Below are 55,786 nucleotides of genomic sequence, written 5' to 3'. Positions count from 1 at the left end.
GGGCGCTGCTGAACAACCCCCGCGTCGACAAGTTCACGACCGTCACCGCGGGGCTCGGCCGGCCGACGCTCGCCACGTCGGCGCCGCTGGCCGAACGGCTCAAGGGCGAGGGCCTGCTGTGGGCGCAGACGCTCGGGCACGCCTTCACCCGCGCGATGGCCTGGGTGCTCGGGATCGCCGGCGCGCTCGGTGTGCTGCGTCTGGTGCTGCTGGCCCTGTACGCCCGCGCGCACGTGCGCCGCGTCGACCGCCACCGTGCGGGCACGCCGCGGCTGCGTGAGGTCATGGAGCCGGTGACGGTGCTCGTGCCCGCACACAACGAGGAGGCGGGCATCGTCGCCACCGTGCGCTCCCTGCTCGCCTCCCGGTACCCACGGCTCCAGATCGTCGTGGTCGACGACGGCTCCACGGACCGTACGGCCGAACTCGTCGAGGAGCTCGGCGATCGCCGCGTGACGCTCGTACGGCAGCCCAACGGCGGCAAGCCCAGGGCGCTCAACACCGGCCTCGCGCACGCCCGGCACAGCATCGTGGTGATGGTCGACGCAGACACCGTCTTCGAGCCCGACGCCCTCTACCGCCTGGTGCAGCCGCTCGCCCACCCCGCCGTCGGCGCGGTCAGCGGCAACACCAAGGTCGGCAACCGGCGCCATCTGCTGGGGCGCTGGCAGCACCTCGAGTACGTGATCGGCTTCAACCTGGACCGGCGCATGTTCGAGGTCCTGGAGTGCATGCCGACGGTGCCCGGCGCCATCGGGGCGTTCCGGCGCGACGCCCTCATGGGCATCGGCGGCGTCAGCGAGGACACCCTCGCGGAGGACACCGACCTCACGATGGCGCTGTGGCGGGCCGGCTGGCGGGTCGTCTACGAGGAGTCGGCCGTCGCCTGGACCGAAGTGCCCAGCACCCTCCGCCAGTTGTGGCGCCAGCGCTACCGCTGGTGCTACGGCACCCTGCAGTCGATGTGGAAGCACCGCAGGGCCGTGGCGGAGATGGGCCCGGCGGGCCGCTTCGGGCGGCGCGGGCTGACGTATCTGGCGCTGTTCCAGATCCTGTTGCCGCTGATCGCGCCGGTCGTGGACGTCTTCGCGCTGTACGGCGTGTTCTTCCGCGACCCCACCCAGGCGCTGCTCGTGTGGCTGGGCTTCCTCGCCGTGCAGCTGATCACCGCCGGGTACGCGCTGCGCCTCGACGGGGAGCGGCTGCGGGAGCTGTGGACGCTGCCGCTCCAGCTGTTCGTCTACCGGCAGCTGCTCTACCTGGTGGTCATCCAGTCCGTGATCACCGCCCTGCTCGGCACCCGGCTGAAGTGGCACCGCATGCTCCGTGCCGGCACCAGCGACCAGCACCTCAACGGGGGGGACCAGACCAGACGGACGGCGGGGGCGCTGTCCAAGTGACCGGACGCAAGAGGGGAGTCGACCGTGAAGGACCCGTCTGACCAGTGGGTCGTCGACGGCACCCCGCCCACCGGGCAGGGGGAACACCTGCGTACCCACGGCGCGGAGCGCGCGGGTCCCGTGCGGTCCGTGCCGGGAGCGGGCGGACGGCCGGACCCGTACGGGCCGCCGTGGCGCGGCGCGGAGGAGCGCTCCACGCCGCTGCGGCCACCGCCCAGACGCCCCCGCTCGCGCCGGCGCAAACGCCGCCGGCCCGTGCGCCGGCTGCTGCTCGTCCTGCTCGCCGTGCTGCTCGCGACGCCGCTCAGCACGTACGCGTGGGCCGAGACGCGGCTGAACCGCGACGTCGACCTGGGCGCGTACGGCCACCGCCCGCCGCCCGGCGAGGGCACGAACTATCTGATCGTGGGCTCCGACAGCCGCGAGGGGCTGACCCCGGGCCAGCAGAAGGACCTGCACACCGGCGGCGCGTCCGGGCGCCGTACGGACTCGATGATCCTGCTGCACACGGGTGCCTCCGGGACCACGATGGTCAGCCTGCCCCGCGACTCCTGGGTGACGATCCCCTCGTACGTGCGCCCGTCCACCGGCAAGCGCTGGGGCCCCGCGAAGAACAAGCTGAACGCGGCCTTCGCGGACGGCGGGCCCGAACTCCTCGCCCGCACCGTCGAGTACAACACCGGCCTGCGCCTCGACCACTACGCGGAGATCGGCTTCGCCGGGTTCGTGAACATCGTCGACTCCATCGGCGGCGTACGGATGTGCCTGGACCGGGACATCCGGGACGAGAAGTCGGGCGCCGACCTGAAGAAGGGCTGCCAGACGCTCGACGGCACCCAGTCCCTCGCCTTCGTACGCCAGCGCCACCAGGAGGCCGACGGCGACCTCGGGCGGACCCTCAACCAGCAGAAGTTCCTGTCGGCCCTGGCCCACCAGGCCGCCACCGCGGACACCGTGCTCAACCCGGCGACGCTCTACCCCGCGCTGAGCGCGGGCCTCGACACCCTCGTCGTCGACCGCGGCATGGGCCTGCGCGACCTCGTCTCCATGGTCCGCGCGGTCCAGGACGTCAGCGGCGGCAAGGGCAAGCGCATCAACGTGCCGGTGTCGGGGGTCGGCATCCCCACCCCGAAGGGCAGCGCGGTGCGCTGGGACGAGGAGAAGTCACGCCGCCTGTTCGAACGCCTGCGGTACGACCGCCCGGTCTGACGGCCCGCCCGCCGTACGCGCCCCGGCCGACGCTGCGACGCGGCGGCGCGGGGCGCGTACGGGCAGATGCGTACGGGTGGCGCCGTCAGGCGGCGGGGGCGAGTTCGGCGCGGCCGAAGAGGAGCGCGTAGCCGCGCGGGAGGGCGGCAAGGACACGGTCGGCGAGCTCGTCGCCCGCAAGGACGGCGACGGTGGAGAGGACGGTGCTGACGTCCCAGCGCGCGGTCGCCGGGGTGGCGCCTTCGAGGCGTTCCGCGGTGACGTCGACGAACGCGCGCGCCGTCAGCGGCCGGGTGGCGGGGACCTGCGCGGTCAGCAGGGCGGCGGCCTCGTGCGGAAGCCGCCGCGCCAGCTCGCTGCGCTCGTCACCGGTGACGTGGCCGCCGAAGAGTGAGAGGACGGTGCGCAGGACGCGCTCCGCCTCGGCGTCGGTGGTGTACTGCCCCAGCGTGCGGACCTGCTGCACAAGGTCGTTCCACTGCATGGCTGGTATCCCTCTCCCTTTGGTGTTGTGCCGCCGGCTCGTGGCCGGCGGGGTGATGTCCGGTCGTATTCGGTGAACACCCGGCGGCGGCGCGATATGCCTCGGTCGGCGGCGCGACCGCGTCAGGTCAGGCCGGTGACGCGGAGCGTGATGTTCAGCCGCCCGCTCGCCAGCCCCGTCGCCGGGTCTCCGGTGCCGGGCAGCACCTTCGGCACCCCGTGGTAGGCGAAGCGGGACGGGCCGCCGAAGACGAAGAGGTCGCCGGAGGCCAGCTCGACGTCCGTGTACGGCCTGCCGCGGGTCTCGGTGTTGCCGAAGCGGAAGACGCAGGTGTCGCCGATGCTCAGCGACACCACCGGGTCGCCGGTCCGCTCGTCCTTGTCCTGGTGCATGCCCATACGGGCCTGGCCGTCGTAGAAGTTGACCAACGCGGTGTCCGGCGCGTACGTCTCGCCCGCCCGCGGGTCCTCGTACTCGTCGGCGAGCGCCCGCCGCCCCAGGTCACCCAGCCAGCCGGGGAACTCCGCGACGCGGCCGCCGTTCACGTCGTCGGCGGTGCGCGTATAGCGGTACGGCTGCCAGTGCCAGCCCAGGCACACCGTCCGTACGGACATGACGCCGCCGCGCGGCAGCCGCGTGTGCCGGATGGGCACCGGCCCGCCCGCCCACTCGCGGCACGCGCGGACCAGGTGCCGCTGCTCCTCGGCGGACAGCCAGCCCGGCACGTGCACGGCACCCGGCGCGGGCCGCGTGCGCGGGCGCGGGATCAGCGCGTTCATCGGACGGCCCTCCGGCGTCGTACGTGCGCCGCGCGCATCGCGGCACACCCTCCGCTCACCATTGTGCGGGCGGGCGGCACGGCGCTCCGGCGGGATACGGACGCGGGCCCGGGGGCCGGACAAACCCGGCGCGGAGCCGCCTCAGCCCGGCGCGGAGCCGGTCAGCCCGTCAACCCGTCAGCCGCTCAGGCCGCCTCCGGCCCGACGCGGCCCCCCGGCTCCAGCCGTGCGGGCACGCGGTGCACCTCGGTGCGGGCGGCAGGCTGCTCGGCGCGGAGCGGCCGCGGCGTGCCCGGTTCGACGTAGCCGCGCCACGCCGCCGCGGGCTGGTCCGCCGCGGCCGGGTCCAGCGTGTCCCGGAGCCGCTTCAGGTCGACGGGGAGGTCGCGGCGCCAGCCGAGCGTGATGACGGGGAGGAGCAGGAGCATGCCGCCCTGCACCCGTACGTCGACCGTCGCCTCGACCGTGCTGCCGCGCGCCGCCGCCCGTACCCGGAAGGTGTACGCGACGGTCTGCGTGCCCAGCGGTGTCCACATCCGTTCGCCGCGGAACGCGAGCAGCGACGGCGAGCGGTACGCGCAGCACTCCAGATGGTGGAAGCGGTGCCGGCCGGGGAAGCGGTAGCGGTAGCGCGCGCCGAGCCGCGCGGGGACCCGGCGGTCCTCCACCTCGGCCACGCCCGAGTTCCACTCGGGCATGTTGCGCGGATCGGCGAGGTACTCGAACACCTGCGGGACTGCGGTCGACAGAGTCTGAGCCATGGAAAACCTCGGCATCGTGTCACCTCTGGCTCTGGTAACGGTTCCCGGCTGCAGGTAGGCGGTTGCTGCGTCCAGCATGTTCCCCCGAACGCCACACCTCGCCCTGGGCCATCCGTTCGGGTGACCGGCCCGTCCCCCACCCCCGGAATCACGGGCTCCGCGGCGGGTGCGCGGAGCCCGTGCGTGCGGGGCTCACACCCGCAGCGCGGCCAGCTGCTCCTCGAACGGCACGAGCTCGTCCTCCAGCCCGGGCACCTCGGCGTCCGTACGGCCCGGGCCCGCCGTACGGCCCGCCGCCTCCGTACGTTCCGCCGTCCCCGTACGCCGCACCAGCCCGGCCAGCTCCTCGCCCGCGCGCTCGATGCGCTCGGCGAGCCCGCCCGTACGGGCGTCGCCGCCGGAGCCCCAGTCCTCGGAGGCCGCGTACACGGCCGTCGGCACGGTCAGCGCGCGCAGGTACGCGAACAGCGGGCGCAGGGCGTGGTCCAGGACCAGCGAGTGGCGCGCGGTGCCGCCCGTCGCCCCGATGAGCACGGGCTTGCCGATGAGCGCCGTGTTGTCGAGGACGTCGAAGAACGACTTGAACAGCCCGCTGTAGGACCCGGTGAACACGGGCGTCACCGCGATGAGGGCGTCCGCCTCCGCCACGGCGTCCAGTGCCTCGCGCAGCTCCGCGCCGGGGAACCCGGTGACCAAGTTGTGCGCGATGGCCGTGGCCAGGCCGCGGAGTTCGACGGTCCGCACCTCGGTGGCCACGTGCCGGGCGGTCGCCTCCGCGAGCCGGTCGGCGAGCAGGCGCGTGGACGACGGCTCGCTGAGTCCGGCCGTCACCACGACGATCTTCAGCGGCTGTTGCATGGCGGTTTCTCCAAGTCCTGCGTCGGGGGCGGGTGCCGGGGCGGGTACGGCGCTCATGCGGCGGCCGCCGTTCCGCCCGCGGCCGCGGCGTGCACGGGGCCGTCGGGCACGTTCGCGGGGCGGCCGGCGGCGAACTCGCGGCGCAGCACCGGCACGACCTCCTCGCCGAGCATGTCGAGCTGCTCGAGCACGGTCTTCAGCGGCAGTCCGGCGTGGTCCATGAGGAACAGCTGCCGCTGGTAGTCGCCGAAGGACTCGCGGAAGGTCAGGGTCTTGTCGATGACCTCCTGCGGGCTGCCGACGGTGAGGGGCGTCTGCTCGGTGAACTCCTCCAGCGACGGCCCGTGCCCGTACACGGGCGCATTGTCGAAGTACGGGCGGAACTCCCGTACGGCGTCCTGCGAGTTGCGCCGCATGAACACCTGCCCGCCGAGCCCGACGACGGCCTGCTCCGGGTCGCCGTGGCCGTAGTGCGCGTACCGGTCGCGGTAGAGCCGGATGAGCCGGATGAAGTGGTCGCGCGGCCAGAAGATGTTGTTCGCGAAGAAGCCGTCGCCGTAGTACGCGGCCTGCTCGGCGATCTCCGGGCTGCGGATCGAGCCGTGCCAGACGAACGGCGGCACGCCGTCCAGCGGCCGCGGCGTGGACGTGAACCCTTGCAGCGGCGTACGGAAGCGGCCCTCCCAGTCCACCGACTCCTCGCGCCACAGCCGGTGCAGCAGCGCGTAGTTCTCTATGGCCAGCGGGATGCCCTGGCGGATGTCCTGGCCGAACCAGGGGTAGACGGGGCCGGTGTTGCCGCGGCCCATCATCAGGTCGGCCCGGCCGTCGGCCAGGTGCTGGAGCATCGCGAAGTCCTCGGCGATCTTGACCGGGTCGTTGGTCGTGATCAGCGTCGTGGAGGTGGACAGCAGCAGCCGCTCGGTGCGCGCGGCGATGTGGCCGAGCATGGTCGTCGGCGAGGACGGCACGAAGGGCGGGTTGTGGTGCTCACCGGTCGCGAACACGTCGAGGCCGACCTCCTCGGCCTTCAGCGCGATCGCCACCATCGCCTTGATCCGCTCGTGCTCCGACGGCGCGCGGCCGGTGGTGGGGTCGGTGGTGACGTCGCCGACGGTGAAGATCCCGAACTGCACTGTGCTCACCTGCTCCAAGTTGTTGATGCTTCAACTACCCGCCCGAACGACGCGCACCGCTCCCCTATTCCCCGACCCGGAGAGGGAGAGCGCGAACGGGCAGGACGGCGGTGCGGCGGCGGCCGCGGTGCGGTTCCTCCCCGTACGCGACCCGCAGACCACCGACGCCATCGTGGCCGAATCGGGCCGTGCCCGGCCCGACGCGCTCCTCTGACGGGCGGCGGGCCCGCCCAGTTCCCGCTCACCGCCGGCCCCCCCGCCCCCCCCGCCGGTTCCGCCCAGGACCCGCCGCCTCCCGTCCCGGCCCTGCCCCCCGTGCCCCCCGTGCTCCCCCGTACGCGCCGGGTCAGCGCGCGTTCTTGAGCGCCCGCCCGTACCGGTGGGTGCCGGGGAGCCAGCAGCACACCAGGGCGGCCAGGCCGCAGAGGAGCGCCACGTAGCTGAGGGCCGTGACCGACGCCGGCTCGTAGTCGCCGACGATCAGCACATGCGGAAACAGCGCGACGAGACTGGTCAGCGTGATCAGTACGCGCGCCCAGACGGCGCCCTTGCGCGCCAGCAGCGTGAATACCAGCAGCAGTACGGCGAAGAAGACGACGATCATCGCGCGTGCCGCAAGGGTGTCCGCGCGGTCACTGACCAGCTCGTCCCAGAACATGCCCCCACCGCCTTCGATATTCCCCGCGTTCATTCCGGCGGGGAGTCCGAGGACGTCGGGGTGCTCGTTGATGACGTCCTCCACGTTAGTCTCGGCGAGGCTCTTGCCGCCGACGAGGACGATCACCGCGCCGATCAGTCCGGCCAGTGCCGAGAGCGCGCCGGTCAGCAGCAACACGGTGAGCGCGCCGGGGCGTCGGGGCGTGACCACGGGCTGGTCCGGGGTGAGCGGGTAAGGGCTGCCGTACTGCCCGGGGGCAGCCTGCGGGTAGGTCACGTACGTTCTCCTCGCGGATGGAATGTGCCGGGGCGCGCGGCGCCCGGACATGCCGGAGCGGCCGACCCGTACGGGCCTGCGCGGCGAACCGGCGAATGCGTTCGACCATTCCATGCGCGTCTTCCGGGCATCCAGTCTTTTCCGGAAGAAACCCCTAGATAATTTCGGCTGTCCGGAAGGACAGTTTCCGCGGCGCTATGCTGCGAGGCCGAGATTTCATAATGATGTCCGGGGAATGCCCACGGAAACCTGTCAAGCGGAGAGCAAACAGATTCGGAATGTCGGCACCAGACCCGGTGGCGTACCCCACCGCCCTGCTGGACACCACCATGGACCAGCTGCGCACCCTGCTGGCCGTGTACGACACGGGCACCGCGCTCAGCGCCGCGCGCCTGCTCGGACGCGAACAGTCCAGCGTCCAGAAGCAGTTGGACACCCTCAACCGCAACCTCGGATCCCTCTACGGCGAGCCGCTCGTCCTCAAGCGCGGCCGCGGCCGGAACGTACGCTTCACCGGCACCGGCGAGGCGCTCGTCGAGCTGGCCCGCAGCACACTCAACGACTGGCTGGACGGCATGCACGCCAACCACCACCGGCTGGCCCGCACCCTGTCCATCGGCTCCACCCGCTACACCCTCGGCTACCTGCTGAACGCCGTCGAGCTGGTCAACGACGGTTTCGAACAGGACGGTGTCGAGCTGAAGATGTCCCACGTGCGCACCGGCGACCTGCTGGACCGGCTGCGCTCCGGCGAACTCGACCTGGCCTGCGGCAGCGTGCTCACCACGGAGGACGACGAGGACGACCGGCTCGCCGACTTCGAGGTGCTGGAGTGGCGGCGCAGCGGGCTGTCCCTGGTGACCAATCTGGACGGGCCGCAGCTGCCCGGCAGCCGCCTCGGGGTCACCGAACTCCCCAAGGTGCCGCTGGTGGTGTCGTCGCGCGGGCTCATCTCCGGCTTTCTGAAGGGGTGGTTCGGCGACGAGTACCGCCGCACGCTCAACGTCGCCGCCGAGATAGACGCCGTGCACTACGGCTTCGACCTGCTGCGCTCGGGCGCCGTACGCGGCTGCATGCTGGTCACCGAGGGCATCGGCGAGGCCGTCGCGGAGGGCTGGCTGCCGGAGGCATCGGGGCTGCGTACGGCGGAGCTGGTCGACGACAGCGCGCGGCGCTCCCGCGTACTGGTCGGCGTCTTCGCCCGGCGCGGCGAACGGGTGCGGCACGGGCCGGACCATCCGCTGTCGCAGCTGTGGGACGCGCTGGCCCGGGTGGACTCCAGCTGGCGCGCGGAGATGGGCGAGCCGAGCCCGCCGCCCCGCTGCGGGGTGGAACAGCCGACGGCGGATGCACGGCACCCGCAGGACCGGCAGCACGCCGATGACGCCGCTGACGCGCATGACGCCGATGACGCCGATGACGCCGATGACGCCGAACGCGAGCTACGACCCCGGCGCGCCGCCAGCGCACCGGGGTCGTAGGGACTGCCGGTCACCCGGCCGCCAACCGCCACGTTCCCCTCTGTCACACGTGGCGATCGCGTCTCTCACACCGCCCGGTCACTCCGTGGCGATGGCGTTCAGGACGTTCATCCGGCCCGCTCGGAACGCCGGGACCAGCGCCGCCACCAGGCCGACGACCGCGGAGCCGAAGAACACCATGATGATCGTCGGCCACGGGATCTCCAGCACCTTCAGGCCCTCCAGCGCCAGCAGCTTCTGCGCCGTGGCGCCCCAGCCCATGCCCAGGCCGAGGCCGAGGAGCGCGCCGAACAGCGCGATGACCACCGACTCCAGCCGGATCATCCGGCGCAGCTGCCGCCGCGACAGGCCGATCGCCCGCATGAGACCTATCTCCCGGGTGCGTTCGACAACGGACAGGGCCAGCGTGTTCACGACGCCGAGGATGGCCACGATGATCGCGAGGGCCAGCAGTCCGTAGACCATGTTGAGCATCTGCCCGACCTGGTCCTGGAGGTTCTGCTTGAAGTCCGCCTGGTCCCGCACCTTGTACTGCGGGTACGGCTTCAGCTCGGCCTTCAGCGCCGCGTACGCCGCCTCCTCCTGGCCCTCCTTCGCCTTGCCGAACATCATCTGGTTCAGCGGCATCCTGTCCTTCGGCACGTAGCGCTCCGCCGTGGCCAGGCTCATGAAGAGCGCGCCGCTCTCCAGGGACGTGTCGCTCGTGGTGATGGCGCGGACCGCTATCTGCCCCGTGCGGCCGTCCTTGAAGTCGACGGTCAGCTTGTCGCCGAGCCCGAGCTTGTACTTCTTGGCGAAGTCCTCGTTGACGGACATGGCGTTCGCGCCGTACGCGTCGGAGAGCGTGCCGGCCACGGTCTCCACCCGCAGGTCCTCGGCGTACGTGGGAGAGGCCGCCGTGACGTCCTTCGCGTCGGTCTTCCGGCCGTCGGCGGTGCGCAGTTCGGCGTCGACCAGCTTGTAGTCGCTGACGTGCTCCAGACTCGGCGTCTTGCGCATCTTCTCCGCGGCGGCCGGGGTGATCGGCTGGCCGGTGTCGGACTGGATGATGTAGTCCGCGCCGACCGACTTGTCGAGCTCCTCCGTGGCCGAGGCGACCATCGAGGAGCCGACCACCGACAGGCAGGCCACCAGCGCCAGCCCGATCATCAGCGCCGCGCCCGTGGCGCCCGTACGGCGCGGGTTCCGCAGCGCGTTGCGCTCGGCGAGGCGGCCCACGGAGCCGAACATCCTCAGCACGACCACGCTCAGCACCCGCACCACGACGCCCGCCAGCAGCGGGCCGATCACGACGAACCCGAGCAGGCTGAGCAGCACGCCCAGGCCCAGCATCATCGAACCGGACGCCGCCTTGTCGGCCTGCGACGCCGCGTACAGCGCCGCCAGCCCGCCGCCGGTGAGCAGCAGGCCCAGCACGGCCCGTACGGCGCCCGCGCGGCCGTCGGCCGGCGTGCCCGCGTCCCGCAGCGCCGCCATCGGCGACACCTTGCCGGCGCGGCGTGCCGGCAGGTACGCGGCGAGGACGGTGACGACGATGCCGAGCACCAGACCGAGTACGGGCGTGAAGGGCTTCACCGTCAGCTCGGACGTGCTCAGGTTCATCCCCATGGAGCCCATCAGCTCCATCAGCCCGACGGCGAGCCCGACGCCCGCGCCGACTCCCAGCACCGAGCCGAGGACGCCGAGCAGCAGCGCCTCGAACAGCACCGAGCGGTTCACCTGCTTGCGGCTGGACCCCAGCGCCCGCATCAGGCCGATCTCCCGGGTGCGCTGCGCGACCAGCATCGAGAAGGTGTTCACGATCAGGAAGATGCCGACGAGGAACGCGATCCCGGCGAAGCCGAGCATGGCGTACTTCATGACGTCCAGGAACGAGCCGACCTCCTGCTGGTTCGCGTCGGCCGCCTCCTGCTGCGTCTCGTACGTGAAGTTGCCGGCGCCGAGCGCGCCCGAGACGTTCCGCTTCAACTCCTTGTCCGGCACGCCGCCTTCGGCGGTCACGGCGACGTTCGTGAACTTCCCGGAGTCGCCCAGCAGGAACTTCTGGGCGGTGCCGGTGTCGAAGTACACGATCGCGGCACCGGGGTTGGTGACCTCGAACGTGGCTATCCCGGAGATCTTCGCCGTACGGTCGCCGGTCGCCGCTATGGTGCGCAGCTCGTCGCCCAGCTTCAGGCCGTGCTTGTCGGCGGTGTCGGCGTCGACCATGATCTCGGTCGGCCCGCGCGGCGCGTGCCCGGAGGTGATCTGCATGGACCGGCGGTCGTTGCTGGTCCAGTTGCCGGCTATGGTCGGGGCGCCCGTCGAGGAGCCCATGTTCTTGTCGTCCTTGTCGACGACGGTCACGCTCATGCTGGACACGACGCCCTCGGCGGCCTTCACGCCCTCCGCCTGCTTCACCTTGTCGAGCGTGCCGGCGGGCAGCGAGGCGGGCTTGCCGCTCTTCGGCTGCTCCTGCTCGTCCTTCGCGCCCTTCGGGGACACCGTGACATCCGCGGAGGTCGCCGAGAACAGCTTGTCGAACGTCGAGTTCATGGTGTCCGTGAACACCAGCGTGCCGCAGACGAACGCCACCGACAGCAGCACGGCTATAGCGCTGAGGACCATGCGGCCCTTGTGCGCCGCGAAGTTGCGCAGGGAGGTCTTGAGGACGGTCACGACACCCTCCCGAAGGTGTCGAAGTGCTTCATCCGGTCCAGCACGGCCTCGGCCGACGGGCGGAACATCTCGTCCACGATCCGGCCGTCCGCCAGATACAGCACCCGGTCCGCGTACGAGGCGGCCACCGGGTCGTGCGTCACCATCACCATTGTCTGGCCCAGCTCGTCGACCGAGCGGCGCAGGAAGCTCAGCACCTCGGCGCCGGCCCGCGAGTCCAGGTTCCCGGTCGGCTCGTCACCGAAGATGATCTCCGGCCGTGCGGCGAGGGCACGGGCGACGGCGACCCGCTGCTGCTGGCCGCCGGACAGCTCGGTCGGGCGGTGCTTGAGCCGCTCCCCGAGCCCGACGGTCTCGACGACCCGGCCCAGCCACTCCCGGTCGACCTTGCGGCCGGCGATGTCCATCGGCAGCGTGATGTTCTCGACGGCGTTGAGCGTGGGCAGCAGGTTGAACGCCTGGAAGATGAAGCCGATCCGGTCTCTTCGCAGCCGGGTCAGCTTCTTGTCCTTGAGCGAGGTGATCTCCTGGTCGCCGACCCAGATCTGCCCGCTGGACACCGAGTCGAGCCCCGCCAGGCAGTGCATCAGCGTCGACTTGCCGGAACCGGACGGCCCCATGATCGCGGTGAAGGCGCCGGCGGCGATGTCGACGTCCACCCGGTCGAGCGCGACGACGCGGGTCTCCCCCGAGCCGTACGCCTTCACGACCTGCCGCCCCGCGGCGGCCACGGCCGTACGACCTCCACTGCCCCCGGTCCTGGGATGCGCTACAGCCGTTGTCACAGTCCTTACTCCTCACAGATGTCCACGAGAGGCGTCTCCCGTATGCAATGAGCTTGCTGGAGGGGAAAGCTGACCGCGATGGGGCTCATCGCCGTATCGGAGCGGGGGTTTACCCCACCTCCAGCGTCCGGTGATCCGTATACGCCGAGGCTATGGAGCCGGGGACGGCCCGCTCGTCGTGCGCGCGGACGAACCGGCGCCTGGGAAACCTGGGTGACGACCCTTAGGGGGCGGAGGACCCCGCGAGGGGGCGCGTCGGGGTTACGCGTGCGTACGGGTGCGGGGCCCGGGCTCGTACGGGTGCGGACTCGGTACGTGGGCAGGCCGCGCCCGTCGTAGGGGGCGGCCGCGTACGGGCGGGGCGGCGTACGGGAGTTGCGGCGCTACGGGACCGTGAGCCGGGCCGGGCGCAGGCCGCCCACCAGGGTGCCGAGGGCGGCGTCGATGCCGGGGCCGAGGTACCAGTCGCCGGTGTGGTCGAGGCCGTAGACCCGGCCCTCCGTGTCGATGGCGAGCAGCGCCGTGTCGTCGGCCTCCGCGCCCAGCGGGGCGATCTCCGTGTCCAGGGCGCGGCCGAGGTCGGACAGGGTGCGGGCGGCGTGCAGGCCCCGCAGCGGATCGACGCGCAGCGCCGTCGGCGCCAGCTCCTGGCCTGGGCCGGCGGGTGCGATGTCCAGGCCGCCGAACTCCGCCCAGACCTCGACGGCGGCGGGGAAGACGGCGTGCACGTGGCCGCCGGGCGAGGCGTACGCGCGCAGGGCGTCCGCCCACTCCTCCGCCTGCCGCATGTCCCAACGGCCGGGCCACCAGCCCGCGGTGCGCAGCGCGGCGTCCACGGAGACTGGGAAGCGGGTGGCGGACGCGCGCTCGTACGGGAGGGTCAACGGACCTCCTCCGGGCCCGGGGCGACGGCTCGTACGCCGAAGTGGTCGAGCAGGGTCGCGCAGGAGCGGCAGGGCGGCGCGTAACTGCCGTGCAGCGGGTCGCCGTCCTCGCGGATACGGCGGGCGGTCAGCTTGGCGTGCTTGAGCGCGCGCTTCGCCTCGCTGTGGCTCAGGGGCTTGCGCGCGGCGCGCCGGCTTTTGCGCGACTCCTCGGTGGAGGTGAGGAATCGGGAGAGGAGGACGGCTTCGGGGCAGCGGCCGTCGTGGCGCTCGCGCAGGCCGGTGCCGAGGGTGTCCAGGAAGTCCCGTACGAGCGGGTGGAGTTCGGCCGGCTGGTCGCCCTTGCTGCCGGTGCAGGTGAGCTTGGCGCCGCGTACGGAGAGGACGGCGGCCACCGCGGGGAGGATACCGTCGCGGCGGTGCCGCAGGACGGGCGCGGCGGGGGCGCCGCCGGGGACACCGCCGGCGGCGGATGCGGGAGCGTCCGGCGGGGGAACGGCCCCGGCGGGAACGTTCGGTACGAGACCGTCCGCCGCGGAAACGTCCGCCACCGGACGATCCGGCACGGGAACGTTCAGTACGGGAACGCCCGGCTCGGCCCGTCCCGCCGGACGGCCCGCGGCCGGACGTTCCGTGGCCGGATGGTCCGCAACGGGACGATCCGCTGCGGACCGTTCCGCCACGGGGTGCTCCGCCGGGAACCACAGCAGGCCGAGCCGCGGATCTCCCGCTCCGGCCTGGCCGTTCATCCCGGTCGAACGGTGTTGTGCGATGTGCATGGTCGTGCTTCCTCCCCGAGATCTCCATGTGTGGAGATCCGAGCCAAGTATGCAGGGGGACGCGTCAAGGGGCTGGCGGGTTCCGTTCCGCCCCACCAGCATCAGCGGTACGACCAACCCTCATGGCAGGAGTTCCGAGATGCACAGCACGACCTTGCGCCGTGCGGTGACGGCCGCGGCGGCCGTCACCGCTCTGGCCCTCACATCCGCCGCGTGCAGTGACGGCGGTGGCGACGACGGCGGCAGCGGCGGCGGCAAGGGCAAGTCCTCCGGCGGCTCCGGCGGCTCCGACGGCGTAGAAAGCGGCGGCAAGGAGGACGGTGGCAGCGGCGGCGGGGACGACAACGGCGGCTCGGGCAGTACGGGCGGCACGGACGGCGGCGGGAACGGCGGCGCGGGCACCCCGCCGCTGACCAAGGCGCAGCTGGAGAAGGCCCTCCTCAAGACCGGCGACGTCAAGGGCTACAAGGCGCAGCGGAACACCAAGGACGCCCTACCGGCACAGAACACCATGGAGTCGGACAAATCGGAGTGCGAGGCGATCACCGACGCCGTCGACTCGAAGCCGAAGTACGCCCGTACCGCGTACACCGCCGGAGTCCTGATGAAGGGCGACTTCAACACCGGCAGCGTGATCCAGCAGGTGCTGCTCGCCGCGTACGAGAAGGGCGACGCCGCCAAGTGGCTCGGCGAGCTGGAGCGAGCACTCGACGGCTGCCGCCAGTTCCAGGGGAAGGCGGGCACGGGCGAGGAGGCCCAGCTGGAGATCGAGCCGGGGAAGCAGATCGGGGTCGGTGACGACTCGGTGCAGTTCACGATGAAGGATGCGAAAGGGAAGGACTCCCCGACGGTCTTCACGATCGTGCGGGCGGGGAACAACACCGCCACGTTCATGTCGATCGGCGTCTCCGGCGACCCGGTGCCGATAGGCAAGCCCGTCGTCGTCAAGCAGCACGAGAAGCTGACGGCGGCGGGCGGCTCGTAACGGCTCGCGACCCGGATCCGTACGGTGGCGCGGCCCGCGCCGGTGATCACCTGCGGCGATGACTGCCCGTTGCCCTAGCGCATAGTCTGTCCGTGACAGCCAGATGCAGCAGGGGGCTAACGCCATGACGACAGGTCGGCTCGGGCAGCACGCCGCGCCACCGAACACGGCCTACGCCGGGCAGGCCGTGAACTTCCCGGACCCGGTCCGGGCCGCTCGGCACCCCCGAGGGGTGCGGGTGGACGAACACGGTTTCCCGGTGTTCTCGCCGTACGCGTGTGCTGCCGCCGAGATCGCGGAGCCCCCCGAGGGCTTCGGCGTCGACGAGCTGCGGCTTACGGACTTTGTGTCCGCGAACGCCGCGCTGCACGCCTCTGGCCATGAGTTGTGGTCCGGACTGCCGTCCGTGGCCACGCCGCACGGCTGGACCTGGCACCACGTCGCGCACTCGCGGCGGATGGAGCTGGTCCCCGTCGAGATCAAGGCGCTGCTGCGGCACCACGGCGGGCTGGCGACGGCCTCGGTGGACCACGGCAAGCGCGGCACCCGGCCGCTGCAGGAGACCAGACCGGCGCATTTCACCCTGCCCCGGGAGGTGGCGGTCAGCGAGGCGCAGGTGGTCGAGATCGAGGAGAAGCTGGGGTACCGGCTGCCGGCGGCGTACCGCTCGTTCCTGAAGGCGGCGGGCGGCAGCGCGCCGCGCGGCGTCGCGCTCGACGCCGAGCTGGGGCTGCTGGTGGACCAGCCGTTCTTCACGGTCCGCGGCGAGCCGGCGGTGGACGACCTCGTCTACATCAACAAGTGCCTCCGGGATCATCTGTCCAAGGACTATCTGAGCGTCGCGTTCGTCCAGGGCGGGATCATCGCCGTAAAGGTGCGGGGCGACCGGATCGGCACGGTCTGGTTCTGCGCGTACGACGACGCGCGCGACCGGGACGGCATGCCCGTACAGGAACGGCTGGACGCCCTGCTGCTGCCCTGCGGCGCCGACTTCGACGACTTCCTGCTGCGGCTCGCGGGCAATCCCCCCGAGCTCGAGACCGTGGCGAACCTGATGGTGGACGGCGGCTTCGCACGCGCCGTCCCGGTGGAGGGGTGAGGGCGCGATGGTGACCTTCGCACAGGCACAGGAGCGCGCGGAGCGCTGGATCAACGCGGACGTCCCCGTGTACCAGCAACGCGAAGTGCGCGTGCAGGAGTTCGGGCTGGGCTACGTCGCCTGGTCCGAGGACCGCGACAACGGCCCGGTGTCGGACGGCGCCCGCAGCCGGCTGGTCATCGCCCGCGACAGCGGCGACACGACGCTGTGGCCGGGCCTGCCGGTGGACGAGGTGATCCGGCGCTACGAGCAGGAGTACGGCGCCGACGCCGGCGAGCAGCCGCGCCCCGCGGCGCCGCAGCAGCGGCTGGACCTGGAGGCGACCTCGTTCCTGCTGACGCCGCCGGAGTGGCTGCAGCAGGCGGCGGACCAGATGGGCGTACCGGACAACAGGCCGGGCCGGCACGCGGCACCGTCGTCCTCGCCCTCCGCTCCCTCGCCGCCTTCCTCCTCCCCTTCGCCCGCACCGGCGCCCGCCGCCGCGGCACCGGGCGCGAACCCGTGGGACGCGACCGACACGAGCAGTACGGACGCGGGGGCGGCGCAGCAGCCGCCCGTCACCGTGTTCGCGCCGCCGATAAGCGGCAGTGATGACGACGACACGCCTCCGCCGCCGAGTTCGGAGGCGAAGACCGCGCTGCTGCCGGAGGGCAGCGCGCTGCCGAAGACGGCCGTGTCCCCGGCGATAAACGAGCCGGCCGCCGGACAGCCCGCGGCACCGGCCGCGCAGCCCCAGGCGCCGGGGGCGCCGGCCGCGCCGGGCCAGCCGCAGACACCGCCGCCGGGCGTACAGCCGCAGGCACCCCAGGCGCCCCAGGCGCCCCAGGCGCCGCAGGCACCGCAGGCACCGCAGGCACCGCAGGCACCGGGGCAGCCCCCGGGCCAGCCGCCCGCGCAGCCGCCGGGCGGCTCCGGCGGAGGCGGCGTCCACCACGCCGCGACCATGCTTGCCGACCCCTCGCAGGGCGGCCCCGGCACACCCGGCAGCACTCCGCCGCCGCCCTCGGCACCCGGCGCCCCGGCCGCACCGGGCGCCCCCGGCACACCCGGCGCCAATGACATCGCCGACGCCGACACCAGCCGCGCCCAGCGCGGTTCCATGCCCCAGCGCCCGTCCCGGCCGTCCCGCGGCAGCGGCCCGACCGTGCCCCCGCCTCCGGGCGCCCCCGGCACGCCGGGCGCACGCCCCGGTACGGGCCAGGGCCCGGGCGCCCCGGGCACGCCCGCCGGCGGGTACGTGCCGACGCAGATGGTCCCGGCCGACGAACTGGCCTCACAGGGCGGTTCCGGCGGCGACTCGGGCGGCGGCAGCGGAAGCGGCGGTTCGGACGGCGGCGGCGTGCACCACGCCGCGACGATGCTCGCCGGCCCCTCACAGGGCGGCCCCGGCACACCCGGCAGCACCCCGCCGCCGCCCTCGGCACCCGGCGCCCCGGCCGCACCGGGCGCCCCCGGCACACCCGGTGGCTCGGACGGCGGCGGCGTCCACCACGCCGCGACGATGCTCGCCGGCCCCTCGCAGGGCGGCCCCGGCAGCGCACCGCCTCCGCCCGCGCCGCCGCCCGGCGCACCCGGCATGCCCCCGGGCGCCGCGCCAGGCGCACCCGGAGCGCCCCCGCCCGGAGCGCCGGCGCCCGGAGCGCCCGGCGGCCCGCCCCCCTCGTACGGCTATCCGCCCCCCGGCGGCCAGCCGGCCGTCGGCCCGGGCTACATGGCGGTCCTCCGCTACCGCGCCCCCGACGGCTCGGAGCAGCAGCTCATCCGCCGTTCGGCGCCCGGCACCCCGCACCCGGAGTGGCAGATCCTGCACGAGCTGCGCGGCATGAACATCCCGCCGCAGCAGGTGCTCGAGCTCCACACCGAGCTGGAGTCCTGCGATCTGCCGGGCGGTTACTGCGCGCGCATGATCCGCGAGACGTGGCCGCAGGTACGGGTGAGCCACACCGCCGCGTACGGCCGCGACCACGCGTCCCGGCAGCAGGGCATGCGGCATCTCGTCGAGCACCAGGGCGAGTTGCACCAGGTGGCCGACGCGCCGCCGCGGCACGCCCCGAACCGGGTGCCGCTGCCGCCGCCGCACCAGCTCCAGCCCGCGCCGCCGATCCCGCCGGACGCGATCGGGCAGGAGCTGCTGCAGTCGTTCGGGCCGCAGGGCGTCTTCCGCTTCGACCAGCGCGCCGTGTCCCGGCAGGGCGTGCCGGACATCGTCGGGCAGGTACTGGTCTGGGCGGGCGTCCCGGTCGACTTCGGACCGTTCTTCTGGGGCCAGGCGCAGCACGGCCGCCCGGTGCCCACCATGGCCGAACTCGCCCAGGAGCGCGGCGTCCAGCCCGCCTCGGACGCCGGCTCGTATCTGGTGATGGGGAACGACTTCGGGCGGCAGATCTGCGTGCAGTACGGCACGGCGCACATCGTCGCCGTACCGCTGGAGGCGGGCCCGGGCGGGCAGCCGGCGGCGCCGCAGTTCGTCAACACCGGGCTGCCGGAGTTCGTACGGTGCCTCGCGCTGCTCGGCCGGATGTGGCGGCTGCGGTTCGGGCTGACGCCCGATCAGGCGGGGCGCTGGACCGTCGACTTCCAGACGCAGCTGGCGATGCTGGACGGCGCCGCGCTGTCCTCGCCGGAGAACTGGTGGTCGGTGCTGCTCGAGCAGATGTGGGACGGGTTGTTCTAGCCGTACGGAAAGCTTGCGGAACGGGTCATTCCGGGGCCCGGGATTCACCCACACGGGTGGCCTCTGGCACCGGTGTACTGACGCGTGCGCGCGCCCCGCACGCCCCCGCCCCGGCGTGCTGAACACCAGGTCAGAGCGGTAGGGTCGGGGCCGCGACGGCGCGCTCGCGGGCGGGTCGCGCGCGGGGTTTTTGATCAGTTGCGAGGGGATGTGGCGATTACGGCCGCGCGGCACACATGACGCATCCTGGAACGCGGGACCGGGCGGACTGCCGCGTTTTGACCGCACCCCCGCTGCCAAGGATGAAGTGCCACCTGTCGTGTCGCTGAACGAAGCTGAGTGAAGGGGCTCTCATGAGTACGTCGTCGCCGCACGGTTTCGTCGTCGTACGCCGTGGCTACCGTCCCGCACAGGTCGACGGCCGCGTCTCCGACCTGTACGAGGAGCGGGACGCCGCGCAGACGCGGACCGACGAGCTGACCGTGCTGATGCAGGAGCTGTCCGACGAGGCGGAGCGGCTGCGCGGCCTCGTCGCCACGCTGCCCGAGCAGACGTACGAGTCGCTGGGCACGCGCGCGCAGTTGCTGCTGGCCACCGTCGAGGAGGAGGCGGACGGCGTGCGCGCCGCCGCCCAGGACGACGCGCGGCGCGGCACCGAGGAGGCCGAGGCGGACGCGGACGCGGCGCGGCAGGCGGCGCAGACCGCGGCGGAGGACGTACGGGCGGCCGCGGAGGACGCCGCCGCCCTCGAGCTGTCCACGCGGCGGGCGGAGGCCGACGAGCTGCGGGAGGCGGCCCGGTCCGAGGCGGAGGCGCTCCGGACGGCCGCCGCGGAGGCGCTGGACGAGATGGACCGCAGGTGCGCCGCGCTCCTCGCCGACCAGCAGCGGGACCACGCGAGCCGGTCCGAGGCGCTGGACCAGGAGCTGGCCGACCGGGCGAGCGCCGCCGAGGCCCGCGTCGCCGAGATCGACGAGCACGCCCGCCGCGTGCTCGTGGACGCGCAGCGCACGCAGGCGGAGGCGGAGGAGGCGGCCCGGCGGCAGCAGGAGGACGCGGAGACGCAGAGCGCGTCGATCCTCGCGAAGGCCCGTGCCCGCGAGGAGCGCACCGAGCGCGAGACGGAACGGGTGCAGCGGGAGCATGCGGAACGGGCCGAGGAGCTCCGCGCGCGGATGACGCACATCCGCAACAGCCTCGCGACGCTCACCGGGAAGGGCCTCGGGGAGGACGAGGACGAGCAGGAAGAGGAGCAGGAGCCGGTGCCGGCCGTGCCGGCGCAGGCGAAGGCCACCGAACGCTGACGGCGGCACCGTACGGGTGCGTGTGCGCCCCTGTGCGCGTCCCGGCGCGGACGCACCGTACGGGCGGGCTCAGGCCGGGCCGCCGCCCTCCTTGGGGATCACGGCGGACACCCGGAAACCGCCCGAGTCCGTCGGCCCCGACACGAAGACGCCGCCCAGCGTCGTGACCCGCTCGCGCATGCCCACCAGCCCGTTGCCGCCGCTGGGCAGGCCCGCGTCGGCCACGCCCTCCGCCGGCGGCTCGTTCTCGACCTGGAGCGCGACCTCGTCCTCGCGGTGCGCCAGCCGCACGCGGGTACGGGCGCCGGCCGCGTGCTTGTGCACGTTCGTGAGCGCCTCCTGCACGACGCGGAACGCGGTCTGCTCGACCCGGGCCGCGTATCCGGTGCGGGTGCCCTCGACGGTCAGCTCGACGGCCATGCCCGCTTCCCGCGACTGCCCTACGAGCGCGTCCAGTTCGCCGAGCGTCGGCCCGCTGCCCGTACCGCCGCCCGTACGGCCCTGCTGTCCGTCGCCGTCCGCGCTGCCGCCACCGGACGGCGTTCCGGCGCCGCCCGCCCGGTCCGCGTCCGCGTCCGCCGCGCCCGAGGCGGCCGCCGCGAACCGGGCCAGCGGGGCCGGGGCCGAAGCGGAAGCCTCGGCCGAAGCGGAGGCGGAAGCGGAGGCGGAGGCGGAGGCGGAAGCGGAAGCAGGCTCGTTCGCCGAGTCGCCGGCGCGCAGCACGCCCAGCATCGTGCGGAGTTCGGTGAGGGCGCGGCGGCCCATGTCGCCCACCAGCGCCGCGTTCTTCGACGCCTTCTCCGGGTCCTTCAGCGCCACCGCCTGCAGCGCCGCCGCGTGCACGACCATCAGGCTCACCCGGTGCGCGACCACGTCGTGCATCTCCCGCGCGATGCGCGTGCGTTCCTCGTTGCGCGCCCACTCGGCGCGCTCCTCCGCCCGGTCCGCGAGCAGCGACAGCTCCCGCTCCAGGCCGTCCGCGCGCTCCCGCAGGCTCTCCACCAGCCGGCGCCGCGCGCCGACGTAGAGGCCGAGCAGCACGGGCGGCGCCGTGAACGCGACGGACATCAGCATCGAGATCAGCGGGATGAACCACATCGGCGGGTCGAAGTCCGGTGCCTGGCCGATGCTCCGGTGCATCCGGATGAAGGCGATCACGAAGCCGCCGACCACCTGCATCCCGGCCAGCAGCCCGATGATCCGGCGCGGTACGTCGGACGCGGCCAGCGTGTAGAACGCGACGACACTGAGCAGGAGGCCCATCTGCGCGGGCGTGACCGCGACGGTCACCAGCACCGCGACGATCGGGTAGCGGCGCCGCAGCAGCACGACGGCGCCGACGAAGACGCCCATCACGACGCCGAGCGCCACCGGCACCCCGGTCTCGTTGCCGAACTTCACGCCCTCGAACGCGCACTCGGCGACGGAGAGCACGGCGAGGACCAGATCGAACACGAAACTCCGGCGGCGCTCCCACCACCAGGGGCCGCCGCCGTCCGGCGCCCGCGCGCCGCCGCCCTCGTCCCGCGCTCGAACGACTTCCCCCGTCTCGGTCATACCGCCCAGCCTACGACCGGTCGCGACCGGTTTTCCGGCCGAGGCGCATAACGGACAGTCGGCTGGCCGAAGCCCGCGGCACGGCCGTGAAGTGCTCTCGCACCTCACTCACGTATATCGTCGCACCGAGGGTCGGCGGTGCGGCATAGTAGAGGCGTCGCCCGAGCAGGCCGAACGTGCGTCTGCCTCGGGCGATTGACGATCCCCTGTGGTGTAATCGGCAACACTGACGGTTTTGGTCCGTCCGTTCCAGGTTCGAGTCCTGGCAGGGGAGCTCACCATCCGGCGGTTCCGCCCGGCACTTCCGTACGGCGCCGCCGTACGCGTCCCTCCGAAATCCGCTCCCGTACGGTGCGCGCGCCCGCGTCCGTACGGTGCGCGCGCCCGCTCCCGTACGGTGCCGCCGCACGCCGCCCCCGCGCCCCCGTAGCTGTCCCTTAAACCCATCTGCCGCTCTCCCTTAAACCCATCTTCGGGACGTGGGTGTGCTGCGGACCAAGACATCCGTGCCTGGATCACCGCATGGAACACCGACCCCAAGCCCTACGTGTGGACCAAGACCGCAGACGAGATCCTCGAACGCCTCGCCAGCTATCTGAACAGAATTCCCGACTCAGAAGACTAGTGCTGTACGGCGCCGTCGACGCTGAAGTCGTTCTCGTACGGCGTCTGTTCGTCGACGTAGAGATTGCCCTGGTGGCCGGTGCGGTCCGGCTCCCAGGAGTTGTCGCTGCCGGCGCCGTGGAAGTCGTAGCCCTGGACGTTGAAGATGTCCATGTCCTTGGCGATCTCGGGCAGGTCCCAGCCCGCCTCGACCTTCTTCGGGTCGGCCGGGGTGAACGCGGTCAGCAGCTTGTGGTCGCCGCCGAGCGCGTCGAGCTGCTCGCGGAACTCGGCGATCAATGCGGTGTTGTTCGCCTTGTCCTCCGGGCTCCAGTGGTTGCCGGGGTGGCCGTCGGGCGAGCCGGGCCACTCCCAGTCGAGGTCGATGCCGTCGAAGATCCCGGCGGCCACGCCCTTGCCGCCCGCGCCGTTGTACTCGGGCAGGTCGCCCTTGAGGTACATGTCGATGCAGGACTTCACGAACTTCTTCCGCGAGGCGTCCGTCTTGGCGGCGTCCGAGAAGTACTTGGAGTACGTCCAACCGCCCGGCGAGATGACGATCTTCAGATGCGGGTGCTTGGCCTTGAGCTTCTTCAGCTGGTTGAAGTTGCCGCGGAGCTTGCCCCAGCCGTCGTCGGCCACGCCGTCGACGGACTGGGCGGCGGAGAAGGCGCGCCCGTAGTCCGCCTCGGCGTCGCCCGCGCCATCGCCCTGGTTGGGGTCCTGGGGGTCGGGCGAGGTGCCCTTGGTGACGCCGTTGAGGCAGGTGAGGTCCGTGGGATGGATGTTGCCGAACGCGTAGTTGATCACGTCGAGCTTCGCCGCGGCGCCGGAGGTGTCGAGGTTCCTGACGAAGTACTGGCGGCCGTAGATGCCCCACTGCACGAAGTAGCCGACCTCGGCGTGGCCGCCGTCGCCGACGGCCTCGTCTGTGGTGACCGTGAGCGTGTCGCTCGCCGGAGAGGCGTTGTCGGCGGCGTCCCGCGCCTTGACGGTGAACCGGTACTCGGTCGCGGGCGACAGCCCCGTCAGCGTGCTCGTACGGGCGTCGGCGGGCACGGTGTCGGCCAGCGTCTGGCCGCGGTACACGTCGTACGCGGCGACGCGCTGGTTGTCGGTGGCCGCGTCCCAGCTGAGCTCGACGGTGCTGGAGGTGACGTCGCCTGCCCGCAGGTTGCGCGGTGCCGTCGGCGGTTCAGGGTCGGTGGCCGGGTCGACGGTGGTGGCGGCGACGGGGGCGCTTGGTTCGCCGGTGTTGCCGCGGGTGTCCTTGGCGCGTACGGCGAACTCGTAGCGCGTCGCCGGCTCCAGCTCCCGTACGGTCGCCTCGGTGGTCGCGCTCGCGGCCACCACCGTGTCGCCGCGCAGCACCTCGTACGACGCCACCGGGAAGTCGCCCTTGGCGGCCGCCGTCCACTTCAGGCTGACGGTGCGCGCCGTGGTGTCGGCGACGGCGACTCCCGTGGGCGCCTCGGGCGGTACGGCGGGGGTGCCGTCGCACTTGTCGCCGTTGACGAGGCAGCCCGACGGTTCGGCGAGCGGGCCGGACGCCTGGAAGGTGTAGCTGTACGGCTCGGTGGAACCGTTCGCGGGCACGCGCGAGTTGTAGTGCGCGGGCGCCACGGTGACATGCGAACCGCTGACGGTCGCGGTGCCGTGGGTGTGGCCGCTGACGGTCACGCCGTCGGGCAGGTCGAACTCCAGCGACCAGCCGTCCACCGCGGCAGCGGAGTTGTTCCGGACCACGAACTTGCCCGTCCAGGACGAGCCGCTGCCGGAGCTGCTGAACTCGGCGGTGAGCGGGCCCGCTGCCTGCGCGGGGGCCGCTGGGGCGGGGGCGGCGGGCGCGGGGGCGGCCAGTCCGGTGAGACCGGCCAGCGCCAGTACGAGGACGCCGACCACGGCGACCAGCCTGCGGCGGGAACGCGGCCGGGGTGCGGACGCGGGTGTGGACGCGGGTCTGCGCCCGGGTCTGACTGCGGCTCTGCGGGATCTGCGTATGGACACGGCTCTCCTTGGGGGTAGAGGTGAGGGCCGTCCGCCCGTGCCGGGGTGACCGTCATCGGGTAGCCCCTCGGCCGGTCCGCGTCCGCGTGACCGCCGTGCCCGCGTGGGAGGCCGGCGGTGGCGTGAACGTGTCCTGTCGCTCGGGGCGCCGGACGCGCTGCGCAGCGGTATGGACCTCCAAGGCAACCGCAGTTCGCGCACGTGTCAACGCACGCACCGGGGACTTGGACCGTACCAATACACGCGTACGGGACCGCCGCTCCTGGTTCCGCACCCGTTAAAGGACTGGACCAATTCCCGGAAATTTACGCTTTCTTGACCCGAAGTACGCGGCAAGTCCCCGCCACCGCCCGCCCGTTGCCCCGCAGCGGACGTGCGCGCCCTCTCAGGCGTGCTCCGGCTGATCCACGCGCGGCGGCTCCGCGATCGGACTGAGATGGATGCAGGCGAGCCGCCACCCGTACGCGTCGTGCACCAGCAGCTGCGTCACGCGGAAGTGCCCGTCGACGTCGCGGCCGTCGTACGTGCTCTGCTGGCTCTGCACCCCGTTCGCGACCGCCGCGTCCCCGTACCGGCGCACCTGCACCGGCCGCCAGTCGAACGAGTCGTGGATCAGCCAGTCGTCGGAGTACCGCTCCAGCCACTCGTCCCGGCCGATGACGAAGCCGCGCGGGCCGACACCGTGGAAGTCCTCGGTGAGCAGACGGTCCAGCGCGGCGGCGTCCCCGCGGCGCTCCGCCTCCGCCCAGCGCCGCCCGAACTCCCTGAGTTCCTCGTCCATCCCGTGCCCTCCTCGACGTGCCGGGGATGTTCGCACCAGGCTCCGCCGTACGGCCCGTACGCGCATCACTCGGGAGAAGGCCCGGCACGTACTCCGTGTGTCAGCCGGGTGCCGCGGCCGGTACGACCGCGGGAGTACGGCCGTACCGCGGCGGGAGGCGGCCGGCCGCGTCAGGCGGACTTGCGGGGCGTCCGTTTGGCGGCGGTCTTCTTCGCGGTCTTCGAACCGGCCGTCTTCGACGCCGACTTGGCCGACGCGGTCTTCTTGGCCGCTGTCGTCTTCTTGGCGGCGGTCTTCTTCCCCGCGGTGGACTTCTTCGCCGCGGCCGTCTTCTTCGACCGGCTCGCGGACTCGGACGCCTTCCGCGCGCCGCCGGACGCCGCCTTCTTCTTCGCGGCGGTCTTCTTCGCGCCGCCCGCCCCGCCCTGCTGCCGCAGCTCGTGCACCGTGGCGCCGGCGTCCTCGCCGCGCGACTCCCGCGCCGCCTGCACGGAGTTCTCCAGCACCGCCATCAGGTCCACGACCGTGCCCGCCGGCCTGGCCGGAGCCCGCTCGCCCTCCGCCGGAACGACGCCCTCCTCCTTCGCCGCGACCAGCTCCTCGACCGCCTCGCGGTACTCGTCGTGCAGGTCCGCCATGTCCAGCTCACCCAGCGTCTCCATGAGGGTGTCCGCCAGATCCAGTTCCGCGTCCCGTACGGCGACGCTCTCCGTCGGCGCCATCCCCTCCGCGGGCCGGATCTCGTCCGGCCACAGCATCATGTGCAGCGTCAGCGTGTCCTCGTAGACCCGGAGCATCGCCAGGCTCTCCCGGCCGCGCAGCGCGAGCTTGGCGATCGCGACCTTGCCCGACCGGCTCAGCGCGTCCCTGAGCAGCACGTACGGCTTGCTCGCGCTCTTGCCGTCCCCCGCCAGGTAGTACGAACGGTCCAGCTGGATGGGGTCGATCTCCTCGGCCGGCACGAACGCCAGGATCTCCACGGTCTTCGCCGTCGGCAGCGGCAGCGAGGCCAGCTCGTCGTCCGTGAGCTGGACGTTCGTACCGTCGGCGGTCTCGTACGCCTTGCCGATCTCCTCGTTGGACACTTCCTGCCCGTCGAGCTCGCACACCTTGCGGTACCGGATCCGCCCGCCGTCGGCGGTGTGCACCTGCCGGAACGACACACTGTGACTCTCAGTGGCCGAAATCACCTTGATCGGGATGGAGACCAGCCCGAACGATATGGACCCTTTCCAGATGGAACGCATCTTCTGCCCCTTCTATGGGACTCTCAGAATATGCCCATAGCGGACATCGAAGGCCACCGAGTGGCGCTCAGCAACCTCGACAAGGTGCTCTATCCGGCCAGCGGCTTCACCAAGGGCGAGTGCGTCCACTACTACGCGTCCGTCGCCGACGCCGTCCTCCCCCACCTGCACGGCCGCCCCGTCTCGTTCCTGCGCTGCCCGGACGGCGTGGACGCGGAGAAGTTCTTCGCGAAGCACGTGCCGCCGGGCACCCCCGACTGGGTGACCCGCTGCGAGGTCACCCGCAGCGGCGACCGTACCGGCGAGCAGATCCTGCTCCAGGACCTGGCCTCGCTGGTGTGGGCGGCCAACCTCGCCGCCCTGGAGCTGCACACCCCGCAGTGGCGTGCCGAGGCCGAGCGGCAGGCGGACCGTATCGTCTTCGACCTCGACCCGGGCGAGGGCACCGGCATCCTCGAGTGCCGCGAGGTCGCCGTCTGGCTCCGCGATCGGCTCGCCGCGGACGGGCTGACCGCCCTGCCCAAGACCTCCGGCGCCAAGGGACTGCACCTGCTCGCCGGGCTGCGGCCCGCGGACTCCTCCGAGGTGTCCGCGTACGCGAAGCAGCTCGCACGCGAGGCGGAGGCCGCGCTGCCCGACCTCGCGCTGCACCGCATGACCAGGTCACTGCGGGCCGGGAAGGTGTTCGTCGACCACTCGCAGAACTCGTGGGCCAAGACCACGGCCACCCCGTACACCCTGCGCGCGAGGTCCGCGCCGACCGTCTCCGCGCCCGTCACGTGGGGCGAGCTGGAGGCCGCGGAAACCGCCGACGACCTGGTGTTCCTCGCGGGCGACATGCCGGAGCGGCTGCGCCGGCACGGCGATCTCCTGGCCCCCCTGTTCGACCCGCCGCGGGCACAGCCACCCCTTCCCTGAACCTCCCCCGTCCCCTCGGTACCGCCGGCGGCTCCCCGCCTCTTACGTCGCGTTACGTCGCGCTCGTACCCCAATCGTCGTCCACGGGCGTACGGCGGTCGCGGAGCGCCTGCACCTTCTCCGTCACGGAGTCGGGCAGCCGGTGCCCGACCTTCTCGTTGACGGAGTCGAACGCCTTCGTGGCCATGTCGCGGCCGTTGTGCGCGGCGGACTCGGCGGCGTTGCGGACAGCGGGGTTCTGCGCGAACTGCTGTGCGCTCTCCCGCATCTGCTCATAGCGCTCCCTGCCGGAGCGCGTGCCGAGCACGTACCCGATGGCCAGCCCGGCGATGAACGTGAGGCGATGCATGGCACACCCTTTCTCTTGCTGATGGTTCCCTGGCCCCCGGTTGCCCGCGGCCTGATCACGGGGGCGGGCACGGATACCGATTTCGGCGCACCCCCTGGCATGCGCTAATGTATTGCCCGCAGCGAGGGAACGCCCCCCGGAGTCCGGGACCGGCGAGTCCAAGCGGTCCCCTGTAGCTCAATCGGCAGAGCAGCCGGCTGTTAACCGGCAGGTTACTGGTTCGAATCCAGTCGGGGGAGCACCACGCAAAGGGCCCCAAGGGGCCCTTTTCTCTTGCCGCCGCCCCATCCGGGCCACCCGCCCCTGCCCGCCCCACGGGTCGGCACCGGGGGCCCGGCACCGGCACCGCGCCCCGGCCGCACGGGGAACGAAACGCCCAGGTGGCCACCGTTCCGCCCACCACGGACGTCAACGCCGGTGGCGGTGTCCCCCCGGCACGGGCGGGAGATCGTATGAGCAGCTATGCTGCGGCAGACGGCGCGCACACCTGTGCGCGGCGCGCCGTTACGGGGCGGTAGCTCAGCCGGTTAGAGCAGCGGACTCATAATCCGTCGGCCGTGGGTTCGAGTCCCACCCGCCCCACCCTGAGCCTCCGCCGAGGAAGCGCTCTGACCTGTATTTTCGGCCTTGTGTCCTGGCTTCATCGCCCGTGGCGGAGCCGTTGCCCGCGCCTTGTCAGCTGCTGGCGGGAGCGAGGCGGGAGCGGATGTGCGATCGGCTGCTGCGCGCCGTGCCCGGGGCACGAGGCGGGCGGCCTTCTCGGCGACCTCGTGGTCGACCTCGGGCAGCAGACTGGTGTAGGTGTCAGAGGTCAGCGTGATCGTGGAGTGCCGCAGCACCTCCTTGATCGTGTGCAGATCGCCTCCTCCGGCGTGCTGGAGAGTCGCGGAGACGTGCCGCAGGTCCCGCAGGCTGATCGGTGGAAGGTCGGTGCGGGCGAGGATGCGGCGGAAAGCGTCGGAAACTATCTCCGGGTGCAGCCAGCTCCCGTCCTCCCGGGTGAACACCTTCCCGGTGTCCTGCCACGCGTCTCCCCACTGCAGCCGCTCCTGGTTCTGCCGCTCGCGGTGTGCGCGCAGCACGGCGACGGTGAGGCTGTCGAGCCCGATGGTAGCCGCGCTGCCGTCCGTCTTCGGCTCCGACTCGTACGGTTCCCACTGGTCGACCACGATCGTCTTCGCCGGGGTGAGTAGAGCGGCATCGAGGTCGAGGTCGGTCCACTCCTGCCCGACCGCCTCGCCGCGCCGCAGGCCCCGGAAACCGATCAGGTGGAACAGCGAGTACAGGCGGTCGCCTTCGGCCTCGTCGAGGAAGGTACCGAACTGCTGCGGGGTCCACACCATCACCCCCGAGGGGATCTCCCCGGTCTCGCGCCACCGCTTCACCCGCGCATCGGTCCACAGCACCGGCTTGGGCCGCTGCCCGGAAGCCAGCTCGACGTGTGCGGCCGGGTTGAAGGTGATCAGCTGCTGGGTGATAGCCGCGTTCAGCGCGGCCCGCAGCGTGCGCCGGATTCCGTGACAGGTGGCCGGGCCGGTGGGCTTCCGGAACGGCTTCATCTCGGCGAGCTCGGCGCGCTCCTTGTCCAGCCGCGCCCGCTCCTCCTCCGGTGGCCTGCTTCGTTTTCCCCAGGTGGCGCGTGCGGTCTGTTCCCGGCGTGCTTGATTCTCTGCCGCGATCACCTCGTTCTCGTCCGCGATGGCGTCGAACATCTGGATCAGCTGGCGAAGGCTGAGCCGGTCCAGCCGGATGGTACCCAGGTTCGGTTTGAGGTGGACGCGGATATGCGACGCGTAGCCGTTCCGCGTCGTCCTGCGGATCTTCTTCTTCGATGCGAGCCAGGTATCCAGCCACTCGCCCACGGTCACCCGGGACGTGAAGGACTGGCCCGCGATGAGTCGACGGCGCGTCACGTCGATGTCGGGGAGGGGCGCCTTCTCTTCTGCGGTCTTCTCCAGCAGATCCCCGATCTTGCAGAGTCCTTCGCCGCCATCCTCCTCCGGGAGCGCGAGCAGACTGCGCACGTGGTCCAGATCGGCCTGAGCCTTGGTCGCGGTGTCGTATCCGCCACGCGTGAAGGAGCGGCGGGTGCCGTCCTCGCGAGCAGGGAGTTCCTGGCGTATCGAGTACGTGCCGTGCTTGCGTTGCCGCCGCTTCGGGCACCTGGCTCCCCAGGGCTTTCCCGTTTCCGGGTCCCGGCAGTGGCACCGCCGGTAGGTCGAGCCCTTCATGGATCTTCCTCCTCACTGCCCTGTCGAGGGCGGGGAAGGCGCGCAGAGGTGCGCGCTCTCGATGTGTGGATCAGGCGGCGCGAGTGGCGGGCCCGGGGGACGAAGACTGTGTTCCGGGGTCGATGCCGAGGTAGCTCAGGAGTTCGCTGCGGCTCACCCGGTACGTGCTGCCGACGCGTAGCACCCGTACTGGATACTCACCGCGCCGGGCGAGGGCGTATCCGGTGGAACGGCGGAGCGCGAGCGCCCTATTCGCTGTGTCGAGCGGGAAGCTCACGGGCAGCTCGAGCAGTTCCTGGACCGTCATGCTCCGCACCGCCGAAGACGCCGACGATACAGATGAGAGCGAGCGGTTGGGGGTGTCGTTCCCCATCATCTACTCCTTCTTCTCGTCCTTCTCGATTCGCTGTGCTTCATCACCAGGTGCGACGGCCGTACGCTCATCGGCCTGAACGTGTTGCCGCTGGCGTCGCCATAGGTGGGTGGGCCTGGGCCTCGTTCCTCGTCACGGTGCCGGACACCGCTGCCGTCATCAGGTGTGGCGAGGGACGCGAGAGCCGACCTGGACAGGGCCAGGGAGTGAAACAGCTGGTCAGGCCCCGTCGCGGGCCTGCGAGTGTAACGCCGGCCGGGCGGGAATGGAGGCCCCCAAGTCGGGCTGGACGGCTCGGGCGAAGGCCCTGGTGCGTGCCCGTGGTCGGCACATCAGGCTCGGTGGTCGCAGGCGCGCGGCAGAGGGTGCGCGCCGCCTGGGGTGCGAGCGATCTCCCACCGGGTGCGGCGAACGGGGCGGGCCTGTGATGGTCTGCGGCGGCTGGGCCGGTCCCACCCGTGGTGTGCCGCACTCGTGGTGATGGGGCGCCAGCCTGCGGCGCGCAGGCTGGCGCCGTGTTCGCCGTGCTCGGTGTAGGTGAGCAGCCGGTGGTATCCCATGGCGCGGGCTGTTCGCCAAGCGGCTGCGTACAGGGTGGAGTTTGCGTTGAGCGTCCCATCGGTGCAGGTGCGGGACACCTCCGCGGTGCGGCCGTCATCGAGATGCCGTGCGACGGGTCGTCCGACCACGGCGACCCCGACGAGGGCCTGGTGTGCGGCCACGCCGAGAGCGAACTTCATTCCCTGCGGTGGCTGGTGGTGCCGGTGATGCTCGGCGATGATCGCGCATGCCAGCCGGAAGGTGACCGGCACCACCATCAAGCCCTGCGGGACTGCCGTGGCGTTCTGACGAGGGCGGCGTGGTGGTGTCGGCTCTTTCGGCCGGGTGAGCGAGGAACTCTTGTTGTTCATATCCCCTCCTGCCTCAGGCTGCTGTCCTCGTCGGCTTTCACTCGGCGTTGGCGTGCCAACTGCTGATCGGCGAGGTGCTGGTAGGTGAGGTTGAGGTCGATTCCGATGTAGGTGCGGCCGAGTTGGCGGGCGGCCAGGGCGGTGGTGCCGGTGCCGCTGAAGGGGTCCAGAACGGTACCGGCCGGTGGGCACCCGGCGGCGATGCAGCGCAGCGGCAGGTCGAGAGGGAAGGCGGCGGGGTGCGGAGCTCGGCGCTGGGGGGTGACCGGGATGCTCCAGAGGTCTCCGGGGTTGCGCCCGCGGGGCGTCGCGCCGCGGGCGGTGTCACAGGGCTGGGGCCAGGTGCCGCGGGCGGTGTTCAGTTTGTTGCCGGAACGGTGCGCACGGCGGGCCAGAGAGCGGTCACCGGTGTAGGGCTGCCGGATCGGGTCGAGGTTGAAGTAGTAGTGGGGCTGTTTCACCAGGAGAAACAGCAGTTCGTAGCGGCACGTGAGCCGGTCGGTGGTGGGGAAGGGTGCGGCGTTGGGCTTGTGCCAGATGATGGCGTTGCGCAGGATCCAGCCGTCGTTCTGCATGGCGAAGACCGTTCTCCAGGGCATGCCGAGGAGATTCTTGTGCGGCAGGCCGGAGGCGGGCCGGAAGCGGGGCTGGCGATATTGGCCGGGGCGTGTGCAGTGGTAGCCGTCGCTGTTGGCGGCGTAGCTGTCGCCCAGGTTGAGCCACGCAGTGCCAGTATCGGTCAGCACGCGCGCGAGTTCGGCGAACACCTGCCGCAGGTGGTCGACGTAGGCGTCGGGAGAAGGTTCCTGGCCGTACTGGCGATCGGTCCACCGTGCGCCGCAACGCGAGCACTGCTGGGTGGTGTTCACCCTGTCCGGGGGCTCGTCTTCGGTTGCGGGATGCGGGCAGTGCGGGTTGCCGCCGCCGCTCCAGGTGCCGGTGTCGTAGTCCCGCAGCCGCCAGTAGGGCGGGGAGGTGACGACGCAGTCCGCCGAGGCGGTCGGCAGGGTCGCGAGGATTTCGACGGCGTCGCCGGTCAACAGCGTGACACCGTCGCACGGGTGAGCCGCGGGAGGTGCCGCGCCGCGGTGTGCCGTGCCGAGGTCGCGTCCTTTCGGGGAGGGTTGTCGGGTGTTCATGCCGCCTGCCGGTGCGGGGAGTCGGGGGTGTCGGGTTGTGGGAGTCCGAGGCGGTCCAGGGCGATGTCGTGGAAGGCGGGGTTCACGTCGATGCCGAGGTAGGGCCGCTCCAGTTGCTGTGCGGCAAGGCCGGTGGTGGCTGCGCCGCTGAAGGGGTCCAGGACGGTGCCGGCCGGTGGGCATCCGGCGGCGATGCAGCGCAGTGGCAGGTCGAGGGGGAAGGCGGCGAAGTGCGCGGCCCGCAGCGGCCGGGTGGCGATCGACCAGACGTCGCCGGGGTTCTTGCCGCGCGGGTGGGCGCTGTTGTGCTGCCGTCCGGTGGGTCGCATGGCGGCTCCGGGCGGGCGTGCGGGGAAGGCGGCGGTGTCGGTGTCGGTGTACTTGCCTTGGCCGTAGCGGCTGTTGCCCCGGCGGCGGGAGGTGGCGTCGATACCTCCGTGGCGGCCTTTGTTCGCCCCGCCGATCACCATGCCCTCGGTCAGGGCTTCCGGGCGGGCCAGGGGTTCACGGATGGCGTCCAGGTCGAAGTAGTAGCGCTGCTGCTGCACCAGCAGAAACAGCATCTCGTACCGGTTGGAGAGCCGGTCCTGGACAGATTCGGGCATGGCGTTGGGCTTGTGCCAGACGATGGCGTTGCGCAGGATCCAGCCGTCCGCCTGCAGGGCGAACACCGTTCTCCAGGGCATGCCCAGGAGGTTCTTCCGGGGAAGCGTGCGGGTGCGGTCGACCCCGGCGCTGCGGACGGACTCGCGCAGCAGCCCGCCGTCCATCGGGCTGTTCAGGGTGCTCTTGCCCATCGGGTTCTCGGTGCGGCCGGGTGGTGTGGCGCTGTAGGAGTCGCCGAGGTTGAGCCACACCGTGCCGGTGGCGCTCAGTACGCGGCGCAGTTCGGCGAACACCTGCCGCAGCCTGTCGATGTACTCCTCCGGTGTTGGCTCCAGGCCGTATTGCCGGTCTTCGCGGACCGCGCCGCAGCGCAGGCAGGTGCGGGGATGGTCGCCGCGGTGCGCGGCCGAGGCCGGATAGGGGGCGTTGGGGTGCTTGGTCTGCGTGGTGTTGGTGCCGCGTCCGGTGGAGTGGGCGCAGGCGGAGTCGCCGCCGGTCCAGGTGCCGGTGCCGTAGTCGCGCAGGCCCCAGTACGGGGGCGAGGTGACCACGCAATCGGCGCCGTTCTCGGGGAGTTCGCGCAGCATCTCGATCGCGTCGCCGGTGTAGAGGGTGACGCCGGGGTGGGCGGAGTACGGACGGCGCCTCATGCTGCCCTCCCGCTGAGGAGCTCAGCGCGGGCACGGTGATCGGACAGGCTGGCGCCGGTGGCCGGGCGGCGCACGGCCGCTGCTACGGCAGCTGGTGGCGGGGCCTGGAAGACGAGTACTTCGTGGTGCGCGGGGAGCATGACCGGCTGCCTCGTGGCGCGCTCGTGGCGTGCGGCGGCGCGGCGCTGGGCCAGCGAGGAGCGCACCACCAGCCGGGAGCCGCGCAGTTCCGCGGTCAGAGCGACGCACCGCTCCACCGGTACCAGGCCGGCTGCGCGCCCGCTGGCCGCGAGGTCTCCCGGCGGAGCGAGCAGCCGTCCCCGGCTACGACGCGGAACGACGAGAACGACGTGACCGCCGGGGCGCAGCAGCTCCCGGTAGGGGTCCAGCAGGGCACGCAGAGGTTCGGTGGCCGCGCGCGGGGCGCGCGCCTCGGCGCGATCTTGGGCGGCGGCGTACGGATGGGGGCGGGGCCAGGTGGTGAGGATCAGGTCGATGTGGCCGAGGTAGCCGGTGAGTTGCCCTACGGCGGCGTCGGTCGGGGTGTCGAGGACCATGCCGTCCGGTGCGGCGTCGTGGCGTTTGGCGGCGGTGACGTTGGCGCGGGCGATGGGCCACCACCGGTGCCGGGTGAGGCCGATGGCGTCGCGCCCCGCCCGCAGGGCTTCGACCAGGACGGTGCCAGCCCCGCACGCGGGATCGAGCACCCTGTGGCCGGGGCGGGTGTATGCGGTGATGGCGTGGGCGGCGATGGCCGGTGGAATCCGTGCGCCATCGCGTACGGTCTCCGCGACGTAGGGGCCCTGGGCGAGCTGGGTGCGGCCCTCGTGTTGTCCGGTGACCCAGACCGAGACCGGCGGGGACGGGTGTCGGGACGTCAACGGCCTTCCTCCTCGGGCGTGGTGACGGTGGCCTCGCGCGTGCTGCGGGTGAACAGCAGCAGGTCGTGGTGAATGCGGGTGTGGGGCGGCCCAGCGGTATCCGCCTGCGCGGGCGGCGAACCTGCCGCCGCCGGAAGATCCGAAGTGGCCAGGGCGCTGCGGCGGATGGGGACCTCCAGGAGGACCACGCGATCCAGGACGCTGAGCCCCGCACGGTGGGCGGTGTCGGTCAGGACGCCGCTGGGGTCGATCAGCCGCCCCTGCTCTCGGTCACTGTGTGTGATGAAGGAGAGGGTTCCGGACGGGGACAGCAGGGCGCTCCATGCAGTGGTGGCCACCCAGTCGGTGGCGCGCGGGGAGACGAAGGTGATCACTGCGTCGAACCGGTCCGGACCCGGTCCGGCGGCGCCCGTCGGCCCGGTCGGGTGTGGCGGGTCGGTGGGAGTCGGTGTCGGGTAGGCCGGGGTCGGTGCGAGTCGGGGGACGGACTGCGGCCCCTTCGGTACGTCGGTCCCGGCGCCGAGTGTTGCTCCGGCGGGGTGGGCGGCCCGCACATGGAGGGTGCGGCCAAGGCTGGCGGCCGACTGCGCCGCCTCGGTCAGTCCGGTCAGCAGACCAGACCCCGACTCGGCGCAGCAGGAGGCGAACTCCCGCTCGGTGGTGCCCCTCGCGCCCCCGTGGGGCGGGGCGAGCAGCAGGACCCGCTGCCCTGGCTGCGTGTAGAGGGCGACGATTTTGACGATGGCGCCCAGCAGCCATCCGGGAAGCGTCTCCGCCTCCGGGTGGTCTGCTTCCGGCGCGGCGGGCCACACCGAGCCGCGGCGCCCGCACGCGGTGTTGGTGTTCCGCGCGCCGCTGGTACTGCCTCCGGTATCGGGCGGGCCCGGGAACTGTGGTGTGCCGCCTGCGCTGTCCGCCGGTTTGTGGATCATGTGAACCTCTCTGGTGCCGTGGTGCCCGGACACCAGAAAAGACCGGATTCTGGGGCCGTTTTGGACACGCCGACCCCGACTTCTTCCCGGCACTGCTGCGGGCGCGGCGTCGAGGGGAACTGAGCTGGGGCTTCACATCGGCAGACCTTCCGGAAGCCCCGGCGGGAACACCTCACACCTTCCGGATCTGTCCACGACGGTTGCTTTCCGTGTGCCCTCGCAGCGGTGTACTCCGAGAATTCCTTGATGCCTTTTCTTCTCTCCCGGTGTGCATGTGCGGCCGATACGTTCCCCGTGTGACCGTGCCGCTGTCAGCGGACTGCTAAGGATCGCCTACAGCCCGCTTAAGAACTGCCTACAGCACCCCTAAAGACGCAGGTCAGAAGCAATTAAGGCACCTGCCTGGTGGCCGTGTGTGCTCCGCGTCCCAGGGCCGCCACACCCGCGGCAACAATGCGGATTTAAGCGTTCCTTAGTAACTGCCGCGGCACGCCAAGAAGTTCACCTTGTTGATTTCTTGGCGGTTTCTTGTCGGTGGCCTGCCTTCCTTGAGGCTCCGCTTTTCCTCACCGAGTGAAGGAGTCACCATGTCTGGCCGCGACCACGCCAGTTACCCCGGCAGCCGAGTGTTGTTGCCGTTGGATACCGCCCGGCAGTGCTTCACCTATCTGGTGACCGGCCCGGAGCCGTTGTCCGTTGATGGCCGGGCTTTCTCCGGGCTACCCAACCGCCCAGTGCCGCTGGATGAGTTGCGGGACCGGATGCTGCGGCGCCGCTTCCCGCGTCATACGCGTGACGCGGTCTGGGCCCACCTGGTGCAGCGCTCGCGGACTGAGGGCGCCACGTGGACGCTGGCGTGCACCGGGATGGCGCTGCCCGCCCTGGCCGGCATCGCCCGTCGCCTGGCCGCCCGGTATCCCGGCGACGCCTTCGATGCGCATGCCGAGGTGCTCTCCGGCTTCCTCACGGCGCTGGCCGACATCGATCTGCGGCGCCCGCGGGTGCTGGTTCGGCTGCGGTGGGCGGCCTACCGGTCCGGGGGCGCGGCGCTGGCCGAGGCACTGGACGCCCCACCCCCGATCGCTCCCGACAGCTTCCGCTCCACCCCGCCGAAACCGCCGTGGGGTCACCCCGACCTCGTCCTGGCCCGCGCGGTCCGTCTGGGGGTCCTGACCCGGACCGAGGCCGACCTGATCGGGTCGACTCGTCTGGACGAGGACTCCCTCGCCGACTGGGCCGCCGCGCACCAGATGTCGGCCGAGGCCGCCTACAAGGCCCGCAAGCGGGCCGAGCACCGACTGATCGACTTCGTGCGTGAGCGGGTCCGTGACACCGACCCCGGCGACCCGGTCGCCTACAGCGTGACCGTCAACTCCTCACCCGACGCCAGCCCTCAGACTCCAGCCCCTTCACGCTCAGTCACCGCCGTGGGCGGGGGCGGTCGGGGAGACACGGCGGAAAAACCTTCGGTCCGCGTGTCCAAAACGGGCTCGAAATCCGGCCTTTTGAGGTGCGGGGGGTCTCCACCGCCCGCACTGGACCCGTCGTCTTCGGAGGTGCCCCGATGCGCCTGACCCCACCCCTTCCCGGCGTCTGCCGCTCGAAGCACAGCACTACGACGAGCGGGCACTGGCCTCCGGCCGTACGGCGATGCCGCCGCTGGCCGGGCCGGTGCCTGTTCCTGGTGACCGTGGCTGTGCTGGTACCGGTGCTGGTCGCGCCGGCGGCGCACGCGGACCCGGGGCAGGTGCTGGCGTTGGCCAAGGACGTCGACACGGTCCTGAACAACATCCGCAAGTGGATCATGGGGATCCTGGCGGGGCTGGCGACGGTGATGCTGACCGTCGGCGGCGTGCGCTACCTCCTGGCCGCGGGCGACCCCGGTGAGGTCGAGAAGGCCAAGACCGCGTTCCGTTCGGCCGGGTTCGGCTACGGGCTGGCCGCGCTCGCCCCGCTGGTGGTGGGGATCCTCAAGGGCATCGTGGGGGCCAACTGATGGCACCCGCCCCGCGCTTGCCCTCCTGTGACCGCCCCGGCCCGGACGCCTCCAGCCGGGCCGGGGCCCGCCCCCGGCACCGACCGTCCTCCGCTCCACCGCGCGGGCCGGCACACCGGCGACCTGTGCGTTGGCACCGGCTGGGCTGGGTGCTGTGCGCCGTGGTGGTGCTCGTCCTGACAGCGGGCGTGGTCTCCGCCCGTGCGGAGCCCGCTCCGGACCCTCCGGAAGCTCCACCGGCGCCGACCGCGCCCGCACCCAGCCCCACGCAGCCCGAGCCCACGCCGTCCCCTTGCAGCGGCTCCGACTGCAATCCGGAATCCGATGCCCCGTCCTCACCCGCACCGTCCGGGGACCCGCCCAAGCTGGAAGATCATCTCGACGACGGGGGCGGCGGCGTCACCGGCCGGATCGAGGACGCCATCAACGGCGCCATCACCGCCTTTTTCAAGGGCATCGTCATGGCCGCCCTCAACCCGCTGCTGGATCTGCTGGGCAACACGCTGCTGACCACCCCGACCCCCCAGCAGCTGCCGCGGATCGGCGAGCTGTGGACCAACTCCTGGCACATCGTCGTCGCCAGCTACTCGATCCTGATCATGATCGCGGGCCTGGTCCTGATGAGCCACGAGAGCATCCAACGGCGGCACTCCGTAAAAGAGATCGCCCCCCGCATCCCGCTCGGCTTCCTCGCCTCCGCTCTCTCCCTGCTCCTGGCAGGGAAGGCGGTCAGCCTCGCCAACGCGCTCTCCCACGCGGTCATGGGCGACGGCGTCGACGAGGGCACCGCGGGTGAGGCGCTGCGCGACTTCATCCTGAACCCGCTGGACGAGAGCGGCAGCATCTTCCTGATCATCCTGGGCATCGTCCTGGCCGGATCGATCGTCGCTTTGCTGGTCACATACGTCGTACGGGTCGCTCTCACCGTCATCCTGATCGTCGGGGCACCCCTTGCCCTGATGTGCCACGCCCTGCCGCAGACCGACGGCGTCGCCCGCTGGTGGTGGCGCACCTTCGGCGGCGTGCTCGCCATTCAGATCGGCCAGTCCCTGGCGCTGGTCGTCGGCGTCCGGGTCCTGCTCGACCCGGACAACACCTCCTGGTTCGCGACGAGTTCCGACGGACTGGTGAACCTCATCCTGGCGCTGGCGCTCATGTACATCCTGGTCAGGATCCCGTTCTGGATCCTGAGCTCCACCCGGGTCGGTCACGGACGCTCCCCAGTCGGCGGCCTGCTGCGGGGCGTCATCCTCTACCGGACGATGAGGCTGCTGCGCGGCGGAGGTGGCGGAGGAGGACCTGCGCCAGGCCCCGCCCACCCCCCGCCGCGCGCGCCCCACCCCGCCCACGCCGCCCCTGCTCCGCCCCCCCCCCCCGCCCACCCCCCTCCGCGCCCCCCCCCGCCCCCCCCCGCCCCCCCACCCGCCGATCCCCCCCAGGGCGCTCCCGCAGCCCGCGACCCACCGCCCGCCCCCCCCCCCGCCCCCCCCCCCCCCCCCCCCCCCCCCCCCCCCCCCCCCCCCCCCCCCCCCCCCCCCCCCCCCCCCCCCCCCCCCCTCCCCGGCGTCCCCGGCGTCCCCGGCGCCCCGGCAGCTGCCGCTGGCCCCCGGCGAACTGGTCGGCCGTACGGACGTGCTCACGCAGGTGGCCGACAGGCTGCGCGGGGCGGCGCCTTCCGGAGAGCCGGCCATGGTGGCCGTCACCGGGCCCGGCGGTGTCGGCAAGACCGCGTTCGCCGTGTATCTCGCCCACCGGTTGGCCGGAGCGTTCCCGGACGGGCAGCTCTACGCGCGGCTCGGCGGGAGCGGGTTCGACGCCCGGTCGAGCGCGGCCGTGCTGGCCCGGTTCCTCCAGGCACTCGGCGTCCCCGGCACCGGCGTACCGGGTGAACTGGAAGAGCGTGCCGCGCTGTTCAGGGAGCTGCTCTCCGCCCGCCGGGTGCTGATCGTGCTCGACGACGTCGTGGACGAGGCGCGGCTGCGGCCGCTGCTGCCCGGCCGCACCGGCAGCGGGCTCCTGGTGACCAGCCGCAGACGGCTCACCGGGATCGAGGGACTGCACCCGATCGCCCTCCGCGTGCTCCCCGACGACGCCGGGACACGGCTGTTCCGGCAGGTGGCCGGAGAGGCCCGCGTCGAGGGGTACGCCACCGCGGCGGCCGACATCGTCCGCGCGTGCGGCGGCCTGCCGCTGGCCATCCAGCTCGCGGGCGCGCGGCTCGCCGCCCGTACGAACTGGACGGCCGCCGATCTCGCGCGGCGCATCGGCGACACCGGCAACCGGCTCGACTGGCTGGAGCTCGGGGACCGGGGCGTACGGACCACTCTCACCGAGAGCTACTCCGGCCTCACCTCCGACCAGCAACTGCTGTTCCGCAGGCTGGGTTCGCTCGACATGCCGGAGTTCCCGGGGTGGTTGCCGGTCGCGGCTCTCGACCGGGACGCGGGCCACGTCGACAGGCTTCTCGACGATCTCGTGGAAGCGCATCTGGTCGAGCCCGCCGACCACGGCCCCTGCGGCCCCCGCTACCAGATGCACGACCTGGTCCGCTCGGTCGCCGGTGAACTGTCCCGGGCCACCGACACCCCCGAGGCCCGTCGCGCCGCGCACGGCAGGGTCTGGCACGGGTGGCTCGCGCTCGCGGCGGCGGCCGACGCGCGGCTGCCGCACTGGTACGGCCTCGACCCCGCGCCCGGAGCGAGGTGGCGGCCGTCGGAGGAAGCCCTGGCCGCGGCCCGCGCAGACCCGATGGGCTGGTTCGACGGGGAACGGGACGCCCTGCTCGCGGTGGTGCGGCAGGCCGGCCGTACGGACTGCCCGGAGGTGGTCTGGCCGCTTGTCCAGCACCTGTCCACGTACCTGGATCTGCGCGGCCGGTACGACGACTGGGCGGACGTGCTGACCTGGGGCCTCCACGCCGCGGACGAGACGGGCGACGCGCAGGGCAGGGCCACCATGCTGGGGCTGCTGATGCTCGTGCAGGCCAACCGCGACGACCACGACGGCGGACTGTCCTACGCGAAGCAGGCGTTCGCCGCGTACCGGTGCGTCGCGGAGCGCGGCGGCGCGCCGCAGCCCGCCCCGGACTCCGGCCGGCAGCCCACGGGAACGCTCCCTCCCGGACACGCCGAACTGCTGCTCCTGGCCCGTGGCGACGGTGGCGAACGCGACGGCCGGGAACGCGACGACGTGGCCGTGGGTTTCGCCGCCTCCAGGCTGGCGCTGGCCGGCCGGGCGGCCGGGGCGGACTACGACTACCCGATGCTGTTCGAACGCGCGAGGGACGCCTTCCGGTCCGGCGGTATCCACCTGTTGGAGGTGTGGGCGCTGAAGCACGTCGCGCTGATCCACTGCCGTCGGCACCGCTTCGCCGAGGCACAGGAGTGCATGGAGAGAGGCGCCGCGATCCTCGACGGGCTCGGCGACACCACCGCCCCCGCCTACCAGGGCGGCGACCTCGCCGGAGTCGCCGTCGCCTTCGGCCGCCCCGACCTCGCGGAAGAGATGGCGAACGAAGCGCTGGCCCAGGCCAAGGGCACCGGGAACGCGTGGATTACGGGCCGGGCCCTGCTGACCCTCGGCCAGGTCCACGACGCCCGCGGCGACCGTCGCGCCGCGGTCGGGGCGTACGAGGAGGCGCTGGCGGTCTGGCGCCGGCTCGGCGTCCCGAAGCGGGTCGAGCAGGTGGCGGAGGCGCTCGCCGCGTACCGCTGACGGCCCGCGCCGCGGCCGGAGTGGCCACGGCGGGGCCGTCTGCGGTCCCCCTCCGCGGTCGCCCGCTACGCTCAGCGGACGACGCGGACGGACGGGGTTACGGCGTCAGCCGCCGGGGCAAGTGAGCCTCGCGACAGGGCTGATGTCCTCGTGACCGCTGTCTGCGTCCCTCATGATGGCGCGGTAGTTGTAGGTCTCACCGTCCGCGCAGTCGAACCTGGCCCAATGGTCCTCGTTTCCATTCCACTCTTCCGGTTCCCCCCTCCAGATCCACAGAGGTCCGCGCTGCGATTGCAGCTGCCCGAACCAAGGGCGGTTCTTGCCGCAGCCCTTGACGTACAGCTTTGCCTTGATCTTGCCGTTGCCCTTCTTCGTCTTGTACGCCACCGGCTTCCTCGCGTCCCACACACACGCCGCCGACGTCCGCTCCCCCGCGGCGGCCGTGGTGTCCGTGGCGGTGGCCGTGGCGACCCCGCCGAAGGTGAGGCCACCGGTGATGCCGACTGCGGCAACGGTCGCCTGAATTCTGCGCTTGCGTGTCGAGAACATCGTTCCCCTTCCCGGGGTGCCGCGCATGCGCATACGACGTACGTTCACTGCGCCTGTGCCCCCCTCGTGGCTGCGACCGCGGCAGTGGGCTCTCCCCCGGTTCACGGTCGCCGGTCGGTGCCGGCTCCTGCCGACAACAAGAAGCCTGTCGGCCCGGCCTGTTGCCGATCGTGAGCGGACCTGGAGTCAGGCTGTAGCGGCACACCAGCCCGGCTCCGCCGACCTCGGGGGCACGCGGGCACGCGGGCACGCGGACGCGCTACGTCTGCGGCGGAACCGGTGTCCCGTCCTCCTCGGGCAGCGACTCGCCCTGTACGGCCTGGATGTCCAGCTCCACCTTGAGGGTGGTGCCGATGGCGGCGATGCCTGCGGCGACGACCTGGTTGTAGTTCATCGAGAAGTCGTGGCGGCGCAGTTCGGCCGTCGCCCGGAACGCCGTACGCAGCCCGCCCCACGGGTCCGGCCCCGTGCCGAGGCAGGTCAGGTCGAGGTCCACATCCCGTACGACGCCGTGCATCGACAGCTGCCCGTGCACCGTCCAGCGGGACGGACCGGCGGCCTCGACGCCGTCGGCGCGGTAGGTGATCTCCGGGTGCTCGGCCACGTTCAGGAAGTCCGCCGAGCGGATGTGCCGGTCCCGCATCTCGCTGCCCGTGTCGATGCTGGCGGCGTTTATCACGGCCTCGACACCGGACTTCTCCGGCACCTCGGCCACCTCGATACGGCCGCTCAGCTCCGTGAACCGGCCGTGCACGCTGGAGATCCCGAGGTGTTGCGCGGTCGCCGCGACGCGTGAGTGCGCCGGGTCGATGGTCCAGGGTCCGGGCGGCGGCAGTTCCGTACCGCCCTGCCGCTCCAGCACGAGGGTGCCGAGGTCGGCGCGGCCGGAACGGGGGACGAGCGCGGTGGAGGCGGCGGGCGCGTAGCCGACGGCGGTGACCAGGACGGTGTACGACCCCGGCGGAAGCGCCTCCGTGCCCCGTACGGTGCCGTCGTCGTCCGCCTCCGCCCGCAGCACCTGTGCGCCGGCGGTGTCGGTCACGGTGAGCACCGCGTGCTGGAGCGGCCAGCCGTCACGGGTCCGGATGTGCGCGCGTACGCCTGACATCAGCTCTCCTTCTTCCGTCCGGTGCCGCACAAGTTTTTCAGGCCGCCACGGCTGTGTACGGGGCGGGTGCGGCCGCGGACGTACGGCGAGGTCCGCGCAGGTCGCGGTGGGGCGCACGGCCCCCGCCCGGGCGCGGGGGCCGTACCAGGGCGGGGCGCGTGCGGAGGTTACGCCTCCGGGTGGCCCAGCTCGACGTCGTGGTCGTCCACGCCGTGCCCGTCCACCGTCAGGGCGGTAGCCACGGGCGGGTAACCGCTCGCGATGACGGTGTAGTCGCCGGCGTCCAGGTCGGTGAAGGCGTAGTGGCCGTCCTCGTCGGTGGTGGAGCTGGTCACCACGTTCCCGGTGGCGTCGACCAGCGTGACCCGCGCGTCCTGGAGCGGGCGGCGGTCGGCACCGGCGCGTACGGTCCCGCGTACGCGGGCACCGGGCCGCAACACGACCTCGAGCCGCGTGACGCCCTGGCCGCCGACCTCGACGGGCTGTGCGGCGGGGCGGTAGCCGGCCGCGTTCACGGCGACGGTATAGGCGCCCGTGACCAGCTCGCGGAAGGCGAAGTCGCCCTGCCCGGCGGTCTTTCCGGTGGCGAGCACCTCGCCGCGCACATCGGTGACGACGACCATCGCGTCCGGGACGGGACTTCCGTCGGCGGCACTCCGTACGACACCGGTGAGGCCGCTCGTACCGGCGAGCAGCACGTCGTTCTCCAGCCAGCCCTCGCCCACGAGCACGGTCGTGGCCTGCGGCTGGTGCCCGTCGGCGGCGGCGATCAGCACGTACGAGCCGACGGCGGGAACGTCCAGGGAGTACGAGCCGTCACCGTGCGCCACGGAACGGGCCAACTGGCGGCCGCTGAGGGAGATCAGCGTCACGGTGGCGCGTACGAGAGGGGCGCCGGAGGCGTCCCGTACGGTGCCGCGTACGCCGATGGGCGCGGGTGCGGGTGCGGGTGCGGGTGCGGGTACGGGCGCGGGGGCCGGGGCAGGTGCGGTGCCCTCGTCCGTACGGAGGTCCGCGTCCGTACGGAGGCCCGCGTCCGTACGGAGGCCCTCGTCCGTACGGAGGTCCGCGTCCGCGGCTCCGCCCGTACGTCCCTCCACGTGCCGGTCCACGTGCCGGTCCGTGCCCCCGTCCATGCCGCCCTCCGGGTCCGGAACGCCCTGCTCCATGGCCGACTTGGTCTGCAGCGGGACCTCCTTGATCAACAGCACCATCAGCAGCGCCACGAACGCGATCGGCGCCGCGTAGAGGTAGATGTCCCCGATGCCGTGCCCGTATGCGCTCTCGACCACCTTGCGCACCGGTGCGTCCAGCGTGCTGAGGTCGGGGATGCTGCTGCCGCCGCCCGCGGCGGCGCCGCCGCTGGGCGCGATGCCGAGGTCGGTGAAGCCCTCCTTCACGTAGTCCGTGATGCGCTGCGCCAGCACGGCGCCCAGCGCGGAGACGCCGACGGCGCCGCCCAGCGAACGGAAGAAGGTGACCACGGAGCTGGCCGAGCCGAGGTCGGAGGGGTCGACCTGGTTCTGCGTGCAGAGCACGAGGTTCTGCATCATCATGCCGATGCCGAGGCCGAGCAGGGCCATGAAGCAGGCCACGTGCCAGTACGGGGTGTCGTACCGCATGGTGCCCAGCAGGCCCATGCCGGCGGTGACCAGCAGGCCGCCCGTGGTCAGCCAGACCTTCCAGCGTCCCGTCCGGGTGATGATCTGGCCCGAGACGGTCGAGGACACGAACAGTCCCGCGATCATCGGAATCGTCATCAGCCCGGACATCGTCGGCGACTTGCCGCGCGCCAGCTGGAAGTACTGGCTGAGGAAGACGGTCGCCCCGAACATCGCCACGCCCACGAAGAGCGAGGCAAGCGACGCGAGCGAGATCGTCCTGTTCCGGAAGAGTCGCAACGGGACGATCGGCTCCTTGGCCTTCGTCTCGATGAAGACGAACAGCAGCCCCAGTACGAGCGCGCCGCCGACCATCGCGTACGTCTGCCACGACAGCCAGGCGTAGTTGTCCCCGGCCAGCGTCACCCAGATCAGCAGCGTCGAGACCGCAGCCGCGAAGACGAACGCGCCGAGCCAGTCGATCTTCACGCCCTGCCGCTTCACGACCGGCAGGTGCAGCGTCTTCTGCAGCACCGTCAGCGCGATGACGGCGAACGGCACGCCCACGTAGAAGCACCAGCGCCAGCCGAGCCACTCGGTGTCCGTGATCACCCCGCCGAGCAGCGGGCCGCCCACGGTGGCGACGGCGAAGGTGGCGCCGAGGTATCCGCTGTAACGCCCGCGCTGCCGCGGGGAGATCATCGCGGCCATGATGATCTGGGCCAGGGCGGTGAGACCGCCCATGCCTATGCCCTGCACGGCGCGGAAGGTGATCAGCGTCGAGGTGTTCTGCGCCAGCCCGGCCCCCGCCGACGCGAGCACGAAGATCACCAGGGACAGTTGAACCAGCATCTTCTTGCTGGTCAGGTCCGCGAGCTTGCCCCACAGCGGAGTGGATGCGGTCATCGTGAGCAGGGTGGCGGTGACCACCCAGGTGTACGAGCTCTGGCTGCCGTGCAGATCCGAGATGATCTCCGGCAGCGCGGTGGAGACGATCGTGGACGACAGGATCGCCACGAACATTCCGAGCAGCAGCCCGGACAGCGCCTCCATGATCTGCCGGTGCGTCATGGGCGCGCCGTGGCCGGAGGCGGCGTGCGCCGCGTGCTTGCCGCCGTGCCCGGTGCCCGCGCCGCCGCCGGCGCCGATCGCGTCGGCGCCCGGCTGGGCCGCCGGTCCCGCGTGGGCCGCGGCGCCGGCCCCGGCCGCGGCTGCGGACGCGGGCCCGGTCTCGGTTCCGGCTTCGTGCACACCGGTGGGTGTGGGGGTGGCCATTGCTTCCTTACTTCTTGCTCGAGTCTCGTGCGGTGGGTATCTGTGCGGGGCAGAAGCTCGTACGCAACCGGTCCAGCAGCGCGTTCAGTGCCGCGATGTCGTCGTCCGGCCAGTCGTACAGACGGTGCGCGAGCGTGTCCGTGGCCCGTTCGGAGAGGTCGTCGAGCTGGCGGTCGCCGCTCTCGGTGAGCCGCAGCAGCCGCGACCGGCCGTCGTGCGGGTCGGGGTGGCGTTCGATCCAGCCCCGTTCGGTCGCGTGCGCGACGTGGCGGCTGGTGACCGACATGTCGATGCCGAGCAGCTCGGTGAGCTCGCTCATCCGGATCTCGCCGTGCCTGCGGAGCAGCGACAGCAGTCCGGCCGACGCCGGCGGGCAGTCGGACGGCAGGTGCCGGGCGAGTTCGCGGTTGACGGCGTTCACGGACCGGAGCTGCCGGGCGAGCTCTCTGAACTCGGCGCGGCCTGCAGTCACGGACGACCCTCCAGGTTTTCGTTGCTTAAGGCAACCTTAGGCTCGATTGGTTGCTACAGGCAAGTTCAATCCGGGCATCCGAGGCAAACATTCAACAAAGACTCCGCGTGCTCCGCACCAAGCCGGAGTCAAGTGCCACCGCGTTCCGGGCCGGACTGTCAGGCGCCTGCCGGGTTCGCTAGTGTCCTGCCCTATGGCTCACAACCCGCACGCACCGCAGAACCCCGACGGCAGCCAGGACCCCGCGGGCAGCACCCAGATGTTCCGCGCGTTCGTCGACGAGGGCGGGCCGCAGCGCCCGGCCGCGGTCCAGGGCTCGTCCGGGCCGCGCATCGGTCTCATCGTCGGCGTCATCGCCGTGGTCGCGGTCGTCGCCGCGGTCGCCTGGCTCGCCCTGGGCTGAGCCCTGAGCCGCCGCTCACTCGCCTGAGCCGGAACACTTCCCGGCCCTCCGAGGGGCCCTCCACGCGGGGCGCCCGTACGCGCTCTCGCGTCGCTGTCCGTACGCGCTCTCGCGCCCGATCTCGCGCCCGTACGCGCTCCAGCACCCGTACGCGTACGTGCTCCAGCACCCATACGCGTACGCGTTCGCGCTCCGGTGGCCGCACCCGTAGGCGCTCCCCAGTCCGTACGGGATGCCGTCCCCGCACGCGATGCCGGTCGCCGCCGGCACCCCGTACGCCATCCCGTACGGCGCACGTCCTCAGCTCTCCGCGATCAGCCCTTCCCGCAGCTGCGCCAGCGTGCGGGTCAGCAGCCGCGAGACATGCATCTGCGAGATGCCGACCTCCTCACCGATCTGCGACTGCGTCATGTTGGCGAAGAAGCGGAGCATGATGATCTGCCGCTCCCGCGGGGGCAGTTTGGCCAGCAGCGGCTTCAGCGACTCGCGGTACTCCACGCCCTCCAGCGCGGTGTCCTCGTAGCCGAGCCGGTCCGCCAGGGAGCCCTCGCCGCCGTCCTCCTCGATCGAGGGGGAGTCCAGCGAGGAGGCGGTGTACGCGTTCCCCACCGCCAGGCCGTCCACCACGTCCTCCTCGGACACCCCGAGGCAGGCGGCGAGTTCGGGCACGGTCGGGGACCGGTCGAGCGTCTGCGAGAGGTCGTCACTCGCCTTGGTGAGGGCGAGACGCAGCTCCTGCAGCCGCCGCGGCACGCGCACCGACCAGGACGTGTCCCGGAAGAAGCGCTTGATCTCGCCGACGACGGTCGGCATCGCGAACGTCGGGAACTCCACGCCCCGTTCGCAGTCGAACCGGTCAATCGCCTTGATCAGGCCGATCGTTCCGACCTGGACGATGTCCTCCATGGGCTCGTTCCGGCTGCGGAAGCGCGCCGCGGCGTACCGCACGAGCGGGAGGTTGAGCTCGATCAGGGTGTCGCGGACGTACGTACGCTCCGGGCTGTCCACGTCCAGGACGGCCAGCCGCAGGAACAGGGAGCGGGAGAGGGTGCGGGTGTCGATCGCGGCACCGGCCACCGGGGCCGGCTGAGGCTCGGGAACCGCGAAGTCCTCGGAGTCTTCGGGAACGACGCGGGGCGCGTCGGCGGTCGTGTTCTCGGAGAGCACCTTCGAGCTGCCCAGTTCTACGGACATGCCACCCCCTAGAGGTCGCGGACGGGTCGGGCGGCGCCCTCGGTTGAGGGAGGCACCTCCCCCTGAATACCGGAAGCGCCGCCACGGCAAACGCAGCTCTCGCAGAATGTCACAAGTCAGCAACGCGACGTAGCGCCAAGTCGACAAAACTTTGGTGATCAGGGCACCGGGGGCCGGAACCGGCTCACTCGAACCGGTTACGCGTCGATCCGATTTGCTGCCCTCAGCCGCGCGAAACTGCGCGACAGCAGCCGGGACACGTGCATCTGCGAGACACCCAGTTCCACGCTGATCTGGGACTGCGTCAGGTTCCGGTAGTAGCGCAGGAGCAGGATGCGCTGCTCGCGCTCGGGCAGCTGGACCAGCAGGTGACGGACGAGGTCGCGGTGCTCCACGCCGTCCAGCTCCGGGTCCTCGTAGCCGAGCCGGTCGAGCAGTCCGGGCGGCCCGTCCTCGCGCTCCTGCGCGGCCTCGAGCGAGGTGGCGCGGTACGAGCGCCCCGCCTCGATGCAGGCCAGCACATCCTCCTCGGCGAGATTCAGCCGTTCTGCGATCTCGGCCGTCGTCGGGGACCGCCCGTGCAGCACGGTCAGGTCCTCGGTGGCCCCGCTGACCTGCACCCACATCTCGTGCAGCCGCCGCGGTACGTGCACGGTGCGCACATTGTCGCGGAAGTACCGGCGGATCTCCCCGATGATGGTGGGCATGGCGAACGTGGGGAACTGCACGCCGCGTTCGGCGTCGAACCGGTCGATCGCGTTGATCAGGCCGATGGTGCCGACCTGGACCACGTCCTCCATCGGCTCGTTGCGGCTGCGGAAGCGCGCCGCGACGTAGCGCACCAGCGGGAGGTTCACCTCGACGAGCGCCTCGCGCACCTTGGTGTGCTCGGGCGTACCGGCCTCCAGGCCCGCCAGCTGCTCGAAGAGCACCTGGGTCAGGGCCCGTGCCGCGGCGCTCCGGCTCCGGGGAGCACCCCCGGGCGAAGCGCGGGGCGGGGTCGGGGACCCGTCCACTCAGCCACCACCCCTTCGCGGTCCGCGTGGTCCACACATCCGGCAAAAGCGGTCATAGCATCACAAGACATGTGCACAGTGTGCAAGCACCCGGTTATTCCGTGTTGCTGGCCAGTTGGGCCACTCGCACGCCGAACACGGGTACGGGCCCACCGCCGCGCGGCGCGGCGCGAGCACTGGACTCAAGGGGGCTACGGGGGCGTGGCGGCCGTCAGTTGACGCGTACGGGCGTCAGGTCCTGCGCGGACCGCACGGTCAGTTGACGAGCTCCGTCATGAAGTCACCCACACCCTGGGCGGCGTCCGAGATCCCCTCGAAGCCGACCTGGACGAGATCGGCAGCCCGGGCGGGCGAGGTGATGATCGTGTACAGCACGAAGACGACGATGACATACTGCGCGATCTTCTTTATGTCCACCTCGAACTGCCCTCCACGATCAGCCGCGCGTCCCCTGTGCGATCGCGCGAGTCTAACCAGAGCCTTCCGTGCCGTGACCAGCGCGGGCGCAATCAAACCCCCAGAAACCGGGGCTCTTTGCTTGCGGCTGGCCTCTCGGACGGCTACGCGGGACACATCCGGAGGCGCCCGGTCCGTACGCCGTACGCGGCGCACCGCCCATACGGCCCGCAGACGGGCCACGCGGGCCCCGCGCGGCCTGCGCCCCAACTCCCACCCCCGCGCGGCCTGTTCGCCCCACGAGGCGGCCCTCACGCCCGTACGTCGCCACGGGCCCGTACGGCACCGCAGGCCGCACACGACGAAGGGCCGGACCCTGCCGGGTCCGGCCCCACGTCTGTGCTGCTCAGAGCGGTAGCGGTGGGATTTGAACCCACGGAGGAGTTGCCCCCTCACTCGCTTTCGAGGCGAGCTCCTTCGGCCGCTCGGACACGCTACCGAGAGGAAGCTTAGCCCACCGGTGGCCGTGCTTCGAAATCGGTATCCGGGGTGGCGGCGGAGGAGTCCGGGGTGGTCCCGGGGGCCGCCGGGTCCGGGCCGCGGAAGAAGTCCGTGAGGAGGCGGCCGCACTCCGCGGCGAGGACGCCGTTGACGACCTCCGGGCGGTGGTTGAGGCGGCGGTCGCGTACGACGTCCCAGAGGGAGCCGGCGGCGCCCGCCTTCGGGTCCTGGGCGCCGTAGACGACGCGGTCGACCCGGGCGAGTACGGCTGCGCCCGCGCACATCGTGCAGGGCTCCAGCGTCACCAGCAGGGTGCAGCCGTGCAGCCGCCAGCCGCCGAGGGAGCGGGCGGCGGCGCGGAGGGCGATCAGTTCGGCGTGGCCGGTGGGGTCGCCGGTGGCCTCGCGTTCGTTGTGGCCGCGGCCGAGCACGGTGCCGTCCGGGCCGAGCACGACGGCGCCGACCGGTACGTCGCCCGTCGCGAGCGCCCGTACGGCCTCGTCGAGTGCCAGCCGCATGGGCGCCCGCCAGGGGTCGCGTACGGGGTCGTGGTCCGGTTCGCTCATGGCTCGCTCTCCGCGGCGTTCCGCGGCTCCGCTGTGCCGGGCGCCGGGTGGGGGGCGGGCGCCGGGTGTCGCGGGCCGGGAGGACTGGTCGGCGGTCGGCTGGTCGTCTGGTCGGCAGTGGGCGCTCAGGCCTCACGGAGACTGTCCGCCGGCGGATCGTCCACTGGCGGACGATCTCGCTACCGGACCGCCTCCAGCACGTCCGTGCAGCCCAGTGCGTCGGCGATGGAGCCCAGAGCGTCTTCGGCGGTGAGGGTGAGGACGGTCTTCTCCTCCATGCCGAGATCCGTCAGCAGGTCCGCGTCCCCGATCGGCCCGGGCGGCACCGTGTCGCCCGGTGCGGCGTCGGGGTCGGCCGCGGCACCGTCGCCGTCCGCCGGCTCCCCGTCCTCCGTGCCGTCGAGGTCGACGAGCTGTTCGAGCACGGCCGGGTCCTCCGGCTCGCGTCCGAGCAGATCGTCGGAGAGCAGGATCTCGCCGTACGAGCTCCGCATGGCGGCGGCCGCGTCGGAGACGAAGACGCGCGGGTCGTCTTCTCCGTCGACGCGTACGACGCCGAACCAAGTGCCGTCCTGCTCGATGCAGACCAGCACCGTCTCGTCGTCGGACGCGGCTTCCCGGGCCAGGTCGGCGAGGTCGGCGAGGGTCTCCACATCATCGAGCTCCGTGTCACTCGCTTCCCACCCGTCTTCGGTGCGAGCGAGCAGTGCGGCGAAATACACCGTGACTCTCCCACTGGTTTCCGTGTGTCCGAGTGTCGGCGAGGACCGTGCCCCCGCCCTAATCGAATCGTGGCAGAAACGGAGGCTTCGCGAAGGGTCTTCGAGTGTGCGTCGGGCAGGTGTTTGGCAGAAGTCCGCCCCCCGCTCACCCGCATCACCAGCGAAACGTCCGCATTCGCATGTGCTGCCGCATACGTGCCGCTCGGGCGCGGCGCGGCTGCACACGTTCGCGCAGTTCCTTGGCGTCGTTGAGCTCCCGCAGGAACCGCGCCCGGCGGCGCAGCCGGTCCGCGTCGACGACGGCGCGGCGGCCCCCGGACGCTCGTCCTGCGGAAGCTCTCCTGGGTTCGGGCATTTGCACACCTCCGGGCGTACATGCCTACTTTCCCCCCAGGCGGCGGTCGTACGCCAGCGGTGGCACCCGCTGTATCTCCGTTAATGTCGTGGGCATGCGCATCCACGTTGCCGACCACCCGCTGGTGGCGCACAAGCTGAGCACCCTGCGCGACGAGCGCACCGACTCGCCGACATTCCGGCGCCTCGCCGACGAGTTGGTGACCCTGCTCGCGTACGAGGCCACCCGCGACGTGCGTACCGAGCCGGTGGACATCACCACCCCGGTGACGGCGACAACCGGTGTACGGCTGACGCATCCGCGGCCGCTGGTGGTGCCGATCCTGCGGGCGGGGCTCGGCATGCTGGAGGGCATGACGCGGCTGCTGCCGACGGCGGAGGTCGGCTTCCTCGGCATGATCCGCGACGAGGACACGCTGCAGCCGTCGACGTACGCGACGCGCATTCCGGGCGACCTCTCCGGACGCCAGGTGTACGTGCTGGACCCCATGCTCGCGACGGGCGGCACGCTGGTCGCGGCCATCAACGAGCTGATCTCGCGCGGCGCCGACGACGTGACGGCGATCTGCCTGCTGGCCGCGCCGGAAGGGGTCGGCCTGATGGAACGCGAGCTGTCGGGCACGCCGGTCACGGTGGTGACGGCCGCGGTCGACGAGCGGCTGAACGAGGCCGGGTTCATCGTTCCGGGGCTGGGCGACGCCGGGGACCGGATGTACGGGACGGCCGGTTAGGGCGGTCCCGTACGGGCGGCGGGGTCCGTACGTACCGGTCGCGGCGGGATCCGTACGGCCGCGGCAGAGTTCGTACGGCCGCGGCGGGTCCGCCGTTCAGCGGGACGGGCACGCTCAGCGGGTCGGCGACGTTCTGCGAGCGGCGCCCTTCAGCAGGACGGGGACGTGGACGGCTTGGGATCGGCCAGCGCTGCCATCGCGCGCGCCGCGTCCTTCTCCGCGGTGAGCTTCTTGAACTCGTTGCCGATCACCAGATCGACGTCCGCGCCCTTGCGGTTGTCGTAACGGGTGTCCGCGCCGGCCAGGTGGCTGCCGAGCACCTTGAACCGGGCGGCCGTGTCGGCGCCGGTCGCGCCCATCAGCAGGCCGGTGCCCTTGACCTTCTTGTCGAGGGACTTCGGCGCGTTGGTGACCTCGCCGACCTTGAAGCCGCGCTTCTTCAGCTCATCGGCGGTGTCGGCGGCGAGGCCGCTGCGGGGCGTGGCGTTCAGGACGTTCACCTTGATCGTGCCGGGCTTCGGCACGTCCGCGCCGGACTTGCCGCCGGCCGGCTTCCCGCCGGTCTTCCCGGACGCGGAACCGTCGTCCGGTTTCCGGTCCTGCGCGACGCACTCCTTGCCGTCTTCGCCGTGCTTGCCGGCGGCCTCGGCGGAGCTGCCGCCGCCGCCCGAGAAGACGTCGATGAGCTGCAGCGTCCCCCAGCCGACCAGGCCCGTGGCGGCTGCCGCGGACACCGTGGCGAGAACGATTCTGCGGCGGTTGCGGGGGCGGCGCATGCGCGGATAGCGGTCACCCTTGATGCGGTACTGACCGCCCATGCCGGGGGGAGTGAGCATGCTCATGTGCGCAGGGTAATCCGCGGGCGGGACGATGCCTACCAGATGATCAATGGCGAGCCGCTGCGTTCAGCCGTTTATCCCATTTCGAGCACACGTGCGTGCAGCACCTGCCGCTGCTGGAGCGCGGCGCGTACGGCCCGGTGCAGCCCGTCCTCCAGATAGAGGTCGCCCTGCCACTTCACGACATGGGCGAACAGGTCGCCGTAGAACGTGGAGTCCTCGGCGAGGAGGGTCTCCAGGTCGAGCTGCCCCTTGGTGGTGACGAGCTGGTCAAGACGCACCGGGCGTGGGGCAACATCCGCCCACTGGCGGGTGCTTTCCCGGCCGTGGTCGGGGTACGGCCGCCCGTTTCCGATTCGCTTGAAGATCACACGGAAAGCCTACCGGGCGAGCGGTGCCAGGCGCAGCCATGCTGCGAGAGCACTCTGCCGACATACGGCCCGGAGGCCCGGGGACGCGGGACACGCCGGGGCGGCGGAGGGCGCCGCGGGCCCGACCCGAAAGAGTGGCGGCGCGGCGCGCCGGGCGCGTACGGGCCGCGCGTGGCGCGGGGCCCCATGGCGGGGGGCCTCGCGGGCGGCGAGCCGGTGGAGCACCTCGCGGGGCGGCGCGAGTACGCGGTGTCGACGCGGACGGCGCGCGCCCGGTCCGTACGGCGGGCCGCCGCCCAGGGAGCGCACGGGGCCGGAGCCCGCGCCCGTACGGGAGCCCCCGGCCGTACGGGAGCCCGCGCGCACGTCCGTACGCGCGGGCTGCTGACGCGGGTCGGGCGGGCGGCGGAGACCGCCACCCGCCCCTGAACCCGTGTCTCCGTGTGTCCGTGTCTCCGTGTGTCCGTGTCTCGTGCTTACTTGGTGGCGTTGTGCGTGTGCAGTCCGCCGCTGCTGCCCGCGGTCCGGTCGGTGGCGCGGTACGGCGCCTGCTGCTCGAGACTGCCGGTGTCCCAGGCGTAGTTGCCGACCGCGTTCGCGATGACGTCCACGTTGGCGTCGAACGCCGGCATGCTGAGGTTGCGCAGGTCGTCGCACGCCATGTGGTAGCACTTGTCGTACGCGACGCCCGCCTCGCCGCCCCAGAGCGCCTGCTCCTCCTCGGACTTGATGCCCTCCGCGCCGGTGAACGTGCCGCCCGACGGGATGCCGACCTCGATGAACGGCCCGTAGTCGGAGCGCCCGGAGAAGTCGGTGCCGCGCGGCTCGTTGCCCTGCGACCGCATGAACTCGTTGATGGAGCGCTCGATCTGCGCCGAGCCCTCCGGCCCGGGGCCCGCGCCGACGCCGTCGGAGTCGTCGCCGTCGTACACGAACAGCCCGTGGTTGGGCGAGGCGATCATGTCGAAGTTGAGGTAGAGGGCGATGTCGTCGCGCTCGTCCTCGGACAGCCCGGCGACGTAGTGCTCGGAGCCGATCAGGCCCAGTTCCTCCGCCGTCCAGAGCGCGAAGCGCACCTTGTTCTCGTGCTTGCCGCGCCGGTCGGCCTTGGCCAACTGGAGGGCGGCCTCCAGGATTCCGGCCGAGCCGGAGGCGTTGTCGTTGATGCCGGGGCCGCCCGCGACGGAGTCGAGGTGGGCGCCGAGCATCACGACGTTGTCGTCGTCGCCGCCGCGGGTCTCGGCGATGACGTTCGGGGTGGTGCGCTGCTCGTGGAACTCGCGGATCTCGAGGTTGACGGTCACCTCGCCCTCCGCGGCCTCGGCGGCGAGCGCCTCGCCGTCGGCCTTGGTGATGCCGCCGGTGGGGATGCGGCCGGCGTCGGGGGCGCCGAGAGTGCCGTTGAGTTCGCCGTCGGTGTTGTTGTAGATGACGGCGCCGACCGCGCCGGCGTCCGCGGCGTTGGCCTGCTTGGTGGCGAAGTCGCAGGCGCCGCGCTGGATGAGCGCGATCTTCCCCTCGTACGCGCCGTCCGCGAAGTCCGCGGCCTCGCAGCCGCTGCTGCCGTCCGCCGGTACGGGCGCGACGGCGGCCTCGGTGCCGCCCTCGGGGGTGCTCGCGGTGTACGTCATGAGGTGGATGGGCACGTCGCGTTGGCCGGGCGTGAGCACCGTGAGCTTCTCGGCGAGCGTCTCCACGTACGTGAACTCGAACTTCTCGTACGTGACCTCGTAGCCCGCCTTCTTCAGCAGCGAACCCGCGTACTTGGCGGACCGTTCGTGCCCCCGTGAGCCGGCGGCGCGGTTGTCGTCGCTGCGGTCGGCGATGGCCTGGAAGGCGCGCATGTGCTTCATCGCGCCCTTGGCGCTGGTCCGTTGGACCAGTTCGCGAGCGAGTTTCCGGCCCTTCTTCGCCGGGTCGTGCTCCGCCGCGGCGGGTGCGGCGGACGCTGCGAGGAGCAGCGGGGTGGCAAGCGCCGCGGCGGCGAACACCGCGACGGTTCTGTGTCTCTTACGGAGCGGTACGTGCACAGTCAGGGTCCTTCCGGGATGTACGGCAGGAACAGAGCTGTTCGACGTGGGGGGTTCCGTGTCCGGGTTGCGAACGCGGTGCATGGACCGTAGCCATCAGACGCCCCGCTGGGAACTGCTGTGACAGATCCGGCGGACGGGCGGCCGCGTGCGGGCGGTATGCGGACGGTGTGCGGGGTGGGGCGGACGTCGGACATCACCGTTCGGGGCGTGGGGCGTTGCGTGGGTCGTTGCGTGGGGCGGTGCGTATGTCGGGGCGGGGGGCGGGTGGGGCGGGGGGGGGGGGACGAGGCCACGGGGGACGGGCTGGAAACCTGCGGGATAGAGGAAGGGGGAGCCGACGAGCTGCTGGACGTGATCCCGGCGTCGTTCATGCACTGCGGGGTCGACCAGCTGATGGCGAACACGCTGCCGATGCTGGTGCTGGGCTTCATGGCGGCGCTGCGCGGCAGCGGCCGGGTCCTGGAGGTGGCGCTGACGATCATCGTCGTGAGCGGGCTGGGCGTGTGGGTGACCGCTCCGGAGCACATTCTGTAGTCTACTTGTGTTTTTT

The 55,786-nt window shown here is 72.0% G+C and carries 50 protein-coding genes, 4 tRNA genes and 3 pseudogenes (1 of these 57 running past the window's edge); 21 read left to right on the top strand and 36 right to left on the bottom strand.

Annotation, left to right across the window (positions count from 1 at the left end):
• Positions 1–1,400, top strand: the 3' portion of a protein-coding gene (locus DVA86_RS31350; RefSeq protein WP_208883380.1) for a bifunctional polysaccharide deacetylase/glycosyltransferase family 2 protein. Its footprint begins 691 nt before the window's first position; the window shows 1,400 of its 2,091 coding nt (coding positions 692–2,091); the start codon falls outside the window, past its left edge; it ends in the stop codon at positions 1,398–1,400.
• A gap of 24 nt (positions 1,401–1,424) precedes the next feature.
• The gene (locus DVA86_RS31345) at positions 1,425–2,609 is read left to right on the top strand and encodes an LCP family protein (protein WP_208883378.1); all 1,185 of its coding nucleotides are present in this window, start codon (positions 1,425–1,427) and stop codon (positions 2,607–2,609) included.
• Positions 2,610–2,694: 85 nt separating this feature from the next.
• Here the strand turns inward: DVA86_RS31345 and DVA86_RS31340 are convergent, their stop codons facing one another.
• The 5 genes from DVA86_RS31340 to DVA86_RS31320 form a co-directional block, all read right to left on the bottom strand.
• A complete protein-coding gene (locus DVA86_RS31340; RefSeq protein ID WP_208883377.1) occupies positions 2,695–3,093 on the bottom strand; it encodes a DUF2267 domain-containing protein in 399 nt (132 codons plus the stop codon).
• A gap of 122 nt (positions 3,094–3,215) precedes the next feature.
• On the bottom strand, positions 3,216–3,872 hold the full coding sequence (locus DVA86_RS31335) for an alpha-ketoglutarate-dependent dioxygenase AlkB family protein (RefSeq protein ID WP_208883375.1): 657 nt from the start codon (positions 3,870–3,872) through the stop codon (positions 3,216–3,218).
• A gap of 185 nt (positions 3,873–4,057) precedes the next feature.
• Entirely contained in the window at positions 4,058–4,648 is a 591-nt protein-coding gene (locus DVA86_RS31330; protein ID WP_342776388.1) for an SRPBCC family protein, read from the bottom strand.
• A gap of 177 nt (positions 4,649–4,825) precedes the next feature.
• Positions 4,826–5,491, bottom strand: a complete 666-nt coding sequence (locus DVA86_RS31325) for an FMN reductase (protein WP_208883372.1) — start codon at positions 5,489–5,491, stop codon at positions 4,826–4,828.
• Between the two features lie 53 nt (positions 5,492–5,544).
• Positions 5,545–6,627: an LLM class flavin-dependent oxidoreductase gene (locus DVA86_RS31320; RefSeq protein ID WP_208885404.1), complete on the bottom strand. Its 1,083-nt coding sequence runs from the start codon at positions 6,625–6,627 to the stop codon at positions 5,545–5,547.
• A 25-nt stretch (positions 6,628–6,652) separates the two neighbouring features.
• Here DVA86_RS31320 and DVA86_RS31315 point away from each other — a divergent pair, with 25 nt between their 5' ends.
• The gene (locus DVA86_RS31315) at positions 6,653–6,841 is read left to right on the top strand and encodes a hypothetical protein (RefSeq protein ID WP_208883370.1); all 189 of its coding nucleotides are present in this window, start codon (positions 6,653–6,655) and stop codon (positions 6,839–6,841) included.
• A gap of 132 nt (positions 6,842–6,973) precedes the next feature.
• On the opposite strand, the gene DVA86_RS31310 is transcribed toward DVA86_RS31315, so the two are convergent.
• A complete protein-coding gene (locus DVA86_RS31310; RefSeq protein ID WP_245997400.1) occupies positions 6,974–7,561 on the bottom strand; it encodes a hypothetical protein in 588 nt (195 codons plus the stop codon).
• A gap of 278 nt (positions 7,562–7,839) precedes the next feature.
• Here DVA86_RS31310 and DVA86_RS31305 point away from each other — a divergent pair, with 278 nt between their 5' ends.
• Positions 7,840–9,042 carry a LysR family transcriptional regulator gene (locus DVA86_RS31305; protein ID WP_245997399.1) on the top strand — a complete coding sequence of 401 codons (1,203 nt, stop codon included), beginning with the start codon at positions 7,840–7,842 and terminating at the stop codon, positions 9,040–9,042.
• Between the two features lie 78 nt (positions 9,043–9,120).
• On the opposite strand, the gene DVA86_RS31300 is transcribed toward DVA86_RS31305, so the two are convergent.
• The 4 genes from DVA86_RS31300 to DVA86_RS35690 all read right to left on the bottom strand — a co-directional run bounded on the left by DVA86_RS31300 (position 9,121) and on the right by DVA86_RS35690 (position 13,920).
• On the bottom strand, positions 9,121–11,700 hold the full coding sequence (locus tag DVA86_RS31300; RefSeq protein WP_208883369.1) for an ABC transporter permease: 2,580 nt from the start codon (positions 11,698–11,700) through the stop codon (positions 9,121–9,123).
• A complete protein-coding gene (locus DVA86_RS31295) occupies positions 11,697–12,485 on the bottom strand; it encodes an ABC transporter ATP-binding protein (RefSeq protein WP_208883367.1) in 789 nt (262 codons plus the stop codon). Before DVA86_RS31295 ends, DVA86_RS31300 begins: the two co-directional genes overlap by 4 nt.
• A 383-nt stretch (positions 12,486–12,868) precedes the next feature.
• Complete coding sequence (locus tag DVA86_RS31290) at positions 12,869–13,369, bottom strand: SUKH-3 domain-containing protein (RefSeq protein WP_208883365.1); 501 nt, start codon at positions 13,367–13,369, stop codon at positions 12,869–12,871.
• The gene (locus DVA86_RS35690; RefSeq protein WP_425471009.1) at positions 13,366–13,920 is read right to left on the bottom strand and encodes a YwqJ-related putative deaminase; all 555 of its coding nucleotides are present in this window, start codon (positions 13,918–13,920) and stop codon (positions 13,366–13,368) included. The genes DVA86_RS31290 and DVA86_RS35690 overlap by 4 nt, the downstream gene beginning before the upstream one ends.
• A 367-nt stretch (positions 13,921–14,287) precedes the next feature.
• Between DVA86_RS35690 and DVA86_RS31280 the strand changes: the two genes are divergently transcribed.
• The 4 genes from DVA86_RS31280 to DVA86_RS31265 all read left to right on the top strand — a co-directional run bounded on the left by DVA86_RS31280 (position 14,288) and on the right by DVA86_RS31265 (position 20,210).
• On the top strand, positions 14,288–15,133 hold the full coding sequence (locus DVA86_RS31280) for a hypothetical protein (RefSeq protein ID WP_208883363.1): 846 nt from the start codon (positions 14,288–14,290) through the stop codon (positions 15,131–15,133).
• A gap of 124 nt (positions 15,134–15,257) precedes the next feature.
• Positions 15,258–16,232: an SMI1/KNR4 family protein gene (locus tag DVA86_RS31275; RefSeq protein ID WP_208883361.1), complete on the top strand. Its 975-nt coding sequence runs from the start codon at positions 15,258–15,260 to the stop codon at positions 16,230–16,232.
• Positions 16,233–16,239: 7 nt separating this feature from the next.
• The gene (locus tag DVA86_RS31270; RefSeq protein ID WP_208883359.1) at positions 16,240–18,906 is read left to right on the top strand and encodes an SUKH-4 family immunity protein; all 2,667 of its coding nucleotides are present in this window, start codon (positions 16,240–16,242) and stop codon (positions 18,904–18,906) included.
• Positions 18,907–19,259: 353 nt separating this feature from the next.
• The gene (locus DVA86_RS31265; protein ID WP_208883358.1) at positions 19,260–20,210 is read left to right on the top strand and encodes a coiled-coil domain-containing protein; all 951 of its coding nucleotides are present in this window, start codon (positions 19,260–19,262) and stop codon (positions 20,208–20,210) included.
• 69 nt (positions 20,211–20,279) lie between these two features.
• Here DVA86_RS31265 and DVA86_RS31260 read toward each other — a convergent pair whose 3' ends face one another.
• Positions 20,280–21,767: a sensor histidine kinase gene (locus DVA86_RS31260; protein WP_208883357.1), complete on the bottom strand. Its 1,488-nt coding sequence runs from the start codon at positions 21,765–21,767 to the stop codon at positions 20,280–20,282.
• 202 nt (positions 21,768–21,969) lie between these two features.
• Here DVA86_RS31260 and DVA86_RS31255 point away from each other — a divergent pair.
• A tRNA-Gln gene (locus tag DVA86_RS31255) sits at positions 21,970–22,041 on the top strand.
• Positions 22,042–22,266: 225 nt separating this feature from the next.
• Positions 22,267–22,392: pseudogene (locus tag DVA86_RS35685) on the top strand (IS630 family transposase); the annotation flags it as partial.
• On the opposite strand, the gene DVA86_RS31250 reads toward DVA86_RS35685, so the two are convergent.
• From DVA86_RS31250 to ku, 3 genes are all read right to left on the bottom strand, one after another.
• On the bottom strand, positions 22,389–24,281 hold the full coding sequence (locus DVA86_RS31250) for a glycosyl hydrolase family 18 protein (protein ID WP_425471008.1): 1,893 nt from the start codon (positions 24,279–24,281) through the stop codon (positions 22,389–22,391). The pseudogene DVA86_RS35685 and the gene DVA86_RS31250 overlap by 4 nt on opposite strands.
• 481 nt (positions 24,282–24,762) lie before the next feature.
• Positions 24,763–25,158 (bottom strand): nuclear transport factor 2 family protein, encoded by a 396-nt coding sequence (locus DVA86_RS31245; protein ID WP_208883355.1) that lies wholly within the window; start codon positions 25,156–25,158, stop codon positions 24,763–24,765.
• Between the two features lie 170 nt (positions 25,159–25,328).
• The gene (gene ku / locus DVA86_RS31240; protein ID WP_208883354.1) at positions 25,329–26,405 is read right to left on the bottom strand and encodes a non-homologous end joining protein Ku; all 1,077 of its coding nucleotides are present in this window, start codon (positions 26,403–26,405) and stop codon (positions 25,329–25,331) included.
• A 30-nt stretch (positions 26,406–26,435) separates the two neighbouring features.
• Between ku and ligD the strand changes: the two genes are divergently transcribed.
• Entirely contained in the window at positions 26,436–27,323 is an 888-nt protein-coding gene (gene ligD, locus DVA86_RS31235; protein WP_208883353.1) for a non-homologous end-joining DNA ligase, read from the top strand.
• A gap of 52 nt (positions 27,324–27,375) precedes the next feature.
• Here the strand turns inward: ligD and DVA86_RS31230 are convergent, their stop codons facing one another.
• Positions 27,376–27,672: a YtxH domain-containing protein gene (locus tag DVA86_RS31230; protein ID WP_208883351.1), complete on the bottom strand. Its 297-nt coding sequence runs from the start codon at positions 27,670–27,672 to the stop codon at positions 27,376–27,378.
• Between the two features lie 166 nt (positions 27,673–27,838).
• On the opposite strand from DVA86_RS31230, the gene DVA86_RS31225 reads away from it, so the two are divergent.
• Positions 27,839–27,911 (top strand) — tRNA-Asn (locus DVA86_RS31225).
• A 269-nt stretch (positions 27,912–28,180) separates the two neighbouring features.
• A tRNA-Ile gene (locus DVA86_RS31220) sits at positions 28,181–28,254 on the top strand.
• Between the two features lie 110 nt (positions 28,255–28,364).
• Here the strand turns inward: DVA86_RS31220 and DVA86_RS31215 are convergent.
• The 7 genes and pseudogenes from DVA86_RS31215 to DVA86_RS31185 all read right to left on the bottom strand — a co-directional run.
• Positions 28,365–29,903 (bottom strand): annotated as a pseudogene (locus DVA86_RS31215) (site-specific integrase); the annotation flags it as partial.
• 70 nt (positions 29,904–29,973) lie between these two features.
• Positions 29,974–30,210, bottom strand: coding sequence for an integrase (locus DVA86_RS31210; RefSeq protein WP_208883349.1), 237 nt, complete (start codon positions 30,208–30,210; stop codon positions 29,974–29,976).
• Positions 30,211–30,608: 398 nt separating this feature from the next.
• Positions 30,609–31,187, bottom strand: a complete 579-nt coding sequence (locus tag DVA86_RS31205; protein ID WP_342776387.1) for an XF1762 family protein — start codon at positions 31,185–31,187, stop codon at positions 30,609–30,611.
• Entirely contained in the window at positions 31,184–32,227 is a 1,044-nt protein-coding gene (locus DVA86_RS31200) for a DNA-methyltransferase (protein ID WP_222623388.1), read from the bottom strand. Before DVA86_RS31200 ends, DVA86_RS31205 begins: the two co-directional genes overlap by 4 nt.
• Positions 32,228–32,322: 95 nt before the next feature.
• The gene (locus DVA86_RS31195) at positions 32,323–33,582 is read right to left on the bottom strand and encodes a DNA-methyltransferase (protein ID WP_208883345.1); all 1,260 of its coding nucleotides are present in this window, start codon (positions 33,580–33,582) and stop codon (positions 32,323–32,325) included.
• Positions 33,579–34,463: a DNA methyltransferase gene (locus tag DVA86_RS31190; protein WP_208883344.1), complete on the bottom strand. Its 885-nt coding sequence runs from the start codon at positions 34,461–34,463 to the stop codon at positions 33,579–33,581. The genes DVA86_RS31195 and DVA86_RS31190 overlap by 4 nt, the downstream gene beginning before the upstream one ends.
• Positions 34,460–35,395 carry a hypothetical protein gene (locus tag DVA86_RS31185; RefSeq protein ID WP_208883343.1) on the bottom strand — a complete coding sequence of 312 codons (936 nt, stop codon included), beginning with the start codon at positions 35,393–35,395 and terminating at the stop codon, positions 34,460–34,462. The genes DVA86_RS31190 and DVA86_RS31185 overlap by 4 nt, the downstream gene beginning before the upstream one ends.
• A 587-nt stretch (positions 35,396–35,982) precedes the next feature.
• Here DVA86_RS31185 and DVA86_RS31180 point away from each other — a divergent pair.
• The 4 genes and pseudogenes from DVA86_RS31180 to DVA86_RS31165 all read left to right on the top strand — a co-directional run bounded on the left by DVA86_RS31180 (position 35,983) and on the right by DVA86_RS31165 (position 41,105).
• Positions 35,983–36,969 carry a hypothetical protein gene (locus DVA86_RS31180; RefSeq protein ID WP_208883342.1) on the top strand — a complete coding sequence of 329 codons (987 nt, stop codon included), beginning with the start codon at positions 35,983–35,985 and terminating at the stop codon, positions 36,967–36,969.
• Positions 36,970–37,085: 116 nt separating this feature from the next.
• On the top strand, positions 37,086–37,391 hold the full coding sequence (locus DVA86_RS31175) for a pilin (RefSeq protein ID WP_245997397.1): 306 nt from the start codon (positions 37,086–37,088) through the stop codon (positions 37,389–37,391).
• Positions 37,391–38,515 (top strand): annotated as a pseudogene (locus DVA86_RS36455) (TrbL/VirB6 family protein); the annotation flags it as partial. The gene DVA86_RS31175 and the pseudogene DVA86_RS36455, both read left to right, overlap by 1 nt.
• 508 nt (positions 38,516–39,023) lie before the next feature.
• Positions 39,024–41,105 carry an ATP-binding protein gene (locus tag DVA86_RS31165; RefSeq protein WP_208883340.1) on the top strand — a complete coding sequence of 694 codons (2,082 nt, stop codon included), beginning with the start codon at positions 39,024–39,026 and terminating at the stop codon, positions 41,103–41,105.
• A 105-nt stretch (positions 41,106–41,210) separates the two neighbouring features.
• Here the strand turns inward: DVA86_RS31165 and DVA86_RS31160 are convergent, their stop codons facing one another.
• The 4 genes from DVA86_RS31160 to DVA86_RS31145 all read right to left on the bottom strand — a co-directional run bounded on the left by DVA86_RS31160 (position 41,211) and on the right by DVA86_RS31145 (position 46,110).
• Positions 41,211–41,654, bottom strand: coding sequence for a hypothetical protein (locus DVA86_RS31160; RefSeq protein ID WP_208883339.1), 444 nt, complete (start codon positions 41,652–41,654; stop codon positions 41,211–41,213).
• A gap of 259 nt (positions 41,655–41,913) precedes the next feature.
• Positions 41,914–42,762, bottom strand: a complete 849-nt coding sequence (locus tag DVA86_RS31155; RefSeq protein WP_208883337.1) for a YceI family protein — start codon at positions 42,760–42,762, stop codon at positions 41,914–41,916.
• A gap of 167 nt (positions 42,763–42,929) precedes the next feature.
• Positions 42,930–45,434 carry an MFS transporter gene (locus DVA86_RS31150; RefSeq protein ID WP_208885390.1) on the bottom strand — a complete coding sequence of 835 codons (2,505 nt, stop codon included), beginning with the start codon at positions 45,432–45,434 and terminating at the stop codon, positions 42,930–42,932.
• A gap of 211 nt (positions 45,435–45,645) precedes the next feature.
• Positions 45,646–46,110, bottom strand: a complete 465-nt coding sequence (locus tag DVA86_RS31145; RefSeq protein ID WP_208883335.1) for a MarR family winged helix-turn-helix transcriptional regulator — start codon at positions 46,108–46,110, stop codon at positions 45,646–45,648.
• 193 nt (positions 46,111–46,303) lie between these two features.
• Here DVA86_RS31145 and DVA86_RS31140 point away from each other — a divergent pair, with 193 nt between their 5' ends.
• Positions 46,304–46,513, top strand: a complete 210-nt coding sequence (locus tag DVA86_RS31140; RefSeq protein ID WP_208883333.1) for a hypothetical protein — start codon at positions 46,304–46,306, stop codon at positions 46,511–46,513.
• A 300-nt stretch (positions 46,514–46,813) separates the two neighbouring features.
• On the opposite strand, the gene DVA86_RS31135 is transcribed toward DVA86_RS31140, so the two are convergent.
• From DVA86_RS31135 to DVA86_RS35680, 7 genes are all read right to left on the bottom strand, one after another.
• Positions 46,814–47,707 (bottom strand): RNA polymerase sigma factor SigF, encoded by an 894-nt coding sequence (locus DVA86_RS31135; RefSeq protein ID WP_208883331.1) that lies wholly within the window; start codon positions 47,705–47,707, stop codon positions 46,814–46,816.
• A 197-nt stretch (positions 47,708–47,904) separates the two neighbouring features.
• Entirely contained in the window at positions 47,905–48,723 is an 819-nt protein-coding gene (locus tag DVA86_RS31130) for an RNA polymerase sigma factor SigF (RefSeq protein WP_208883330.1), read from the bottom strand.
• A 255-nt stretch (positions 48,724–48,978) separates the two neighbouring features.
• The gene (locus DVA86_RS31125; RefSeq protein ID WP_208883328.1) at positions 48,979–49,140 is read right to left on the bottom strand and encodes a hypothetical protein; all 162 of its coding nucleotides are present in this window, start codon (positions 49,138–49,140) and stop codon (positions 48,979–48,981) included.
• Between the two features lie 391 nt (positions 49,141–49,531).
• A tRNA-Ser gene (locus DVA86_RS31120) sits at positions 49,532–49,618 on the bottom strand.
• A gap of 10 nt (positions 49,619–49,628) precedes the next feature.
• Positions 49,629–50,186, bottom strand: a complete 558-nt coding sequence (gene tadA, locus DVA86_RS31115) for a tRNA adenosine(34) deaminase TadA (RefSeq protein ID WP_245997395.1) — start codon at positions 50,184–50,186, stop codon at positions 49,629–49,631.
• Between the two features lie 179 nt (positions 50,187–50,365).
• Positions 50,366–50,908 (bottom strand): tRNA adenosine deaminase-associated protein, encoded by a 543-nt coding sequence (locus DVA86_RS31110; protein ID WP_208883327.1) that lies wholly within the window; start codon positions 50,906–50,908, stop codon positions 50,366–50,368.
• Positions 50,909–51,062: 154 nt separating this feature from the next.
• Positions 51,063–51,263 carry a hypothetical protein gene (locus tag DVA86_RS35680; protein ID WP_245997393.1) on the bottom strand — a complete coding sequence of 67 codons (201 nt, stop codon included), beginning with the start codon at positions 51,261–51,263 and terminating at the stop codon, positions 51,063–51,065.
• 94 nt (positions 51,264–51,357) lie between these two features.
• Here DVA86_RS35680 and upp point away from each other — a divergent pair, with 94 nt between their 5' ends.
• The gene (gene upp, locus DVA86_RS31105) at positions 51,358–51,993 is read left to right on the top strand and encodes a uracil phosphoribosyltransferase (protein WP_208883326.1); all 636 of its coding nucleotides are present in this window, start codon (positions 51,358–51,360) and stop codon (positions 51,991–51,993) included.
• Between the two features lie 149 nt (positions 51,994–52,142).
• On the opposite strand, the gene DVA86_RS31100 is transcribed toward upp, so the two are convergent.
• Both DVA86_RS31100 and DVA86_RS31095 read right to left on the bottom strand, forming a co-directional pair.
• Positions 52,143–52,835, bottom strand: coding sequence for a LytR C-terminal domain-containing protein (locus DVA86_RS31100; protein ID WP_208883325.1), 693 nt, complete (start codon positions 52,833–52,835; stop codon positions 52,143–52,145).
• A 71-nt stretch (positions 52,836–52,906) separates the two neighbouring features.
• Complete coding sequence (locus DVA86_RS31095; protein ID WP_014155093.1) at positions 52,907–53,203, bottom strand: type II toxin-antitoxin system VapB family antitoxin; 297 nt, start codon at positions 53,201–53,203, stop codon at positions 52,907–52,909.
• Positions 53,204–53,374: 171 nt separating this feature from the next.
• Here DVA86_RS31095 and DVA86_RS31090 point away from each other — a divergent pair, with 171 nt between their 5' ends.
• Positions 53,375–53,632, top strand: coding sequence for a hypothetical protein (locus tag DVA86_RS31090; protein WP_208883324.1), 258 nt, complete (start codon positions 53,375–53,377; stop codon positions 53,630–53,632).
• Between the two features lie 47 nt (positions 53,633–53,679).
• On the opposite strand, the gene DVA86_RS31085 is transcribed toward DVA86_RS31090, so the two are convergent.
• Positions 53,680–55,233, bottom strand: a complete 1,554-nt coding sequence (locus DVA86_RS31085) for a M28 family metallopeptidase (RefSeq protein WP_245997391.1) — start codon at positions 55,231–55,233, stop codon at positions 53,680–53,682.
• Between the two features lie 267 nt (positions 55,234–55,500).
• Here DVA86_RS31085 and DVA86_RS31080 point away from each other — a divergent pair, with 267 nt between their 5' ends.
• Positions 55,501–55,770: a rhomboid family intramembrane serine protease gene (locus DVA86_RS31080; RefSeq protein WP_222623386.1), complete on the top strand. Its 270-nt coding sequence runs from the start codon at positions 55,501–55,503 to the stop codon at positions 55,768–55,770.
• The last annotated feature ends 16 nt before the right edge of the window (positions 55,771–55,786 follow it).

This window comes from Streptomyces armeniacus (assembly GCF_003355155.1).
GTDB classification, from domain to species: domain Bacteria; phylum Actinomycetota; class Actinomycetes; order Streptomycetales; family Streptomycetaceae; genus Streptomyces; species Streptomyces armeniacus.
This window is presented reverse-complemented; position numbering and strand designations above follow the sequence as displayed.

Bases quoted from the DNA above. Each gene is read 5' to 3' on its own strand.
- DVA86_RS31340 (WP_208883377.1), bottom strand. From the start codon at position 3,093: ATGCAGTGGAACGACCTTGTGCAGCAGGTCCGCACGCTGGGGCAGTAC.
- DVA86_RS31335 (WP_208883375.1), bottom strand. From the start codon at position 3,872: ATGAACGCGCTGATCCCGCGCCCGCGCACGCGGCCCGCGCCGGGTGCC.
- DVA86_RS31330 (WP_342776388.1), bottom strand. From the start codon at position 4,648: ATGCCGAGGTTTTCCATGGCTCAGACTCTGTCGACCGCAGTCCCGCAG.
- DVA86_RS31325 (WP_208883372.1), bottom strand. From the start codon at position 5,491: ATGCAACAGCCGCTGAAGATCGTCGTGGTGACGGCCGGACTCAGCGAG.
- DVA86_RS31315 (WP_208883370.1), top strand. From the start codon at position 6,653: ATGCTTCAACTACCCGCCCGAACGACGCGCACCGCTCCCCTATTCCCC.
- DVA86_RS31305 (WP_245997399.1), top strand. From the start codon at position 7,840: ATGTCGGCACCAGACCCGGTGGCGTACCCCACCGCCCTGCTGGACACC.
- DVA86_RS31280 (WP_208883363.1), top strand. From the start codon at position 14,288: ATGCACAGCACGACCTTGCGCCGTGCGGTGACGGCCGCGGCGGCCGTC.
- DVA86_RS31275 (WP_208883361.1), top strand. From the start codon at position 15,258: ATGACGACAGGTCGGCTCGGGCAGCACGCCGCGCCACCGAACACGGCC.
- DVA86_RS31270 (WP_208883359.1), top strand. From the start codon at position 16,240: ATGGTGACCTTCGCACAGGCACAGGAGCGCGCGGAGCGCTGGATCAAC.
- DVA86_RS31265 (WP_208883358.1), top strand. From the start codon at position 19,260: ATGAGTACGTCGTCGCCGCACGGTTTCGTCGTCGTACGCCGTGGCTAC.
- DVA86_RS31260 (WP_208883357.1), bottom strand. From the start codon at position 21,767: ATGACCGAGACGGGGGAAGTCGTTCGAGCGCGGGACGAGGGCGGCGGC.
- DVA86_RS31245 (WP_208883355.1), bottom strand. From the start codon at position 25,158: ATGGACGAGGAACTCAGGGAGTTCGGGCGGCGCTGGGCGGAGGCGGAG.
- ku (WP_208883354.1), bottom strand. From the start codon at position 26,405: ATGCGTTCCATCTGGAAAGGGTCCATATCGTTCGGGCTGGTCTCCATC.
- ligD (WP_208883353.1), top strand. From the start codon at position 26,436: ATGCCCATAGCGGACATCGAAGGCCACCGAGTGGCGCTCAGCAACCTC.
- DVA86_RS31230 (WP_208883351.1), bottom strand. From the start codon at position 27,672: ATGCATCGCCTCACGTTCATCGCCGGGCTGGCCATCGGGTACGTGCTC.
- DVA86_RS31210 (WP_208883349.1), bottom strand. From the start codon at position 30,210: ATGACGGTCCAGGAACTGCTCGAGCTGCCCGTGAGCTTCCCGCTCGAC.
- DVA86_RS31205 (WP_342776387.1), bottom strand. From the start codon at position 31,187: ATGAACAACAAGAGTTCCTCGCTCACCCGGCCGAAAGAGCCGACACCA.
- DVA86_RS31195 (WP_208883345.1), bottom strand. From the start codon at position 33,582: ATGAGGCGCCGTCCGTACTCCGCCCACCCCGGCGTCACCCTCTACACC.
- DVA86_RS31185 (WP_208883343.1), bottom strand. From the start codon at position 35,395: ATGATCCACAAACCGGCGGACAGCGCAGGCGGCACACCACAGTTCCCG.
- DVA86_RS31180 (WP_208883342.1), top strand. From the start codon at position 35,983: ATGTCTGGCCGCGACCACGCCAGTTACCCCGGCAGCCGAGTGTTGTTG.
- DVA86_RS31160 (WP_208883339.1), bottom strand. From the start codon at position 41,654: ATGTTCTCGACACGCAAGCGCAGAATTCAGGCGACCGTTGCCGCAGTC.
- DVA86_RS31155 (WP_208883337.1), bottom strand. From the start codon at position 42,762: ATGTCAGGCGTACGCGCGCACATCCGGACCCGTGACGGCTGGCCGCTC.
- DVA86_RS31150 (WP_208885390.1), bottom strand. From the start codon at position 45,434: ATGACGCACCGGCAGATCATGGAGGCGCTGTCCGGGCTGCTGCTCGGA.
- DVA86_RS31140 (WP_208883333.1), top strand. From the start codon at position 46,304: ATGGCTCACAACCCGCACGCACCGCAGAACCCCGACGGCAGCCAGGAC.
- DVA86_RS31135 (WP_208883331.1), bottom strand. From the start codon at position 47,707: ATGTCCGTAGAACTGGGCAGCTCGAAGGTGCTCTCCGAGAACACGACC.
- tadA (WP_245997395.1), bottom strand. From the start codon at position 50,186: ATGAGCGAACCGGACCACGACCCCGTACGCGACCCCTGGCGGGCGCCC.
- DVA86_RS35680 (WP_245997393.1), bottom strand. From the start codon at position 51,263: ATGCCCGAACCCAGGAGAGCTTCCGCAGGACGAGCGTCCGGGGGCCGC.
- upp (WP_208883326.1), top strand. From the start codon at position 51,358: ATGCGCATCCACGTTGCCGACCACCCGCTGGTGGCGCACAAGCTGAGC.
- DVA86_RS31100 (WP_208883325.1), bottom strand. From the start codon at position 52,835: ATGAGCATGCTCACTCCCCCCGGCATGGGCGGTCAGTACCGCATCAAG.